The organism is Dyadobacter sp. NIV53 (assembly GCF_019711195.1).
In the GTDB taxonomy this organism is placed as follows: Bacteria; Bacteroidota; Bacteroidia; order Cytophagales; family Spirosomataceae; genus Dyadobacter.
Window position 1 is genome coordinate 230,687 of sequence record NZ_CP081299.1, and the last position, 57,671, is coordinate 288,357.

The 57,671-nt window shown below is 40.0% G+C and carries 48 protein-coding genes and 1 pseudogene (2 of these 49 running past the window's edge); 17 read left to right on the forward strand and 32 right to left on the reverse strand.

Features of this window, described 5'->3' with window-relative positions:
- The 3 genes from dnaK to KZC02_RS01055 all read left to right on the forward strand — a co-directional run.
- A protein-coding gene (gene dnaK, locus KZC02_RS01045; RefSeq protein ID WP_221392393.1) for a molecular chaperone DnaK crosses the window boundary here: on the forward strand, window positions 1-1,211 show its 3' portion. 694 nt of this gene lie to the left of the window's left edge; 1,211 of the gene's 1,905 nt are visible here — the last part of the coding sequence; its start codon lies beyond the left edge, outside the window; it ends in the stop codon at window positions 1,209-1,211.
- 202 nt (window positions 1,212-1,413) lie between these two features.
- Window positions 1,414-1,617: a hypothetical protein gene (locus tag KZC02_RS01050; RefSeq protein ID WP_229253940.1), complete on the forward strand. Its 204-nt coding sequence runs from the start codon at window positions 1,414-1,416 to the stop codon at window positions 1,615-1,617.
- The gene (locus KZC02_RS01055) at window positions 1,614-2,438 is read left to right on the forward strand and encodes an SDR family oxidoreductase (RefSeq protein WP_221392395.1); all 825 of its coding nucleotides are present in this window, start codon (window positions 1,614-1,616) and stop codon (window positions 2,436-2,438) included. Before KZC02_RS01050 ends, KZC02_RS01055 begins: the two co-directional genes overlap by 4 nt.
- Before the next feature lie 169 nt (window positions 2,439-2,607).
- Here KZC02_RS01055 and KZC02_RS01060 read toward each other — a convergent pair whose 3' ends face one another.
- The gene (locus KZC02_RS01060; protein WP_221392396.1) at window positions 2,608-5,097 is read right to left on the reverse strand and encodes an alpha/beta hydrolase-fold protein; all 2,490 of its coding nucleotides are present in this window, start codon (window positions 5,095-5,097) and stop codon (window positions 2,608-2,610) included.
- Window positions 5,098-5,840: 743 nt separating this feature from the next.
- On the opposite strand from KZC02_RS01060, the gene KZC02_RS01065 reads away from it, so the two are divergent.
- Window positions 5,841-8,789, forward strand: a complete 2,949-nt coding sequence (locus tag KZC02_RS01065) for a two-component regulator propeller domain-containing protein (RefSeq protein ID WP_221392397.1) — start codon at window positions 5,841-5,843, stop codon at window positions 8,787-8,789.
- A gap of 70 nt (window positions 8,790-8,859) precedes the next feature.
- Here KZC02_RS01065 and KZC02_RS01070 read toward each other — a convergent pair whose 3' ends face one another.
- Window positions 8,860-9,510, reverse strand: coding sequence for a response regulator transcription factor (locus KZC02_RS01070; protein ID WP_221392398.1), 651 nt, complete (start codon window positions 9,508-9,510; stop codon window positions 8,860-8,862).
- 151 nt (window positions 9,511-9,661) lie between these two features.
- Here KZC02_RS01070 and KZC02_RS01075 point away from each other — a divergent pair, with 151 nt between their 5' ends.
- The gene (locus KZC02_RS01075; RefSeq protein ID WP_221392399.1) at window positions 9,662-10,051 is read left to right on the forward strand and encodes a VanZ family protein; all 390 of its coding nucleotides are present in this window, start codon (window positions 9,662-9,664) and stop codon (window positions 10,049-10,051) included.
- Here the strand turns inward: KZC02_RS01075 and pgi are convergent.
- From pgi to rluF, 9 genes are all read right to left on the reverse strand, one after another.
- Window positions 10,030-11,679: a glucose-6-phosphate isomerase gene (gene pgi / locus KZC02_RS01080; protein WP_221392400.1), complete on the reverse strand. Its 1,650-nt coding sequence runs from the start codon at window positions 11,677-11,679 to the stop codon at window positions 10,030-10,032. The genes KZC02_RS01075 and pgi overlap by 22 nt on opposite strands.
- Before the next feature lie 112 nt (window positions 11,680-11,791).
- Window positions 11,792-12,631 carry a sugar phosphate isomerase/epimerase gene (locus KZC02_RS01085; protein ID WP_221392401.1) on the reverse strand — a complete coding sequence of 280 codons (840 nt, stop codon included), beginning with the start codon at window positions 12,629-12,631 and terminating at the stop codon, window positions 11,792-11,794.
- Window positions 12,632-12,736: 105 nt separating this feature from the next.
- Window positions 12,737-13,939, reverse strand: a complete 1,203-nt coding sequence (locus KZC02_RS01090) for a heparan-alpha-glucosaminide N-acetyltransferase domain-containing protein (RefSeq protein WP_221392402.1) — start codon at window positions 13,937-13,939, stop codon at window positions 12,737-12,739.
- 37 nt (window positions 13,940-13,976) lie between these two features.
- Window positions 13,977-15,074: a family 20 glycosylhydrolase gene (locus KZC02_RS01095; RefSeq protein ID WP_221392403.1), complete on the reverse strand. Its 1,098-nt coding sequence runs from the start codon at window positions 15,072-15,074 to the stop codon at window positions 13,977-13,979.
- 31 nt (window positions 15,075-15,105) lie between these two features.
- Entirely contained in the window at window positions 15,106-15,300 is a 195-nt protein-coding gene (locus KZC02_RS01100; RefSeq protein ID WP_221392404.1) for a VOC family protein, read from the reverse strand.
- A 101-nt stretch (window positions 15,301-15,401) separates the two neighbouring features.
- The gene (locus KZC02_RS01105) at window positions 15,402-17,594 is read right to left on the reverse strand and encodes an alpha-galactosidase (RefSeq protein WP_229253941.1); all 2,193 of its coding nucleotides are present in this window, start codon (window positions 17,592-17,594) and stop codon (window positions 15,402-15,404) included.
- Window positions 17,595-17,687: 93 nt separating this feature from the next.
- A complete protein-coding gene (locus tag KZC02_RS01110) occupies window positions 17,688-18,428 on the reverse strand; it encodes a hypothetical protein (RefSeq protein WP_221392405.1) in 741 nt (246 codons plus the stop codon).
- Between the two features lie 22 nt (window positions 18,429-18,450).
- Entirely contained in the window at window positions 18,451-19,158 is a 708-nt protein-coding gene (locus tag KZC02_RS01115) for a hypothetical protein (protein WP_221392406.1), read from the reverse strand.
- Between the two features lie 106 nt (window positions 19,159-19,264).
- Entirely contained in the window at window positions 19,265-20,020 is a 756-nt protein-coding gene (gene rluF / locus KZC02_RS01120) for a 23S rRNA pseudouridine(2604) synthase RluF (protein ID WP_221392407.1), read from the reverse strand.
- Window positions 20,021-20,187: 167 nt separating this feature from the next.
- Between rluF and KZC02_RS01125 the strand changes: the two genes are divergently transcribed.
- Together KZC02_RS01125 and KZC02_RS01130 are read left to right on the forward strand one after the other, a co-directional pair.
- On the forward strand, window positions 20,188-21,486 hold the full coding sequence (locus KZC02_RS01125) for an acetylxylan esterase (RefSeq protein WP_221392408.1): 1,299 nt from the start codon (window positions 20,188-20,190) through the stop codon (window positions 21,484-21,486).
- Between the two features lie 98 nt (window positions 21,487-21,584).
- Window positions 21,585-22,889: a Gfo/Idh/MocA family protein gene (locus tag KZC02_RS01130; protein WP_221392409.1), complete on the forward strand. Its 1,305-nt coding sequence runs from the start codon at window positions 21,585-21,587 to the stop codon at window positions 22,887-22,889.
- A gap of 112 nt (window positions 22,890-23,001) precedes the next feature.
- Here KZC02_RS01130 and KZC02_RS01135 read toward each other — a convergent pair whose 3' ends face one another.
- Window positions 23,002-23,358 carry a hypothetical protein gene (locus tag KZC02_RS01135; protein WP_221392410.1) on the reverse strand — a complete coding sequence of 119 codons (357 nt, stop codon included), beginning with the start codon at window positions 23,356-23,358 and terminating at the stop codon, window positions 23,002-23,004.
- Between the two features lie 178 nt (window positions 23,359-23,536).
- On the reverse strand, window positions 23,537-23,863 hold the full coding sequence (locus KZC02_RS01140) for a tetratricopeptide repeat protein (protein ID WP_221392411.1): 327 nt from the start codon (window positions 23,861-23,863) through the stop codon (window positions 23,537-23,539).
- 95 nt (window positions 23,864-23,958) lie between these two features.
- On the opposite strand from KZC02_RS01140, the gene KZC02_RS01145 reads away from it, so the two are divergent.
- The 9 genes from KZC02_RS01145 to KZC02_RS01185 all read left to right on the forward strand — a co-directional run bounded on the left by KZC02_RS01145 (window position 23,959) and on the right by KZC02_RS01185 (window position 31,085).
- Complete coding sequence (locus KZC02_RS01145) at window positions 23,959-24,696, forward strand: electron transfer flavoprotein subunit beta/FixA family protein (protein WP_221392412.1); 738 nt, start codon at window positions 23,959-23,961, stop codon at window positions 24,694-24,696.
- Between the two features lie 109 nt (window positions 24,697-24,805).
- Complete coding sequence (locus KZC02_RS01150) at window positions 24,806-25,780, forward strand: electron transfer flavoprotein subunit alpha/FixB family protein (RefSeq protein WP_221392413.1); 975 nt, start codon at window positions 24,806-24,808, stop codon at window positions 25,778-25,780.
- A gap of 368 nt (window positions 25,781-26,148) precedes the next feature.
- The gene (locus KZC02_RS01155; protein ID WP_221392414.1) at window positions 26,149-26,748 is read left to right on the forward strand and encodes a bifunctional nuclease family protein; all 600 of its coding nucleotides are present in this window, start codon (window positions 26,149-26,151) and stop codon (window positions 26,746-26,748) included.
- A 298-nt stretch (window positions 26,749-27,046) separates the two neighbouring features.
- Window positions 27,047-27,877, forward strand: a complete 831-nt coding sequence (locus KZC02_RS01160; RefSeq protein ID WP_229253942.1) for an ABC transporter permease — start codon at window positions 27,047-27,049, stop codon at window positions 27,875-27,877.
- A 70-nt stretch (window positions 27,878-27,947) separates the two neighbouring features.
- Window positions 27,948-28,163, forward strand: a complete 216-nt coding sequence (locus tag KZC02_RS01165; protein ID WP_221392416.1) for a DUF3098 domain-containing protein — start codon at window positions 27,948-27,950, stop codon at window positions 28,161-28,163.
- Window positions 28,160-28,939, forward strand: a complete 780-nt coding sequence (locus KZC02_RS01170) for an undecaprenyl-diphosphate phosphatase (protein ID WP_221392417.1) — start codon at window positions 28,160-28,162, stop codon at window positions 28,937-28,939. Before KZC02_RS01165 ends, KZC02_RS01170 begins: the two co-directional genes overlap by 4 nt.
- 119 nt (window positions 28,940-29,058) lie before the next feature.
- Entirely contained in the window at window positions 29,059-29,760 is a 702-nt protein-coding gene (truB, locus tag KZC02_RS01175) for a tRNA pseudouridine(55) synthase TruB (RefSeq protein ID WP_229253943.1), read from the forward strand.
- Window positions 29,757-30,692: a bifunctional riboflavin kinase/FAD synthetase gene (locus tag KZC02_RS01180; protein WP_221392418.1), complete on the forward strand. Its 936-nt coding sequence runs from the start codon at window positions 29,757-29,759 to the stop codon at window positions 30,690-30,692. Before truB ends, KZC02_RS01180 begins: the two co-directional genes overlap by 4 nt.
- 138 nt (window positions 30,693-30,830) lie before the next feature.
- Window positions 30,831-31,085 carry a hypothetical protein gene (locus KZC02_RS01185; protein ID WP_221392419.1) on the forward strand — a complete coding sequence of 85 codons (255 nt, stop codon included), beginning with the start codon at window positions 30,831-30,833 and terminating at the stop codon, window positions 31,083-31,085.
- Window positions 31,086-31,220: 135 nt separating this feature from the next.
- Here KZC02_RS01185 and KZC02_RS01190 read toward each other — a convergent pair whose 3' ends face one another.
- From KZC02_RS01190 to KZC02_RS01220, 6 genes and pseudogenes are all read right to left on the reverse strand, one after another.
- Window positions 31,221-31,814: a 2OG-Fe(II) oxygenase gene (locus KZC02_RS01190; RefSeq protein WP_221392420.1), complete on the reverse strand. Its 594-nt coding sequence runs from the start codon at window positions 31,812-31,814 to the stop codon at window positions 31,221-31,223.
- Window positions 31,815-31,908: 94 nt separating this feature from the next.
- Window positions 31,909-32,088: a hypothetical protein gene (locus KZC02_RS01195; protein WP_221392421.1), complete on the reverse strand. Its 180-nt coding sequence runs from the start codon at window positions 32,086-32,088 to the stop codon at window positions 31,909-31,911.
- Between the two features lie 105 nt (window positions 32,089-32,193).
- A pseudogene (locus KZC02_RS01205) lies at window positions 32,194-33,590 on the reverse strand (sulfatase).
- A 60-nt stretch (window positions 33,591-33,650) separates the two neighbouring features.
- A complete protein-coding gene (locus KZC02_RS01210) occupies window positions 33,651-35,039 on the reverse strand; it encodes a sulfatase (protein WP_221392424.1) in 1,389 nt (462 codons plus the stop codon).
- 102 nt (window positions 35,040-35,141) lie between these two features.
- Complete coding sequence (locus tag KZC02_RS01215) at window positions 35,142-36,074, reverse strand: substrate-binding domain-containing protein (RefSeq protein WP_221392425.1); 933 nt, start codon at window positions 36,072-36,074, stop codon at window positions 35,142-35,144.
- Between the two features lie 362 nt (window positions 36,075-36,436).
- A complete protein-coding gene (locus KZC02_RS01220) occupies window positions 36,437-36,895 on the reverse strand; it encodes an SRPBCC family protein (RefSeq protein ID WP_221392426.1) in 459 nt (152 codons plus the stop codon).
- A 134-nt stretch (window positions 36,896-37,029) separates the two neighbouring features.
- On the opposite strand from KZC02_RS01220, the gene KZC02_RS01225 reads away from it, so the two are divergent.
- Window positions 37,030-37,614: a DUF1287 domain-containing protein gene (locus tag KZC02_RS01225; protein WP_221392427.1), complete on the forward strand. Its 585-nt coding sequence runs from the start codon at window positions 37,030-37,032 to the stop codon at window positions 37,612-37,614.
- A gap of 53 nt (window positions 37,615-37,667) precedes the next feature.
- Here KZC02_RS01225 and KZC02_RS01230 read toward each other — a convergent pair whose 3' ends face one another.
- The 13 genes from KZC02_RS01230 to KZC02_RS01285 all read right to left on the reverse strand — a co-directional run.
- A complete protein-coding gene (locus KZC02_RS01230; protein WP_221392428.1) occupies window positions 37,668-39,482 on the reverse strand; it encodes a sulfatase-like hydrolase/transferase in 1,815 nt (604 codons plus the stop codon).
- Between the two features lie 106 nt (window positions 39,483-39,588).
- Window positions 39,589-41,208 carry an arylsulfatase gene (locus tag KZC02_RS01235; protein WP_221392429.1) on the reverse strand — a complete coding sequence of 540 codons (1,620 nt, stop codon included), beginning with the start codon at window positions 41,206-41,208 and terminating at the stop codon, window positions 39,589-39,591.
- 133 nt (window positions 41,209-41,341) lie between these two features.
- Window positions 41,342-43,204: an arylsulfatase gene (locus KZC02_RS01240; RefSeq protein WP_229253945.1), complete on the reverse strand. Its 1,863-nt coding sequence runs from the start codon at window positions 43,202-43,204 to the stop codon at window positions 41,342-41,344.
- Between the two features lie 23 nt (window positions 43,205-43,227).
- Window positions 43,228-43,692, reverse strand: coding sequence for a hypothetical protein (locus KZC02_RS01245; protein WP_221392431.1), 465 nt, complete (start codon window positions 43,690-43,692; stop codon window positions 43,228-43,230).
- A gap of 138 nt (window positions 43,693-43,830) precedes the next feature.
- Window positions 43,831-46,161, reverse strand: a complete 2,331-nt coding sequence (locus KZC02_RS01250; protein ID WP_229253946.1) for an arylsulfatase — start codon at window positions 46,159-46,161, stop codon at window positions 43,831-43,833.
- Between the two features lie 43 nt (window positions 46,162-46,204).
- Window positions 46,205-47,809, reverse strand: coding sequence for an arylsulfatase (locus KZC02_RS01255; RefSeq protein ID WP_221392432.1), 1,605 nt, complete (start codon window positions 47,807-47,809; stop codon window positions 46,205-46,207).
- A 68-nt stretch (window positions 47,810-47,877) separates the two neighbouring features.
- Window positions 47,878-49,443, reverse strand: a complete 1,566-nt coding sequence (locus tag KZC02_RS01260; RefSeq protein ID WP_221392433.1) for a RagB/SusD family nutrient uptake outer membrane protein — start codon at window positions 49,441-49,443, stop codon at window positions 47,878-47,880.
- 25 nt (window positions 49,444-49,468) lie between these two features.
- On the reverse strand, window positions 49,469-52,528 hold the full coding sequence (locus tag KZC02_RS01265) for a TonB-dependent receptor (protein ID WP_221392434.1): 3,060 nt from the start codon (window positions 52,526-52,528) through the stop codon (window positions 49,469-49,471).
- Between the two features lie 537 nt (window positions 52,529-53,065).
- Window positions 53,066-54,706: an arylsulfatase gene (locus tag KZC02_RS01270; protein WP_221392435.1), complete on the reverse strand. Its 1,641-nt coding sequence runs from the start codon at window positions 54,704-54,706 to the stop codon at window positions 53,066-53,068.
- A gap of 91 nt (window positions 54,707-54,797) precedes the next feature.
- A complete protein-coding gene (locus tag KZC02_RS01275; RefSeq protein ID WP_221392436.1) occupies window positions 54,798-55,877 on the reverse strand; it encodes a sterol desaturase family protein in 1,080 nt (359 codons plus the stop codon).
- 34 nt (window positions 55,878-55,911) lie between these two features.
- Window positions 55,912-56,034, reverse strand: a complete 123-nt coding sequence (locus tag KZC02_RS32385) for a hypothetical protein (protein WP_255637164.1) — start codon at window positions 56,032-56,034, stop codon at window positions 55,912-55,914.
- A 490-nt stretch (window positions 56,035-56,524) separates the two neighbouring features.
- The gene (locus tag KZC02_RS01280; protein ID WP_221392437.1) at window positions 56,525-57,298 is read right to left on the reverse strand and encodes an oxygenase MpaB family protein; all 774 of its coding nucleotides are present in this window, start codon (window positions 57,296-57,298) and stop codon (window positions 56,525-56,527) included.
- A protein-coding gene (locus tag KZC02_RS01285) for a DUF2809 domain-containing protein (RefSeq protein WP_221392438.1) crosses the window boundary here: on the reverse strand, window positions 57,295-57,671 show its 3' portion. 4 nt of this gene lie beyond the right edge of the window; only the last 377 of its 381 coding nucleotides appear in the window; its start codon lies beyond the right edge, outside the window — the gene reads right to left on this strand; it ends in the stop codon at window positions 57,295-57,297. Before KZC02_RS01285 ends, KZC02_RS01280 begins: the two co-directional genes overlap by 4 nt.

The following is a 57,671-nucleotide window of genomic DNA, read 5'->3' on the forward strand; positions in this document are numbered from 1 at the left end:
ACTGGCTTGCAGACGAATTTAAAACAGACGAAGGCGTTGATCTTAGAAGAGATGCAATGGCTTTGCAACGTTTGAAAGAGGCAGCAGAAAAAGCAAAAGTTGAACTTTCAAGTTCTTCTCAGACTGAGATTAACTTACCATATATATTCCCTGTTGATGGTATTCCAAAGCACCTTGTTCGTACGCTTACCAAAGCCAAATTTGAACAACTAGCTGATACTTTGTTCCAGAGAATGATGGAACCTTGCAAAAGAGCTATGAAAAATGCAGGTTATTCCAATAGTGATATCAGCGAAATTATCCTTGTTGGAGGATCTACGCGTATTCCACGTGTTCAGGAAGAAGTTGAAAAATTCTTTGGCAAAAAACCTTCAAAAGGTGTCAATCCGGACGAAGCGGTTGCGGTTGGAGCAGCTATTCAGGGTGGTGTATTAACAGGCGAAGTAAAAGACGTTCTTTTGCTAGATGTTATTCCTCTTTCATTGGGTATTGAGACGCTTGGTGGTGTATCTACCAAACTGATCGAAGCAAATACAACAATTCCTTCGAAAAAAACTGAAACATTCTCAACAGCTGCTGATAATCAGCCATCGGTTGAAATCCATATTTTGCAGGGAGAACGTCCGTTGGCAAATCAGAACCGTACATTAGGCCGTTTCCATTTGTCAGATATTCCACCGGCACAACGTGGTACTCCTCAGATCGAAGTAACTTTTGATGTAGATGCCAATGGAATCCTGCACGTGTCTGCAAGGGATAAAGGAACTGGTAAGGAGCAAAAAATACGTATCGAGGCATCAAGCGGTTTAACTGATGCTGAAATTAACCGTATGCGTGAAGAAGCTAAGGCCAACGAAGCTTCAGATAAAGCAGAACGTGAAAAAATAGAAAAGATCAACACTGCGGACAGCCTTATTTTCTCAACTGAGAAACAACTGAAAGAATTTGGTGATAAACTGTCAGCTGGTAATAAGTCAACTATTGAAGGTGCATTAGCCGAATTGAAAACTGCTCATCAGAGCCAGGATTTGTCAGGCATTGATACTGCAATGGAAAAATTAAATACCGCGTGGCAGGCAGCTTCCCAGGAGATGTATGCCCAGGGAGGTGATGGCCAGCCGGGTGCAACAGGTGCAAACCCACAAGGTGAAGCAACTGCACAGGAAGGCGCAGAAGATGTAACTGATGTTAACTTCGAAGAGGTTAAGTAGGTAATTCATCCACAAAAAAATCCCTGTCTTTTGATAGATGGGGATTTTTTTTACAGTAAAACGTAATAAAGTGAGTAAATTCCTGTTAATCTCATCATAAATATCTGAACAAAAGGTTGGCATTAAGTTTTTAGTTAGTGGATTAAATTTGCAACATTCCAAACACTGAACAATCAAATACGAACGAATTATGGACGCTAGAATGGCTTTGCCAGAATTAATGTATTTATCTCCTACAACCCGCGAAAAAGCAATTTCTATTGCTCAGGAGTTGTTAAAAACAAACAAAATTTCTCCTCGTGAAGCAATATCAAAAGCAATTCTGATTGCAAAAAACTGGGCCGTTAAAAATGTAAACCGCTCTGTTTGGAAACAATTAAAGTCCATTGATAAAGAAATAATATGATTGATGCCCAGCAAAAGTTACAAGGCCAGGTTGCAATTGTTACAGGATCGAGCTCAGGAATTGGCAAGTCCTGTGCAATTTACTTAGCAAGTTTAGGTGCAAAAGTTGTTGTTAATTATGCATCAAATCTGGAAGAAGGCCAGAAGGTTGTTAAAGAAATAACGGAAAGCGGCGGTACAGCCATTCTGGTAAAAGCCGATGTGAGCCATGAAGAAGAGGTAAAGGCAATGTTCAATCAGACAATCAGTACTTTCGGTAAATTGGATATTCTGGTAAGCAACGCAGGTTTGCAGCAGGATTCTTCCTTTCTTGAAATGACGCTGGAAAAATGGCAAAAAGTGATCGATGTTAATCTTACCGGACAGTTTTTATGTTGCCGTGAAGCTGCCAGACAGTTTGTAGCACAGGAAAAAGCAAAAACTGAACCTGATCATAGCGAGTTGTCAATCGGTAAAATTGTCTTAATGAGTTCTGTACATGATATTATTCCTTGGGCTGGCCATGTTAATTATGCAGCTTCCAAGGGTGGTGTTATGATGTTTATGAAATCCATATCACAGGAATTGGCACCTCATAAAATACGGGTCAATTCTGTAAGTCCGGGAGCTATCAAGACGACTATTAACAAGGAGGTATGGTCTGATCCTGAAAAGTATAAAGGATTACTTCAGCTTATACCTTATAAACGGATCGGTACTCCACTGGATGTTGCGAAAGCTGTTGCATTTCTTGTGTCGGATGACTCGGATTATGTAAATGGCGAGACATTATATATTGATGGAGGAATGACCCTTTATCCGGAATTTGCGGATAATGGCTGATAATATTTGAAACTAAAAACCAAATAATGCAAAAACGCGCCAAGGATATTCCCGGCGCGTTTTTTTTGGTCTGAACTGCTGAAGGCGGGCTGAACGGAAAGGCGTAGTAAAAATTATTTTATAGTTTAAACGAACAGCCTCGCAAAAGCCATTCAGACCGGATCAAGCGCTATTCGTTTATCCCGGTTTTACCTTCCATACCGAAGACAAATTCACCTTTTTCAATGGACCAGTCATTTCCAAAAAAGCCAGCCATCTTTACGCCTTTAAAACCATTTTGTAACATAGCTGCCGAAAAGATCATCAGATCGGGAAAACCACTTCCACCTGCAAAATACTGATTAGCATTTGCAGCCTGCATGCCTATTTTTCCTGTTCCGCTGATCACTGCGATTGAAGCAATTTTGCTGTCTTCTCTTGGCCATACGAAATAAGCAGCAAGATCATCTCCCGTGAATTCTTTCGAACCAGCTATGATTTTTCCAGCCGATACCTGAACCGGACATTTAGACAATAATTTACCCCACGCCAGATTGTTAGTTGCATTTCCGTATAAAATTACACCCCGGTCTTTATACTCAGCTGTGTTGAAATTCTTATCCGATACGAGATCAACTGCACCATTACCTCTGTAATACCAGGTTTCTGAATCGTATCGTGCCTTATTAATAGCCCAACTGTTTTCCAACTCAGATCCGTTAGTTGCATATACAAATACCATCCGGTTACGGAAAGGGTCTTTGAATGTGCCATTTCTGTCAATATTTTTTTCTGTAACTTTTATTTCAGCTGAAATTTCCCATTTATCAGTTTTACGAAGAAATACAATTTCATCCTTCTTTTTTACTTCGTAATTGATAAGTGGCAGGCTATCAAGTTGTATTTTAACAGTACTTCCTTTTTCAAAAGCAGATAACGCAAGTGAAAATGTAGCAATATTATCAGAAGTCCCGGATATTTTCTTTTCAGCTTTATCCATATCCAAAATTACCCTGCTGAATTTAAGCGGTGATATTTGTTGCTGAATAGTCACCCATTTCATTTTTCCGGACACGCCAGGATTAGCTGTTGTAAAATCAATATGGTAGGAAGCAGTATCCTTTTTAATAGAATGCCAGCTAAAAAAATTAAAGATCGGAGGCCAGTCAACACTGATATCTCCGTACCAGTGTCCACCACCAATATGCTCATAATAACTAAAATCGTTGTGAAAGCCGGAAAGCAATTTTTTCATCTGACGGGCATATTCAACACTTACAGTTCTGTCAGCATCGCCATGAGCAATATAAACACCCAGCCCTTTATAGTTTTGTGATAAAGCCAGAACATTACTTGTATTACTTGCACGCAGTAATATTTCCTCAAGGGGAGATCCCGCACTATCAGGAATGACACCATCGTGAGAACCGTAAGAAGACAAAGTAGGATAACCAGCTGACGGAGCGATTGCAGCCCATTTTTCCGGATAAGTTGCGCCCAGAAACCAGGTTCCATGGCCACCCATAGAATGACCTGTAAGATATATACGGGAAGGATCAGGTGAATATTGTTTTTTAGTAATGGCCAGCACTTCCAAAGCATCAAGCCGTCCCCAGTCTTCCCAATTAAATCCTCGGGGACGACGGTTTGTAGGAGCAACTACTACTCCCCAGTCTTTCGGTTTATAAGCTCTAGCCTGACTAATAGCCTGCACCTCAGCGCCATGAACGGAAAAAAACAAAGCAGGAGCAACATCAGATTTTTTACCAATGTTTGGCGAAACCGCATAATATTGCACGCTGCCATCTATTTCGCTCACAAAGGTACGGCTGTATTGTTTTTCAGCTGCTGTGGTTTCCAGTTCGATCGTTTTTGTATCAATACTCTTACCTTTTTGGTTAAGAACTACTGAGACTGGATATTTACCTGGTGATAAAGCATTGTTTCCATTTACCAATATACCAACTTTTCGCGTGCTCAATGCTGGAATATTCGGAATTGCAGTTGTAGCAGATTTATCGGAAACATTAGAAACAACAGTCAATCCGGTCAATGGTTGTGAAGAAGTATTTATTATAACCAACCCTACCCATAGCGAATCGTTTTTAAGCTCAGCCACTGCATTCGGCATCGTCAGATCTTCCGTATTCAGCAAAACTGGCTTTTCCGGAAAAACCAATTTTGCTGTAATACCTCCAAACCTGCCAAAGCGCGCAACACGTACATAAAATTCATTTTTACCCTTTTTCAGTTTAACAGGTAAATTCATCCAGCCATATCGGTAGACATCGCCTCCCCGCGGAACACCATTGACATAAACCATGTCGTTTCCGGTAATATTGAGTAAAACAACCTGCTCTTTTTTCGATTCATAGGTCAGATAAACATAGCCATTAGAAAAGCCATCTCCCCTGAAACGATGCGTAGAATCAGCTTTGATTAAATTCCATTTTACAGTATTACCTTTTTCATCATTTTTAACAACACTTCCTTCTTTAGGAGAAATTAACTGACCTGAATATAACTTAAATGCCAGATCATCCTTATAAAGCGCTTCTCTGCCATATTGGTGCAGAGGACCCGTGCCTAATCCCTTATCGAAGAAATAAGTTGTCTGAGCACGGGAAGATGTAATAAATAAGGTTAGCATTAATAAAAACAGGCACGCAGAATTTTTCATAAATAGCCAGATGTAAAATAAAATTCACTTTTATATCAAATACATCTTCTAAAATAGTCCATACTTACCTTAAATTAAAACTAAGACATCGTCCTTTTCAATTTAAAAATCATAACTTACTCATGTTTAATTACTTATATTTATAAAATATTTTAATATATTGAGCTAATAATTTTCATTTTATTAATAATAAAAAAATGATATTAATTTTGTCTTGCTGTACATGAATGGAAGCTGGGAATTAGGGCGTACCTGGTATAAGATTTTAAGAAAAAAGAATTTAGGAAAATAATTGAAGTATGAGTCCATACCTTTTACAACAGACGGTATTGGTATGAGCTTAAAAAGTAAAATTCAGAAGATTGCTAATAAATAACTGATAGAAGAGGGAATGCGTACTGACTAAGTATAAATCGGAGATAATAATCTTTTTTTCCTGAACACTTTCACTCAACTCTTTTACTCGCAATACGTTTGCAAATAAAAGAGTGAATGAGAGGAGGGTTTAAATATCTACAAGAGTGTTGAGAAATATTGTGTGTATATAACGCTCAACTAGTTCTAACTTTTCGATACTCAAATGTCTGAAATTTAATTTTAACGCAAGTCATGGGAAACCATGATATGCATCTACTGCCAACCATGATTTTATGCCTTTTGTTTGGAAGAAACCGATAAGACAGGCATATTTATATCAGGTAACTCGTTTTTAACGACAGGTCTTTCCAAGGATCCCTCCTACTATGCAAAAAATCTTCCCTATCATCATTCTATTACTATTGGCAGGAACGGCATGTAAGAGCCAGAATTCCTATCAATTCAATCATATTGGTATAGGTGATGGTTTGTCGCAAGGTTCCATTTATCACATTCACAAAGATTCAAGAGGATTTCTCTGGCTGGGAACACAGGACGGAATCAATCGGTTTGACGGAAAGAATATTCAGGTTTATTTATCAGGTGCAAGTGGTGAATCAACCAATGTACAGGGAATTGCAGAGGACAGTAATGCAGATCTGTGGGTCGGTTCGCACAAAGGGCTTTATAAATATGTAAGGAACCAGAACAAATTCATTCGCCCAAGGCTGAAAAACTTATCAGCTGACAGATCAGTACATGTTTTTAGCGACCGGAAAAAGAACATCTGGATATTATCCGAAAATGGGCTTTATTACATTGAGAACGATGAGGTAAAACTGTTTACAAAGGAACTGGCCTATAATAAATCTCAAATCAATAATTTTTTGGCCGAATCACCAGATGGTGATTTCTGGATTCTTGGTGTACATAATGGCTTAAAAAGATTTTCTCTCAGAGATAAAAAAATCTATCATTATTTTTCTGATCATTCAAAAAATGTTTATGGTACACCCAGAGCCTTTAATTGCATAAATTTTGATCAGGCCGGAAACTTATTTCTAAGCAGTAATACAGGTCTGATGAAGTTTGATTACAGCCGTAAGACGTTTGAGATTTATTCCAAAAACCTAAATATTACGCGACATCATATTCTTGATATTGAGGAAGATAAAAACGGAATGTTATGGCTGGCCACCGAAGGCAATGGAATATTGATTTTTGATCCGGAAAAAGAGCAGCTAATACAGCATCTCAGGCACGAAGATGATGTGGTTAATAGTCTTAAATTCAATGAGGTAAGTGAAATTTTCGTTGATGAAAACAATGATGTGTTTGCTAACACTGATCCGCAGGGACTTGATATTATTACAGCTGTTTCCTCAGCTTTTAAATTTTATACTTTTGGAAAAAACCCTCATTACAATTTAAGTGCTTATTCCATTCGTGGGCTGGCCGAAGATAAAGATTCCAGTATATGGATTGGTACTGAGTTGGGCGGAATTAATCGTTTAACGCCGAAAACAGGCAAAATAAAACATTATACAATTGAAAATGGCCTGCCTGACAATATTGTAAGGTACATCTTAAAAGATCCCAAAAACAGGATTTGGGTTGCTACATTGAATAGTCTGGCCGTTTATGAACCTTATTCTGACCGTTTCACAAAAATCAATCTACCAGTATTGTGCGAAATTATAACCATTATTTCAGTGGGTCCTGACTTACTTTTATTGTCAACAAATAAAGGTCTTATAACATTAGATACCAATACCGGCAAAATAATTGATCATTCCTATCCCAATCTGGTTTGCGGATATGCCTCATATATGGATGAGGGTTCAGGTATGATTTATGTTTCAGATAGATACAGGGGTATCAATGGTTTTACCATACAGCATAATAAGCCAGTGTTCAAAAGGAAGTACGTCGAAAACCTGCATATCATGCAAATCTATCATGAGCCTTCCAGTAAGTTCTATTGGGCATGTACCGATCGGGGTTTGGTAAAGCTTAATCTGAACGAAGGAAAAGTGATTAAAAATTATGGTGTGACAAATGGCCTGCATCACGAATTCGTATATTCCGTATTAAAAGATAATTCCGGGCTGTTTTGGCTAAGTACTAATCGTGGACTTACCCGTTTCAATCCTAATTCTGAAAGATTTGAATTTATTAAAGAGATACCTCCGAGAGAATATAATTCGAGAGCTGCAATGGTAACCAAAAATGGTAACCTGTATTTCGGAAGCACCAGTGGTCTTGATCTTATACAGCCAAAACTGCTTACAATTCGCAATGAACATGTTGGTGTACACCTAACTGAAATAATATATGACCGGCCAGATTCCAAACAGGATTCAACTTATGTGGGGGAACGCTCTTCATTACAATTGCCTTACGAAAGCAATACAATTTCGCTGAAATTTACTGCAACTGATTACCGCAGCGGTGGGTTAAATCGTTTCCGTTATTTTCTTAAAGGATATGATAAGGATACCATTTATGCAGGGACATTAAACCAGGTGCGCTACGCACTTTTGCCGGCAGGTACTTACGAATTCAGGCTTCAGGCATCTGATCTTGGCGGAAATTGGGTTTCGCCTGTTAAAATATTACAAATAAGAATTTTACCTCCCTTCTGGCAGGACTGGTGGTTTATTATACTCGCTGTAGCGATTTGTGCAATTATTGTATTTCTGACAGTCAGAAGTTATCTGAATTACAAACTTCACATTCAGATGATAGAGTCTGAAAAAAGGATATTTCTCGAAAAAGAACGTAGCCGTATTGCCCGGGATATCAACGATAGCCTGGGTTCAGAACTGTTCGGGCTGAAACTAATGGGACAGGTTGCATTATCACAAACAAGAAGGGAAGATGCGGATTCATATCTTCAAAAAATTGTGGACGTCTCAAAAGGCATTTCTGAAAAAATAAGTGAAGTAATCTGGCTGACAGATTCCAGCCAGGATAATGCTGAAAGTTTGTGGGGATACATTCAGAAAAACGCTCTGATATACTTAAAACCTTCCGGAATAAATTATCATTTTGAGGCGCTTCCCGTTAATCAGATTTTTCAGGTCTCAGGAGAAAGACGACATGAAATTTTAAATTTTTACAAACATCTGTTCCTGGAACTGACCAGAACCTGTAATCTTTATCAGTGTGAGATTAAATTTCTTACCTATTCAAATAACCTGGTCATATCTATTGCCAATCCGCAACGGCCCGAAATGGATAAGGCTCTGCTTTTAAGTCTGGAAAAACTAAGAGGAAGCCTCACCATCAACTCTGAATCTCCATTAATAATGGAGATACCTCTTGGTGATTGAAAATTTGGGAATCAGGATTCGAGAATTAAGACTTTGGTTTATTGAATTCAAATTAAAAAAAAGTCAGATTTTATTCCAAAAGATCATGTTTGACAGCAAACAGAACTAGTCCGACAACACTTTTTGCCCCAATTTTCTGCATCAGATTGCGCCTGTGCGTTTCGACCGTAGGTACGCTTATAAATAACTTTTCAGCTATTTCGTTGGTCGACATCTCTTTTGCAACAAGTTTCAAAATTTCCACTTCTCTGAGCGTCAGCTTTGCAGAAGTGCCTTGTAATAAGTCATTTGCTTCGTTTTTTCCCAGTGCAAGTTCAATAACAACCTCATCACTAAAGTACTTCTTCCCATCCAAAATAGTGCGGATAGCTATCATCAGTTCATCGCCATCTGCAATTTTCAGCAAATAACCATTTACGCCGACCTTGACGGCTTCCCTGATTTGTTTTGCGTCCTCAATCATGGTGAGAATCAATACTTTGGCATCAGAATTAATCTTACGTGCCTCAATACAAAGTTCAATACCATTCATTGAAGGCATGCGCATATCTGATATTAACAAATCAGCACCTTGCTCCTGATAGTGTTTTAATGCAGCTTTTCCATTAGTATATTTACCTACAACTTCAATTTGATCAAATGAAGCCAATAACCATGAAAGGCTATCGAGTACAATTTGATGATCATCTATTAAAATAATGCGTGCTTTTTTGATTGTCATGTAACTTAAAGTAAATATGTCTCCAATTAAGCTTTTTTTTATATCATGGCAAAAGCAAACCGCATATTAATCAAGTAATTCTACATATTTTTATCTAATACAAAATAAATATTTCTACTTTGTAATCATTCAAATTTTAATTATCATTAAAATGGTTGTTGTTTTTTTTCAGTCAGTATTTAAGTTTATACATAAAAATCCCTGGATTGCCTGGTTATGGTCATTTCTTATCCTTGCAGCCTGCACCTGGCCTGGAAAGGATATACCTGCTGCACCAGTTGCCGGTTTTGATAAGATCGTTCACACAGGACTATTTGCTGTATGGATTATACTTTGGAGGGGGGCTTATCCGGAAAAGTCATCAGTGACCCTGATTTTATCCGGGATGGCTTATGGATTGGGGCTGGAATTTTACCAACAGCTTCTGCCATTTGACCGCACCTTCGACTGGTGGGATGCTGTGGCAGATGCTGCTGGTGTGCTGCTTGGATTTACGTTTAAGTCAATGATTATTGACCATTATCTCCAGCGTTTATATTGATTGATCAGCCCATTGGTAGAACTATCGTGATTAGTTACGGGCCAGTCATTTTGTAATTCGGGATAGATTTTGCTTGCAAGTTGCTTCCCAAGCTCAACTCCCCATTGATCGAAACTGAAAATATTCCAGATAACACCCTGAACAAATATTTTATGTTCATACATAGCAATCATACTGCCCAGTACCTTAGGAGTTATTTTTTTCAGCAGGAATGAGTTCGTAGGCTTGTTTCCCATGAATGCTTTAAAAGGGGTCAAAAAGTCAATCTCTTCCTTGCTTTTGCCTGCTGCTTCCAGCTCTGCTTTTGCTTCATCATACGTTTTACCATTCATAAGCGCTTCCGTTTGTGCGAAGAAATTAGATAAAAGCATCTTATGATGGTCTCCAAGCGGATTATGGCTTATAGCCGGAGCTATGAAGTCGCAGGGAACGACTTTTGTTCCCTGGTGAATGAGCTGATAAAAAGCATGTTGCCCATTTGTGCCAGGTTCACCCCAAATAACCGGACCTGTCTGGTAATTTACAGGGTTGCCATCGCGCCCTACATATTTACCATTACTTTCCATGTCACCCTGCTGGAAATAGGCAGCAAAACGGTGCATATACTGATCATACGGTAAAATGGCATGCGACTGTGCATCAAAGAAATTGTTGTACCAAACGCCCAGTAAACCCAGAATTACAGGAATGTTCTTATCAAGTTTGGCAGTACGGAAATGTTTATCCATATCGTGTGCACCAGAAAGCAGCTGTTCAAAATTCTGGTAGCCTATAAAGCAGGAAATAGACAATCCGATAGCCGACCAAAGTGAATAACGCCCTCCTACCCAATCCCAGAAACCAAACATATTGTCGGGATCAATACCAAATTTTTCTATTTCGGACTGGTTTGTTGAAATAGCAACAAAATGCTTTTTAACATGTTCGTTATCTACGGCTTTGTCCAAAAACCATGAACGTGCACTGAGTGCATTTGTCATCGTCTCCTGGGTTGTAAACGTTTTGGAAGCTATCATGAACAGCGTCGTCTCAGGATCAAGCGATTTTATAGTTTCCGCAATATGTGTTCCGTCTACATTGGAAACAAAATGAACGTTCAAACCTTTCTTGCTGTATGCTTTTAATGCCTCAGTCACCATGACAGGTCCAAGATCACTTCCACCAATACCAATGTTTACTATGTCTGTGATTTCTTTTCCGGAATATCCTTTCCATGAACCGGAACGTACTCGGCCAGAGAAATCTTTCATTTTTGCCAGTACTTCGTTTACATCCGGCATGACATCTTTTCCATCCACCAAAACAGGTTCATTCGAACGGTTTCTTAATGCCGTATGCAATACTGCACGGCCTTCTGTAGCATTGATTTTTTCGCCGGTAAACATTTGCTCAATCGCATCAGCCAACCCTGATTCTTCTGCCAGCTGTATAAGGTATGCCCGGGTACGTGTAGTAATCCTGTTTTTTGAATAATCCAGAACTATATCACCAAACCGGATCGAGAATTTTTTATGACGGTCAGGATCTTCTTCAAACAACGATTTCATATGTTTTTGCGAAATCGTTTTATAGTGGGATTTAAGCTTTTTATAAGCCGCCGACTGATCAAACGGTGTGGTTTTTAACATTATTTTGAGGCTTTAATATGTGAAATAAAATTCAGAAGGTAAAAGTTGATTTTTTATAACTATACTATTTGCAAAAATAGGACATTACAACACGCTATACCACTTTTTCGTGTTAAACAGCATCACAAACACCCCGGAAATAACCCACCGACTCAGCGATTCCTGCTAATGGATCCTTCATATCTTTCTCATATTCAAGGCTGCACGAGCCTTCATATTTCACTTTTCTTAACATCTTTACAAACGCAGGAATATCAATAATTCCACGACTTAGTTCACAAGTTGTACCTTCTTTGGTTGCAGCAGTTACGTTTTTCAAATGAATATCAAAAATTCTCTTGCCATACTTTCCCAGATCAGCCACCGAATCCTGATTATCGCGCTTATTATGACCCATATCAAAACAAAGCCCAATGCGTGGGTCAAGATCTTTTACGTAACTGTAAACAGAGGCAGCACTTGGATATAGTTTATCTTCCGGTCCATGGTTATGGATCGCAAACCGGATATCATATTCTTTCACTTTTTTATCCAGGTAAGCCAGATCTTCATGCATCGGAATTCCGATGATCAGCTTCACTCCTGCTCTTTTTGCATAGTCAAAAGCATTATCAATTTCCTGTGTCGTTTTGGTATAAATTGGCCCGACTGCATAACCTGTCACATCCGACTCTTTTAGTTTTGCATGAAATGCCGCAATTTCTTCTGTTGTACTCTTATAGGGAAGATGAAAATCCTTGATACATAAATAATGCACATCAAGTTTTTTCATCATAGCCAGGGATTCATCGAGCTTAAAATGCAGAAAACTGTAACCAGCTACTCCAAGCTTAAATAAGTCCTCTTTTTTATTATTAAGTGCTGAGGCAAAGCTTAATCCGGAAATCGCAGCAAAGCTACCTGCTACAATTCCGCCAATTCCCATTTTTACAAAATCTCGTCTTGAATTCATATTCATACGTGTATTGAAGTTACTTCTTTTCTTAGAAGTAAAAATTGGTTCAGATTTACCATTGAAGGAAATTTTCACACTGATACCGGACGACAGTTGCCTATCTTAAATTTTCAGTTTTACTCCCAGTTTATTAATTAATCCTGTCAGTAGAATAACCAGTAAAGAAAAGGTAAGCGATTTTAATAATCCGATAACTCCTGTGCGTAAAAATAATGGCAAACTGATTCCTGCCAGTGTGATCACGGCGTACCAGATGTAAGGGATCAGGTAGCATGTCAGTGTTGCAGTTCCGGCTGGTTTTAACGGTAACGCCCAGTTTTTAATTTTTTTCAGGTCTGTCAGCCAGAAGAAAAATGAAAAGGCAAGAAAACTTATTCCACTGCAAATACCAACCCAGGCAGGTGTAGCCCTGATTTTGGAAATTCCCCAGTAAGGCCTGGTTCCAAAACCATACAGCAAACTTAAAACCGCTAAAATTACAAGTATGACCGGAAATATATTAGATTTTTCAGATTTTGAATAATGTATATAAATCACAGATGCTACCACACCTGCCATCGTAAAAGCCGGCATAGATCCAGATCCAACTATCCAGATATAATCTTTTATCCCATCAAGAATCTGAAGCATTCCTGCAAAATCGGATAGGTTAAAAAGTAGAAGAAAAACCCATACGGCAACGACCCTTATTAAATTATCCTGACAAAAAACATATGCTGCTGCACATATCAGATATGACCAGCCAATTAGCCCAAGAATGCCATACCAATGCGTTTCCATCCAGGATGGATTAGCTGCGTTACCACCTTTATAAATAGCGGCAAGACCGGCAAGGAGCAAATATCCCAATACTTTCAAAGCTTGAAATAATAATTTTTTATCAGGATTATCGGGATACACATTCCAGATAAGGAAAAATGCAAGAACCATAAGTATTTCCCATACATACTTATTGATAATCATTCCTTCCGGGACTATATTCTCATAATTAACAATAAAAATACCCATTATCAAAAGAGCAAAACTGCGCTCAACAATGTGAATCAGGAGTGTTTTTGTATCATCGCCTTTTGATTTCCTATTGGCGACAGCAAACGGAATGGATAGACCGACAATAAACAAAAAAGCCGGGAAAACAACATCTGACAAACCCATGTCATCAGCAGCTGCTTCACTGTGTTCCAGCCACTTTGGAACGTCCTTCAAGGACCAGAGGTCATTCACAAAGATCATGAGGAACATGGTAAATGCACGAAAAATATCAATTGAATCTAAACGGATGGACGAAGTTTTCAAAGTATGCATGGAGGCGAGTAAAGTAAAAATGATGGACAGTTTATGACTATTTGTTAATGGCTTCAAAAAGCTGCGTAAAACATTCTACTTGTCCGTCTTTTTTTGAAGTATCCGTTTTTGCATTGTCCATTGCGTTTAAAAAACTGCCAGCTCCGGACCAAATTGTTTGCATCATACCCTGGTAACGGCCAGCCAGTTTCGGATTTACTTTTGCTTTGTAAGTTTTGTAATCTTCATACTGGGACAATGCAATTTGTGGTTTATTCCATACACAGGTTATCACATTAAAGCCTTTCATGGAAAGGTAAGCAGCTGTTGGCTCCGACCTTACGTAGTGCCAGTCACAAATCATTACATCCTTGGGTATCATGTCAACTGCCGGATACGTATTGTTTTCACTTGCCTCCCACATGCCCAATCCTGTTTCTTTTCCATCAAGCAAGCGATCGCCCCATATCCAGAGCTTACGGTCTTTTCCGGCCAGATGATCCCGGATTTCAGCCACTTCATTTGCGAACAGGATCGCCTTGTTTTTACCTTTGCAACGTGGGCAACTATCTTCGCCTATATAAAAAACTTCATCCAGACCAGCATGAAAGTCTTTGGCCTCAAAAACATCCATAATTTCGTCCACAAGGCTAAAAACAACCTTATGAACATCCGGATGGAGCGGACAATAACTTTTGCAATATAACCCGTCTGCATTGGGCCATACGTATTTTTCAGGCATTTTCACATTTGGTGTTTCGTCAAACTGGGGATAAACGCGAAGCAGATTGGTAGTTTTTGAAGCCCATGACTGATGGCCCAGAAGGTTAATCTGGGGAATGAGATTGATGTTATTGGTTTTACAAATTGAAACAATTTTCCTGATCTGTTCTTTCGATAAAGCACTTGAATCACGAAGTTCCGGATGTGATTCAAACTGATAATTAAAATCCACGCGCAGTATAAGCATATTTACGTTTCTTGGAACAAGTTCCTTTTCGATGAATGTCAGAAATCTTTCGTGTTCGGAAGGTTCAGGAGCAGCAATACAAAATCCCCTAATTTCAGTTGTGGAGTCGGTTGTAATTGGCAACACAGGGAGTACCATTCCCTGTGTAATGCCGATTGTCAATAAAACGAAGAGTGATCTTATCATGGTTACAAGGTTTAGAAAATCGAATATAATGTTATTCCCTGTAATATGATACGGATGAAACACCTGTTTCTAACCTTCGTAAGCATTCTTCAAAGCCCCTATGTCCATTTTTACCATTTGCAGCATGGCATCCATTACCCTTTGAATTTTTAAAAACGGAAACGTAGAAATTCATAGCTTCTTCTACTTTTCCGTCGAACCATAAAAATGGTATTATCTTTTGCATCGTGTCCGGGAGATTGAAATGATTGAATAATCCAAGATTAACACATAGTGTGTTAAATGTAAAATTATCAGGTCAATTAATAATTTACACTCTGCAATTAATCATTTCTCTCCTTCAACCACCAGCCAGGTGTAACTATTTGCAGGGATTTTTACGGCTACTACCACTTCATAATTCCGGCTCACCTTGTAGGTTTTAGCTATATTTTCTTTTTCCCTGACACTTACTGAATTGTGCAGGTTCGTATAATAAACCGGCAACCGCACGGAACGCATAATTTCCTGCTTCAAAGGATTATAAAGCATTATTAAGCCTTTATGTTTTAATGCCGGGTTTACGTGCATAATTCCATCCCAATCCCGGCCGTCCGCCCGGCCTAAATGTATAATGTCCGAATTCAGGATCAAACGGTATTTTTTGTACCAGGTAATCACTTTTGTAACTGTATTACGGGTTTCCTCCGTATCATATAGCCTTGGGCCACGGTAACAAGCCTGAATTCCTGCTCCATAATATTGCATCATCAGTTGTTCATAAGCATCCAAATGCTCTGACAATGGTTCCAGTACCGCATCAGCATTTCCACCCTGGTATTTAACCAGCGGTACAAACCCCCAAACCATAGAAGGAGTTTCATTCCAGGTGGCATCAAATATGTTTTGCCGGTTCAGTATTTTTTGCTGATCTCTTGACAATGAAAAATTGACTTCCCTGTATCCGAGCCCGATTTTATTGGTACCATCGAGAAAATACCAGTCAGGTGCGTTGACATATACACCGTTTTCATTGCACCAATGGTACAACCCCTTTTGTAATTCCATTTGGCGCCATTGCGAATCATGCAATCCTTCATGTCCGGGATGTGTTGTGGAAGCGCATACATCACCGGGATAAGGGCCGTCGTTTTCAAAAATATTGAAACCAGTATAGGTCATAAATATTTTCAACTTTTCAATATAATTTAATCCCCATTTGCTTCCCATACAAGGGGCATTTCCAAAAAAAGCGCCGCCAGGCTTACCAGTATTAGGATCAATTACATCATCTTCATCACTAATTTTTCTGGAACTGAATAGTGAATAACTTCCAATAAAAACTTGCTTGCCATGCGCATAATCGGCCAATTTTTTCCATTTTTTCAAATTTGCTGCCGTCGTATCTTCCATGTTGCAATGGCTTCCAAAACTTAGGATTAAAGCTTCATATCCCATAGCAGCACACTGGTCAATCGCTGTCATAACTTCTTCATCATTTTTGCTGACCAAATGCATAAAAATGGGATTGGTAGTGATCCAGGGTGCAATTTTCCGGTACATTTTCCGTATTGCCAACCCTTTTCGTTCCCTGTCATAATTGTCCTGAAGGAGTTCATAGGTACGAACAGACTCTAACTTTTCTCCTTTTTTTAAAGATACACCCATGTTAATATTAGGATGCACTTCCAATAGACAAGGTGTTTGGAAATCATAATTCACTTGCGAAGTATATGCGGGATCCACTTTCCAATGCGTTGCCTGGTCGCTCAACGGATAACGCATGGCATTATTAAATGCAAAATTATTTTCAATATAAATTCCATTCGGTTTTGCCATCTTCTCAGGACTTCCCACCACAGCACTTTCTTCTTCTACAACTGCCAGAATTTCATTGACAATCTGGTCAACAATTACAGAACCGCCGGTGGTATTTTGAATAGTGACTGATTTACTTAAAAGCGGAATACCGTCGTAAATGGTGTAGTGAACGGATACCTGTAAACCTTGTACTTCCGGCAAAGAAGATTTGTACTTGAATGTAATTGTTTTTCCAGTTGCCAGATTTTTATCCGGGGTCCACATGGACGTTTTCCAATGCAATTCAGGTTTTATTTCACCAAGAATGTAGTTGGTAAAATGGAAAGCACTGTCTGATAATATCAATTGATCAACCCATTCAGGTAATAAATAGCCGTTTTCTTTTTGCCCGCTTAATCCACCGATATTATAATTTTTACCGTTAATCATTAAGCGTGCTTCTGGTTTTACAGCTCTTAACAACTGCTGTCCGGTTGTCAGGTTTTTAAAATCTATACAGGCAACATCAGGTGAAATCCTGAACGTACGTTTAACCAGTCCATTATAAAGAATAATGTCCTTTCCATCTTGTGATCTATAAATTCCCGCTTTTTCTTGTACAGGGCTAACCAGCCAGTCTGTTTCGTTTTTTTGATCGAATTTAGTGTTCCAGACTGATAAATTCTGGGCTTGGATACGTGTAAAGCAAACAATTATCAGGAGAAAAGCAGTGATTTTCATTCAATTCGGGTCAGGTAAAATTTCAGGTATTTACATATTTACTACTTATAACATGAAAATCCCGGCCATTCTACTCATGAAAATCTAATTGAATCAGGATTTTGCAAGTTCAAGCTCACTGCAATAACGGATTGCTTTTTTCAAATCTTCTTCGTCATTAAAATCTATCTTCGTTGCATTCAGATATTTAACGATGGCACTTTTATTTCTTGAAAATATTTTAAGGAGATTGTGTTTGTCGGCATGAAAAGAACGTCCATTCATATCAACAATAAAATACGAAAGGTCTGGTCTTAAAAGTACTATATTATTAATAGGCAACGATGTTGTAACACCACTGATCGGATCAGTGTAATTGGCAGTATTTGATACCGAACCCTGTTCGTTTTTGTTATTATAAGCGCCCTTTTTCTCAATACCACCCATTTTGTACCGGTGTTTCTTGGTAAGCATAATATTTCCAAACTCCTCTACTACCTGCATGTAACCGTTAACCGGATCAGCATGAAATATAAATTTCCCGATTTCCGCATAACTAACCCTGTTGTTTTTGTCTATAAGAAGCGTATCGCCTTTATGATCGATATACATGACTTCTCCATTCAGATAACAATAATTCAGTTTGGCTGGCGTGAATTTTCCATTTGCAAAGTATAGCTTTCCACTCTGAAAATCCATAAACTGAAAACGATCCTGTGTCGAAATATGCTTAGTTGCATCCTGTCCATTCTTAAAACGAAGAACTTTGGTCGGCTGAGCATAAGATGTGTAAACCAGCATAAAGAATGCAATTATAGAAACCGGCCATTTTATCAACAACTGAAAAGTGATCATATTAATGAATTTTGTTAGAGGATTATTTTACTGAAGAACTGAATTGCAGAAGATTAATCAAATCCTGCTCATTATTAAAATCGATGTCATTCTCTTTTAAATATCCGTTCAAAATTCTCTTTTTTTCAGGATAAATTTTAAACAGGCTTGCCTTATTGGCTAAATAGAACCTTTGATTCTTATCAATTAAATAATAGATCGATTTTTTTCTTAAAACTGCTTTGTCGTTTCCCTTCAATCCGAGAGCCACACCATTGCCATTGTTAAAAGAAGAGTAACTTGAAATAGAAGATGTTGCGGAATACTGATCATAGGCAGAATACTTTTCTTTCCCCATTATCATCAGCCTTTGTTTTTCGGCAAGCTTTATTTCACCAAAATTATTTTTTAGCCAAATGTGCCCATTCTTACGAACGTAATAAAACAGGTCATTACCAATTTCTATTCTGTCGATAAAATCATTATCGGCAAGCATCAGTGTGTCATTTTGAAGATTAATAAACTGGATTTCCCCATGAAATAAGCTGTAATTCAGTTTTGCAGTAGAAATTTTACCATTTCGAAAGTACACTTTGCCATTCCTGAATAATTCATACTTGTACCGTTCCCCAAAAGGTATGGCTTGTGAAATATCTGTTCCGTTTTTTACCTTATAGGTATTACCAGTGCTTTGAGCAAAAGAACTGATACTTATCAGGAAATAAATTGGAGTTAGAATGCAGATTTTCATAGACTAAAATCCTAAATCATTGTTATTACATTTATATTATCTAAAAATACAATTAAATAATTATAAAACTGCAATCCAATTATGCTCTGTTTAAACCCTGATTATTCTAATCTTCTTCCTCACTCCAATCAGAAATAACAGAACCTTCTTCTGTTTTTACAGAACTTTCAACGGCGGCATTAATAAATTTCATTTCATCAACCGTAAGATCCCGCCATTTTCCACTGGGTAAATTTTCCAATGTTACATTCATAATCCTGACTCGTTTCAGCCTGGTTACATTATAACCTAAATATTCACACATACGCCTGATCTGGCGATTTAAACCCTGAGTAAGAATAATAGTAAATGTTAAATTTCCTTCTTTCCGTACAATACATTTTTTTGTAACCGTGTCCAGGATTGGAATTCCATCTGACATTTTTTTCACAAAATCAGTTGTTACAAGCCGGTCCACAGTTACGAAATATTCTTTTTCATGATTATTTCCTGCACGTAAAATTTTGTTCACGATATCGCCATCACTGGTCAGGAATATCAAACCTTCGGATGGTTTGTCAAGCCGGCCAATTGGGAAAATGCGTTCAGGATGTTTGATGTAATCAATAATGTTTCCTTTGATTTGTCTTTCAGTGGTACAGGTAATTCCAACCGGTTTATTGAAAGCAATATATGCAAATGCTTTTCTTGATTTTATTGGCTTCCCATCCACACGAACGTCGTCGGCTTCCGTGGCTTTGTCACCTAAAACCGCTATTCTGGAATTCAGGGTAACACGCCCCTGCTCCACCAGCCGGTCCGCTTCTCTCCTTGAACAAAAACCTGTTTCACTGATAAATTTATTAATTCGGATCAAATTCAATGTATTTACGTAAATCGAATAATTGTTAAACGCCGTTGCACAAGGCTGGGTATTGATTTTAATGCAAATTACTTTAAATCAGAAAAAATATCGTTTACAGATCAAAGATTCCGGCAATTTCTTCCTTTACTTCAATACTAATCTTAAAATTAATGTACAGTCCGTTTATGAAAAAATCCATTTTCCTGCTCAGTTTTCACCTTTGGTTATTGGTTTTATCTGTTAATGCACAGCCAGTCAAACGTTATGTAGAGGTGATTGTAGCAGCCAATCATGAAGACTGGACATATAAAACGGGCGAAAAAGTACAGTTTACTATTTCGGTTATGCAAAATGGCAATATGCTGAAAAACGTACCGGTCAGATATGAGATCGGATTGGAAAAATTAGATCCGGCCATTAAAGAAAATAAAACCACTGCCGAAGGAAAAATCACAGTTGATGGAGGGACATTAAAAACACCCGGTTTCCTAAGATGTATTGCTTATGCCATTGTAGACGGCTCCGAGTATCGCGGCTTGGCAACGGCTGGTTTTGATCCACTTCAAATACAACCGACTGTTGCAAATCCGGAAGACTTTGACAGCTTCTGGGAAACAGCAAAAAAAGAACTTTCAGCCGTTCCGATAGACGCCAAAATGACCCTTCTTCCGGAAAGATGCACATCCAAGGTAAATGTATATCACATAAATCTTCAAAATAATAAACCCGGCGTCAGAGTTTACGGGATATTAAGTATACCCAAAAAAGAAGGAAAATATCCTGCCTTACTTAGGGTTCCGGGAGCTGGCGTACGGCCATATTACGGAGATGTAACTACGGCAGAAAATGATATCATTACGCTGGAAATAGGCATTCATGGTATTCCTGTAATTATGGACCCGTCTGTTTATACAGATTTGGGAATGGGTGTACTGAATGGTTATCCAGCTTACAATATGGACGATCGGGATAAATTTTATTATAAAAGGGTATATCTGGGTTGCATCCGTGCCAATGATTTTCTGACGAGCTTACCTCAATACGACGGTCAGAATCTGGCAGTTACAGGCGGAAGCCAGGGAGGTGCATTATCCATTATTACTGCTGGTTTGGATCCTCGCGTGAAGTGGCTAGGTGCTTTTTATCCTGCTTTAAGCGATGTCACCGGCTATCTACATGGAAGAGCTGGCGGTTGGCCGCACTACTTTGATAAAACAAGTGTAAAAATTAATAATACAAAAGAAAAAATAGCAACAGTCAGTTACTACGACGTAGTCAACTTTGCACGACGCGTGAAAGTGCCGGGTTATTACATGTGGGGATTCAACGATGAAACCTGCCCTCCTACATCCATGTATGCAGCGTATAACGTTACTTCTGCGCCAAAAGAACTCAAATTGTATTTGGATACCGGCCACTGGACATATGCTGACGAGAAGGATGCCATGAACAACTGGCTGATCGGTAAACTGAAAGGAAAATGAGACCGAATGATTTAATAACAATTTACCATTAAGTGATTAAGGCTATTCCGTTAAATCTTTCACTATATCTAACTATTAATAATCAACAATTATAAAAAATGGATCGTCGGACATTTATAGAAAAATCTGCCTTGGCAGGCGCTGCATTTTCTTCACTCCCACTGTTATCGGCATTGAATCGAACGGCTCCTTACCGGGTAGCACTGGTTGGTGCCGGATGGTGGGGAACTAATATACTTCGTTGTGCCATTAAATCCGGCGAATGCAAGGTCATTGCAATTTGTGATGTTGATGAAAACCAGCTTAAATTATGCTCGGCAGAAATATCCGGTCTCACACCGGACAAACCCAAACTTTACCGGGATTACAGGGAGTTATTGAGTAAAGAAAAACCAGAAATTGTTATCGTGGCAACTCCCGACCACTGGCATCCGTTGTGCTGTATTGCGGCCATCGAATCAGGTGCGCATGTTTATGTCGAAAAACCGATTTCACATACAATCAGGGAAGGCCGGGCTATGGTAAACGCAACCCGAAAACATGGGCGGATTATACAGGTTGGTACCCATCGTCGTGTGTCTCCGCATAATATTTCAGGCATGGAATTCTTAAAATCTGGAAAAGCCGGAAAAATCGGAATGGCCAGAGCCTTTGTGCATTACGGCGGTGGACCGGGAGAAAAAGTTGCAGATTCTGAACCACCAAAAGGTTTAGACTGGGATTTTTATTGCGGTCCTGCACCATTGGTACCTTATAACAAAACCATACATCCAAAAGGGTTCAGGAATTATCTGAACTTCGCCAACGGAACTTTGGGAGACTGGGGCATACACTGGCTTGACCAGGTTATGTGGTGGTCCGAACAAAAATATCCCAGGAAGATATATTCAACCGGCGGCAGGGCAATCAGGCAGGATAACACTGATGCGCCAGACCATCAGGTGGCGGTTTACGATTTTGATGGTTTCACGCTCGAATGGGAACATCGGAATTTTGCAGCAAACAATGCAGAAAAAACTGATCCTAAACAGGCGGTAGGAGTTTATTTTTATGGTACGGAAGGTACTTTTCATATGGGCTGGCTTGACGGGTGGACATTTTACCCGACCAACCCCAACAAACCTGTTATTCATCAGGATGCACAGCTGAACAAACCTGATGATCAGAATATCCAGGAATTGTGGGGCAATTTCCTAACTTCCATCAAAACCAATACGCCGCCAATTTGCGAAATTGAAGTAGGGCAGCGTTCGACTAATGTAGCTTTACTTGGCATGCTTTCATACAAACTTGGGCGCAGTATAATCTGGGATGGAGAAAAAGAAGAAATTCCGGGCGATGCAGATGCAAATAAATTACTAAGCCGGGAATACAGGGGTAAGTGGGAATATCCGAAAGTGTAGGTCAGTATTAAGTTAAGAGTTTAAAGTTCAGAGTATACTGCGGGAGATAAAAAAAGAACGGGCTGAAAATCTTGAAGATTTTCAGCCCGTTTACAATTTCAATCAAAAGAAATTAATCAATTTTAATAACCTCAGCAGGAATATTATATTGATCAATCATTTCCCGTGTAAAACGTACATGACCTCTTGGTGCCATTAAATATAATTTTGCACCCTTCATTCCTGCAAGTTCACTCAAAAGCTTCCACTTGGAAATGCTTCCGCGTAACTGGTCGGTTTTCATTGCTACCTCCAGATAATGTCTGTTAAACATATTAACTCCGGTTACATCCGGTGTGAATTTGGCATTATCCGCCGCCCTTTCGTAGGACTTTGGTGTTTCAAACCCTTCCATATTAGCTTGGATTTCCTTAAACCCATGAGCCTGTGCCCACTTTACAACAAGCGGAATGAACGATTCCTTTTCCATAAATATCAACGAATAATTTTTTAAGCAACAAGCGAGGAATTCTAAAAACAACTATCAAACTTAACCGGGCAGAGAGAAAATTTTTATTAACCGAAAGCAGTCTGCTATGTAGTACTTCCTAATAATTTGGAAAGTTACAGGTTTTTATAGTAAAGAGCAAATCTTAGGCCCAAACACTTTAATCTTCCAACTCATCCAAAAAGCCTCTATATGCTCTCAAAAGCTCCTGGTGCGTTTTTGTATTCTTCTGAGACAGTGCCAGATCAATACCTTTTTGATAAATTAATTCTGCTTTTTTATAATTTTCCTCCAAAGCAAAAAACTCACCGGCATGATAATAGGTCGGCAGGTAATCGGGATGATTAAATAATAAAATATCGAAAAATTGTCCTGCTTTCTCTGAATCATGCTTTAAATATTCCAACGCTAATGCATACACATTGAAGGGATCGTCCGGATCTTCTTCATAAAATGTCAATAAATTACTCAGCAGGGTGTTTTCCATTACAAATTATTATGCTTGCATACTATTTAAGATTTTCCTTATTTTGTGATGACAAAGTTATTCTCAGAAAAGTTAAAATACATAATTAAATTATCATGAAAATACTCGTTTGTATTACAAATGTACCAGATACGACCGCTAAAATAACCTTCACAGATAATGACTCTAAATTAAACAAAAACGGTATCCAGCATATTATTGGCCCATATGATGATTACGCCCTGGCAAGAGGGGTAGAATTAAAAGAACAATTTGGCGGAACCGTAACCGTACTTCATGTTGGCGAAGCAGACGCTGACCCGCAGATACGTAAAGCACTGGCTATCGGAGCAGACGATGCCATACGTGTTAATTACAATCCGTTGGATTCATACGATACAGCCATACAGATAGCCCGTATTGCAGAGCAAAATACTTATGACCTGATTCTGATGGGGCGGGAATCTATAGACTATAATAGTGGTGTGGTACACGGGCTTGTTGGTGAGATGCTGGGCATTCCATCCTATTCACCTGTGATGAAACTGGATATTGACGGAGATACAGTAAAAATCGCAAGGGAAATAGATGGTGGCAAAGAACATCTGACTGCTTCACTGCCGCTTGTACTTGGTTGTCAGGAACCAATTTCTGAATGGAAAATACCGAATATGCGTGGTATAATGACAGCAAAGTCCAAACCTTTGGTCGTGGTTGAACCAGTAACTATAGATGAAATGACCATCCCTGAAAAATATTCGTTGCCTGCACCAAAAGGCGCCTGCAAAATGATTCCGGCAAGTGAGGCAGAAACGCTGATCAAACTGTTGCAAACGGAAGCGAAAGTATTATGACGGCTGTTAACGTTTGGCAATCAGTTGTTCCTGTTTATTGAATATTATGTCAGTCACTCAATTCTTCATTGTATCAGCTTACCGGCGACCCGGTCAAAATTAATCTAATATGTCAGTCCTTGTATTTGTAGAAATAGATAATGGTTCAATCAAAAAAACATCTTTTGAAGCTATTGCTTATGGCGCAGAAGTAGCCAAACTTACAGGAGAAACAGCAACAGTATTGGTTCTTGGAAAAGCTGATCTGACTGAACTGGCCAAAGCAGGCCATTATGGTGCCACTAAAGTGCTGCACGCTTCCGACGAAAAGCTGACACAAGAAAATGGCATGGCTTATGCCGATTCTCTGGTACAGGCAGCTCAGCAGGAAGGGAGTAAAGTAATCATTATTTCCAAGTCAGGACTTGGGGATGCGATGGCAGCGAGGGCAGCAGCAAAATTAAAGGCCGGAATAGTTTCCGGCGTAACTTCACTACCTGATTTAAGTGAATCATTTAAAGTTACCCGGAGTATATTCAGTGGTAAAGCCTTTGCGACAACTGAAATTAAATCAGACTTAAAAATACTGGTGATCCGGAAAAACATCATTGAAGTCGACGAATCTTCTATAACTAGTACCGAAGCTCAGATTGAGCCATTTACTCCGGTTCTGAGAGATTCAGATTTTAAATCAGCAATAGATAAAATAGAAAAGGCCAGTTCGGAAATTTCACTGACAGAAGCAGATATCATTGTGTCTGGCGGACGTGGGATGAAGGGCCCAGAAAACTGGCAGCCACTATTGGATCTGGCCAGTGCTTTGGGTGCTGCAACAGGATGTTCCAAACCTGTATCTGATCTCGACTGGCGCCCGCATCATGAACATATAGGACAAACCGGCATTAAAGTTGCACCTAACTTATATATTGCTTGCGGAATTTCCGGAGCCATACAACACCTTGCAGGTGTAAACGGCTCTAAATGTATTGTTGTAATTAATAAAGATCCGGAAGCGCCATTTTTTAAGGCTGCCGACTATGGAATTGTAGGTGATGTTTTTGAAATTCTTCCTAAACTAACCCAGGCCGTTAAAAATCTGAGATAATCCGCTTTTTGTCTTGCAGCAAATTAATTCAATATTTTTTATGATTATCATAATCAATTAATTGGGTTCGCTATCAGATATTTAAGACGATTAAAATGATTTAAAATTACAATGTAAAATAACTTAACCCGTTCGGCATTTTTTTATGCCCCACGGGTTATTTATTTTTGCAACTTAAATGCTTGCACTTTTATTGAACCAATAAGAAAAATATAATGTATTTCCCGTTAAATAACTGAAAATCAAACCAATATTATTTTAAAGATGTATCTTGCCAGTAATATTAAATGTTATTTGAATACAAAACCGGAGATATTTTAATCACCATAGCTGTTAACAAAACTTGCGCCGGCGCAGAAAGTTTAAACGTGAAAAAAATTAAGTTAGAAATATTAGGTCTTTCCCCCAGCCAGTCACAGGCGGGGTCATTTGCATTGGTACTTGGCGAAGAACTGGGTAACAGGCGTTTACCAATAATTATTGGTGTTTTCGAAGCTCAGGCAATAGCGGTTCAAATTGAAAACATTATTCCTAACAGGCCCATGACGCATGATCTGTTCAAGTCGTTTGCTGATGGCATGAATTACAGCCTTAAAGAAATCATCATTTCCGATTTGAAAGAAGGAATATTTTATGCCAAAATCGTTTGCACGGATAATCTGCGTGAAGTAGAAGTGGACGCAAGGCCATCTGACGCAATTGCAATTGGCCTTCGTTTCGATATACCGATATATACTTACGAAGCAATTTTATCAGAAGCTGGAATTGTTTCATCATCATCAACTGATGAGGACGAAGACGAAGAACAGGATACCGTTCGTGAAACATTACAAACAAAAGGTTCTTTCAAAGACCAGATCAGAGACCTTAGCTTCGATGAACTTCAAAAAATGCTGGATGATGCGCTTTCCAAAGAAGATTATGAAAAAGCGGCAAAAATCAGGGATGAGATGGGCAGGAGGAATTAATGCCGGGTAAAAAGTTCAGAGTTTAGGAATGAGGGCTTAACCAGCGAAGAGGCTACTACATAATCTTGTATCTCAGGTCAGCTCAACTCCGGACATTCTGAATTCTAAGCATTCCGATTCCTTTAAAAAAGTTAAAAATCGTTAAGCATTGTCCAAATCAGGCTTCATTGTAATTTAAATCATTATTTTTGCCATTATCAGACAGAATTTAAGAGATGCTGTTGAAATGATAAGCGAAATTTTACGCACTTATGCATAAGAAAAAAAGATCGGGAGTTATCCAAATGCAATGATTGTAATGAGCCTCACAGCGGCATTATTTTTAATTGGTTTTTGCGGTCTACTTGTAATACAATCAAAAAAACTTGTTTCCGTCATACGTCAGAATATTGAGGTAAGAACATTTCTTGATAAGGAAGAAACGAAAGCGGGACAGGATTCTATCCTGAATTTGATCAAAACAAAACCTTATGTTCTGGTATCCACCGAAGTAGCTCCAATTACATTTGTTTCCAAAGAAGAAGCTGCAAAAGAATTTATAGAAGGTACCAAGGAGGACTTTATCTCGTTTTTAGGCGAAAATCCTTTGCGGGACAGTTACCGGATAAAAATTAGTGAGGATTATTTTGAAGAAGCAAAATTACAGCTTATCAAAAAAGACCTCGAAAAAATAAAAGGAATTTACGAAGTGGTTTATCAGGAAGATCTGGCTGATAATATCAACAGGAATGTTACAAAAATCTACGCCATACTTGCAAGTTTTGCACTTCTGATGCTAATCATTATCGTGCTTCTTGTTAATAATACGATCAAACTGGCAATATATTCGCAAAGGTTTCTAATCCGCAGCATGCAGCTCGTTGGTGCAACCAATGGTTTCATACAACGTCCTTATATACTTAGGGGTGCGATGCAGGGCCTGATTGGCGGTATTCTGGCTGGCGGATTATTGATTGTCTTACAGCAGGTTGCTGTTCGCAATGTCGAAGGCCTTGCTATGCTGCAGGAGTACAATAAGATAGGAATTCTGGTAGGTGTTGTTCTTTTTCTCGGAATTGCCATTGGAATTGCGAGTACATATCAGTCTCTTGCGCGGTATCTGAGAATGGCTTTGGACGATTTGTACTGAGAAACCAGGATTAAGGTTTCACGCAAAAAATTTATTATTTACTGATAGAAATAACTTACAATTAATCAATATGAACAATTCTAAAAATGAGCTTCCTTTTGCTTCATCCAATTATGTGATGATGCTGATTGGTTTGGCAGTAATACTCGGCGGATTTCTTGTCATGAGTTTTGACAGCGAAGAATTCGGTTTTGGTATTTTAGGTTTAACTGTCGGACCAATTATTACGGTAACTGGCTTTGTAATTGAGTTTTGGGCCATTTTACGTAAACCTGCAAATTCATGAGTATTTGGCAGGCAATCATTTTAGCAATTGTTGAAGGTATTACCGAATTTTTACCCGTTTCTTCAACCGGTCATATGATCATTGCATCTTCCTTTATGGGGATCAGCCACCTGGAATTCACCAAAATGTTTACAGTAAATATTCAGTTCGGTGCAATACTTTCTGTTGTGGTCTTATACTGGAAGCGTTTTTTTCAATCTGTTGATTTTTATATTAAACTGATCATAGCAGTAATTCCGGCTTTGGTGTTGGGTTTTTTATTAAACGACTTCATTGATTCTCTTTTAGAAAATGTAATCGTAGTTGCAATTACATTGCTTATTGGCGGAATTATTTTGATTTTCATTGACCGCCTTGTAAAAGATACGGTTAGCGAAAGAGAATTATCTTATTTTGACGCATTAAAAATCGGGTTATTCCAGTGTATTGCGATGATTCCGGGTGTTTCCAGATCGGCTTCTTCGATCATTGGTGGAATGCTTCAGGGACTTTCCCGTAAGCAGGCAGCTGAATTTTCTTTCTTTCTTGCAGTTCCGACAATGGCAGCAGCTGGTGGATATAAATTGCTTAAAACTTACGATACGATCCAGGCTGCGGACATTAAAATGCTGTTGTTCGGAAATCTGATCGCTTTTATTGTTGCGATGTTAGCAATCAAATTCTTTATCAGTTTTTTAACAAAATACGGGTTTAAAGTTTTTGGTTATTACCGCATTATCCTTGGTCTGGTACTTTTAGGATTGCTTGCTTCCGGTTACAAACTTGATATTGTGTAAATAAATTGGCTTGGAAACCATGCCATACATTTTGTAAAAAATTACTTAGAAAACCACAGAACCAGATTTCTGTGGTTTTCTAAGTTTTTATCAGTTACTTTTTAATTCAATAAATAAAATTGACTAACGAAATAAATGCAGTTGACGAAGGTGAGGTAATACTAATTAACAAACCTTTAAAATGGACATCATTCGATGTTGCCAATAAGTTAAAATACGCCTGCAAGTTCAAAAAAATCGGCCATGCAGGTACGCTTGATCCGCTTGCGACGGGATTGCTGATTTTATGCACCGGAAAAAAAACGAAGCAAATTGATTCTTACCAGGCGCAGGAAAAAGAATATACAGGTACTTTGGTTTTGGGGAAAACAACACCTTCTATTGATCTGGAAACAGAATTCGATGCAGAATTTCCTATTAAACATATCACTGCTGAAATTCTTGAAAATGCACGTACACAATTCCTGGGAAATATAGAACAGGTACCTCCTATTTATTCAGCTGTCAAAGTTGATGGGGAACGGCTCTATAAAAAAGCAAGGCGTGGAGAAACGGCAGAAATAAAAAAGAGAAGTGTGGAGATTTCATTGTTTGAGATTGATGCTGCCAGTTTCCCCGCTATAAATTTTAGGATAGTTTGTTCCAAAGGCACATATATTCGTAGTATTGTACGCGATTTTGGTCAGATGGTAAACAGCGGTGCATATATGAGCGCTCTATGCAGAACAAGGATTGGTTCATTTGAATTAAGTAATGCATGGAATCTGACCGATTTTATTTATCAAAAAAGGATTGAGCTGAAGTTACCTGTTGACGAATGAAAATTTACCATAGTCTGGATTCCCTTCATAAAATTGAACGTGCAGTAGTAACCAGCGGCACTTTTGACGGAGTACACATCGGACACAAAAAAATACTTTCCCGCCTTAACGAAATAAGTCAGCAGTCAGGAGGAGAATCAGTGGTTTTAACATTTTGGCCGCATCCCCGCATGGTCGTTTCAGAAGACAGCCAGGGATTACAGTTATTATCTACCATTGATGAAAAAATTGAGCTGTTCTCACAATTAGGCATACAACATCTTGCCATTATCCCCTTTACGCGCTCTTTCTCAGAATTATCGTCTGAGGAATTTATCCAGCAGGTTCTGGTTGAAAAGATCGGTACAAAAAAACTGATCATAGGTTATGATCACCGCTTTGGGCGAAATAGAGAAGGCAGCTTTGAGTTCCTGAAAAAAAATTGTTCGCAATATGGTTTTGAAGTTGAAGAAATTTCCAGACAGGATATTGAAGACCTGGCGATCAGTTCTTCCCGGATTCGTAAGGCATTATTAACAGGACACATTACAGAAGCTAACGAACTTTTGGGCCGGCCGTATACGATTTCCGGTACTGTTGTGAAAGGAAAGCAGCTAGGAAGAACAATTGGATTTCCTACGGCCAATGTACATCCCGATGAATCATATAAACTGATCCCTCAAAATGGAGTCTACGTGATTGAGGCCAAATACAACGGTGAAACCTTCAACGGAATGCTGAATATCGGAGTAAGGCCAACTGTAGATGGAACTTCAAGGACTATTGAAGCAAATTTGTTTGATTTTGACAAAGAAATTTATGGGGAAGAGCTGCGGCTGGATTTGTTACATTACATTCGTCCGGAACAAAAATTTGATGGTTTACCTGCTCTTATTCAGCAAATTAAACTGGACAGGGAATGTGCTGTAAGCTTTTTGTCCTTGTATAAATAAAGTGCTTTTTGTTTTAGAAGTGTATAATGAACGTTTATTCCTGTGCATAACAGGCCGTAAGCAATTTGTTAATATTACATATCTGAAATGTAGTTGTAGCTTTGCGGATTCAAAACATCTACCAACACGTAACAAGTTATGAAGGGACAAAAAAAAGCGTTGGCAGCTAGTATTGCGAGCGTAGTTCAGGGCAAACTGAATGAATCCGGAGAACAATCAAAAAAAGCAATAAAAGCAATTGAAAAAGCTGCGAAAAAGCTGGTTGAAAAATTAGGCAAGATTACTTCAAAAGAGAAGAAAAAATTGAATCGGGCTAAAAAAATGAAGCAATCGCTGCAAAAGCAGAAAAAAAGGAAGTCAAAAGGCTGGAAGAAACGAACCCAAGGCCAGTAACTTCAACCGAAACCGAATTAATCACAGTCGATTAATTTCAGTTTAAAAAAATAAAAAGACAAGCCGAATTGCCCGCATTGGGAAATTCCGGCTTGTCTTTTTATTTAACACTGCCATAAAAATATTGCATGGAACTCAATTCACTTTGAGCCAGCCTGTAATGCTCATTCTGGATTTATTGGTAAGCAATACTTCGTGTTCCAGTTCACTGCTTTTGAAGAAAACACTTTTACCATTTACCGGTGGGATATTCTGTTCGTTATCGCTGTGATAAACCCGCAATTCGCCACCATCCCCTTCCTCCCAGTCAGAATTTAAATACATGATCATGGAGTACTGCCGGCTTTCATTATTCCTGAACTGATCGAAATGCTTTTTGTAAAAACTGCCCTTTTCGTATAATGTATAGTGGAATTCATATCCCGTAATCCCTGTATAACAAGTCATATTGAGATAGCTCACAAAACTGTCCATCAGATCGAAAAAATCGTTCTCATAAGTATTGTTATGTGTACGATCCAGCCAGTAAATTTTATCTCCTCTTACGAGTTTATTTTGTCTAATCGCTGAGTCGTTTCCAGTTTTGGCAGATGACATCTGCTGATTTGAATAAAGCGTAATCAGGTTTTCCTTTAAATGAGAGGCAAGGGATTCACTCAAAAAATCTGCTGCGATTCCAACCTTATTATCAATATAACTATCGATGAGTTTATTAAAGATTTTTTGCAATGAGCGTAGGGCGTGGCCCGGAGTTGGGCCCAAATACCATTATTCTCTTGAAGGTAGGGTTAATTAATTGTAACTATCCGAATTTCTCGATTTACTATTCTTCCCAATTTTCCCATTTTAAAATATCTGAACTATTGTGCATTACCAGTTCAGACGAATAAATTTCTATAAACATCCCGTTCTGCTCATCATATTCACCTTGTATCCATTCCTGATCGTCTTTCCGCATAAACCGAACTACAGCACCATTTTCCGGCATTGAATTATTTTCCATTTTTCAAATCATTTTTTAGTTCAATGATGAGGTTAATAAATCTGTTCCAGTATTATAATAGAAAGCGATTATTTTTTGAAAAAGAAGAAAAGTTTCCATTCCCAGCTATTTAACAGCTTCTTTCAACTCCGCATATCGTGCTTTTAATTTGTCCAGCTCTGACGCGTAAGCAGCATCATTTGCCAGATTTTTCGTTTCATGGGGATCCAGTTTAGTATTGAACAGCTCTTCATATTGATGCTCAATGAAATTCATATACTTGTAATCCAGCGAAACAACACCTTCCACTTTTGGCAATTGAGGGCTGCCCAAATAGGTATGTTCATAAAAAAATCTTTTCTGCCAGGTAGTTTATTTTGCAAAACACGGATCAGATCTTTCCCTTGCATAGTTTCAGGAGCATTTACTTTGGCGAATGCCAGGATGGTTTGTGCAACATCAATATTTAAAGCCATTTGATCCGTGGATTTTCCCGTTAGCTCTTTTGGTAAACCTGCTCCGGAAATGATCAATGGAACACGGATTGATTCTTCGTAGCCAAACCATTTTCCTTCCAGTCCGTGTTCGCCTAATGAAAATCCATTATCACCCATAAAAATGATAATGGTGTTTTCATCAATCTTCAACTGCTTTAACTGACTGATCAAATCTCCAACAACTTCATCCACACCGGTTATCAAACGATAATAATTTCGGGTAGTTTCCTGACGGAGCTGATCCGTTGAAAGCAATGGTTTCCACCTGTCGCGGCCAATATTCTTATCCGTTCTGAAGAAATCCGGAAAACTATTCCAGTATTTTGGATCTGCTGTTACTGGTTCAGGAATATTTACGTTTTTGTACAAATTTTTGAATCGTTCCTGTACCGGATAAGTTGGCGGATTACCGTCCAGTTCATGCGGCGCTTTAAAACTTACAGACAAACAAAATGGCTCCTTTCCGGCAAAATTATTTAAAAACTGGCTGATGTCCTTTCCTACACTATCGGTGTGATGGATAACCTTTCCACTTTTGTTTACGAGTTCGTAAATTGGCTGGCTTTCCTTTGCGCTTGCCCAGTAATCAAAAAGGGAATCGGGCTGGTTAGCAACGTCAATACCGAATTTGCCAATGAAGCCGAGTTTGTAGCCCGCTTTTTTTAGTAATGCAGGATAGGTATTGGCAAGAGCTTCGGTAGTAAAATCAGTACTAAAATTATTGATCTTATGACGAGATTCATATTGTCCGCTCAGAATACTTGCACGGCTGACAGCACAAATGGAAGTAGTGACGTAAGCTTTCCTGAATAGAATACCTTTTTTGGCCAGGTCATCAAGATTGGGCGTTTTTATAATTTTATTTCCCATTGCACCCAATGCATCCCAGCGATGATCGTCGGTAAGGATAAAAATGATATTAGGACGTTTGGCAGGTATTTCACTTTGTACCAGGCCAGAGAATGCAAATATAAAAAACACGGTCATCGTAAACCGTGTTTTGCAGAATGTTAAAATTTTGACCATTAGAATTTCATGTCAGTCTTTCGAAGAAAGAAATATAAAATAACGTTGAGTAAAATCAGGCTATTTGCCGGTATTTAATTTCGTTGCTGCCCTTTCAGCTCTTTTCCTGATATGACTGTCGTCAGAAGGCATACGCTGTACCAATGCAGCAGGCGTTTTTCCCAAATTACTTTCAAATGTTTTGCATGCAGAGAGCAGCTCCTTTGCTTTTGACTGGTTGGTTTTCAGCAAATTGTCTTTTTCTCCAATATCATTTCTTAAATTGAATAATAATGTGTCAGTTGCAGCAACAACGGTGATGCCGTTGGCCTTGATATCGGATTGCGGCAGACGGATCTTCCAGTCACCTTTCCTGAAAGCCTCTATTTTACCATTTGAGTAATAGGCAAATTCATCAGCTTTTCGCTTGCCTGTTCCAAACAAAACACTGCTGATATCTTCACCGTCCAAAGGCTTGGTGGTTTGTGTCTTTTGACTTCCGGTAAGGCTGATTATGGTCGGATAAAGATCAAGCTGTGTGGTAAGATCCTCATAAACAGATCCGGGTTTTATTTTACCGGGCCAGTAAGCAACCGTAGGTACACGCTGGCCGCCTTCAAAAGTAGTTCCTTTTCCCTGGCGCAGCGGCCCGGCAGATCCACCCTCAATATCGAAAAGCAGCCATGGGCCATTGTCACTGGTAAAGACCACAAGCGTATTTTCTTCCAAACCGTTTTTCCTCAGCGTTTTCACTATTTCACCAACACTCCAGTCAATTTCTTCAACAACATCTCCGTATAAACCTCTTTTGGATTTACCCTCAAATTCAGGGGAAGCATAAAGCGGGACATGTGGCATATTGTTGGTAACATACAGGAAAAAAGGTTTATCTCTGTTTTTGTCAATAAATTTTACTGCTTCGCTGGTATAGGTTTTTGTAATATAATGTTGGTTGACACGGATACTGTCTACATCATTTCCACGCAGATACACAACACCCTGCATATCATTACTGTATGGAATTCCGTAGTATTCATTAAAACCGTTTTGCAAGGGTAAAAATGATTTATGATGGCCAAGATGCCACTTTCCAAATATAGCAGTTGTATATCCGTTTCCTTTTAAAGCCTCACCAATGGTAATTTCATCCGTAGGTATTCCGGTAAAACTTTCCGGAAAGAACACATGATCGATACCCATTCTTTTAGGATAACGACCGGTAATCAGTGCCGCCCGCGATGGACTGCAAACGGGAGAACTTGAATAAAAAGATGTGAGTTTAATACCCTGGGAGGCCAGATTGTCAATGTTAGGCGTACGAATATCCGTCGCCCCAAAAGTACCTAAATCGCCGTATCCAAGGTCATCGGCCATGATGACAACAATATTGGGTTTTGTACTTTTTTTCTGTGCGAAAGAAAAGTTTAGACCGCCAAGCAATAACAGGCTGACTGTAAATTTAAATTTCATTAAAATCTATTTCAGGGGTTTATATACGGTATATGGTTACAAAAAAATATGTGGTATTGAGCTTAAATAATTTTGCTCAATACCACAATAAATATTTTGCAATTACTTTACTGCCAGGAATTTTTCAAGTTTCTCTTTTTCAAGCTGCAAACGTTTTGCATCAGGTTTCAGGTAACCAAACTGGTGAAGATCATTTTCTCCGTGCGAAGCAACCCATAACAGAAATTTCTTGGCTTCCAGATTGGTGCTGTTTTTAGCTATTGAAAAGTTAATATACTCAACCGGTACATTTTTCACTTTTTCAGTTTCAAGTTTTTCAATCACCTGATCCAGATTTCCAACCAGTTTTTCTTCTTTTGAAACCTTACCGTTTCCATCCAGGTCTACCGGAATAATGGCAATTCCTTCGGTAGGTTTACGGGTGTTCAAATCGTAAGCCAGGCCAGGTACGGTATAAGTAATACCTGTTTCGTCCTTCAAAAGAGCCTTAATCAAATGCTCATCAGCACCAGCAATGGTCTTTCCCTTAATTTGCTGTTGTTCGTAGCCAAAATATTTTGCAAAAGTTAACGGCGCACCCGCTTTTTGCAAACGTGTATAAACGGTAAATGGAGCTGTGATCGACTCATCTTTTTCCGCAAAAATATCATGGAAAAATATTTGCTTATACGTTTTTTCAATTAACCCCTTATCCTCATACTGCTTCGCAAATTCGGATTTTGCATTGGCAACAGGTAAAAGTGCATACCGGCCAATTGAAATAAATTCCCGTCCTTCTTTAACCGCTTTTTCCTGATCGTAAGCTTCAATGAGCAGATCATACTTTTCCGGATCAGTAACAGTTCTCGTCTCGATCACAATTTGTGAACCTGGGTTTTCGGCAGAATATTGTTTAATCCATTTGTCGATCAACGGATACGCAAAACGAACTCCGGTAATAATAACTTTATTCTGGGAAACCTCCTGCGAAAAAGAAAACGGAGCTGTGACCATAGCAAGGCCAGCAGCGAAAAGTAATGATTTAAAATTTTTCATGATTATAAAATGAGTTTTTAAAATAGTTTGAGTGCTCAGGAAAGTACAGACTGGCCATATCGGGCTATACTATTGCAAGGCGATCCAGGCTTTTGCCTAATTATCCTGACAACAGCTGGAATGAAGAAAAAAGTTGGAGAAGCCACCAGGAATGCAACCAAAAGCTGCGAAGAAAATGAATTCATCGTTGTCAGTTTGATAAAAATTTTGAACATTTTTCTTATTGGTGGCTAATAAGAAAAATACAACTCTACTATATTGATAGACAAAGTAAGATTATAATTTATACAGAAGCAACATATATTTGATTTTTTTAAAACAAATCGTTGCATTGTGAGAAATGCTTATATAATTTCTTAAAATTATTCAGCCGAAGCCGAATTTTTGCTGTGAGCTTTTTCCACAACCTCTTTTAATTTTTTAAGAACAGATGCCCAATTATCAGTGGCTTGCTCCTTCTCTTGCTCAGACCTGACATTTGTTTGTGAAAGTTTTACGGCAGTAATGTCGTCGTGTCCTGATAGTTGGTAGGTTACAATATTATAGTTTTCCGGTTTATCTTCCTTCCCTCCTGCTGAACTCCAGTAAGTACTTTCCAGTATTTTCTCAGGTTCAATTTTTCGGATGATACCTTTATCCTTATATTTCTTACCATTGTATTCCCCTTCATAAGTAATCGGGCTTCCTTCCTTCCAATCGGTAGTTACATTTGTACCCATCAGGTATTTCTTTATTATGGAAGGAGTGGTAATCGCTTTCCAAACCTCTGAAACAGGTGCATCAATACTGACAGATGTTTCGGCAATAAGCTTATCGTTCATATTTTTGATATTTAAGTTATTGATTTGGAAGTTTCAGCAAATTTTATTCCAGAAAGCGAAAGGCTTTATTTGAAGCAAGATTAATCCAGGATGATATCTTAATTTTAATTTTATAATGCTTTACCTTTCATCAAATGCTAAAAACTCATTTTTTAAGGCTGTTATTGCTATTTATAACAAATAGCCTATTCGCTCAGGCAACATTCGAAAACCGCCTTTCCAACGCTACCATTTCTTTAACCGGCCAAAAAGTAAAATACGATCCGAAATATTTTAGCATCAGCTATCCTAATGGCGATGTGCCTGCTGACAGAGGCGTTTGTACTGATGTGATAGTGAGAGCTTATCGTAAACTCGGCATAGACTTACAAAAGGAAGTACATGAGGATATGCAGAACAGCTTTGCACGCTATCCCAAAAACTGGGGCATGAAAACTACTGACAAAAATATTGATCACCGCCGTGTTCCTAATCTAATGAAATTCTTTTCACGGAAAGGAACAGAACTGGCTATTAGCCAAAACGCAGATGATTACAAATCCGGCGATATTGTTTGCTGGAACCTGCACGGTGGAATCACACACATCGGTTTGGTGGTCAATAGGAAATCAAGCGACGGCAAAAGAAATTTAATTGTCCATAATATAGGTGGCGGGCAGGTTTTAGCAGATTGCTTGTTTACTTACAGAATTATCGGCCATTATCGCTATGGCGGGTGAGAAAACAAAAGGACCAATCAATACGGTAATTTCAATGCCGATAAGTCACTTTCCTATTTCCCAAACCTTCCAACAAAATCTTTGGCCGCCCTTGAATCGTAGTCAAACATTCCCGGTGTTTCCTTTATCAATAGCTTGGCGTTTTCAAGAGCTGGTGCGGAGTCGGTGCCTATATTACTTAGTGCGTTAAGTGCCTGAACTCTCGCAGCGAGGTTATTTCCTTTCAGTTCATTGGTTAAAGTCGTTATCGCAAGGTCTTTTTCTCCAATCTGGTACAACGCTTCCGACACTGCGATCCGAACAGCCGCTTCTGAATCTGCAATTGCTTTAATCAACGCATCCTTACCTGATTTAGCCTTTAAAATCAATAATCCAGTAGCCGCCCAGTAACGCACCGTTGGATTAGAATCAGACAATTTTGATATCAATTCATTTGAATATGCGGGATTCCGGGAAGATGCGTGGTCTGCCGTTTCAAGAATCAATTTTAAATTATATTTTCCACTTTTGGAATAATCGCGCAAGGGTGTGGTCGTCGCTATTTCCGATAAAATTGCTTCGGGAATAAACCCTACATCCACTGATTTCAGTATCCAGTCCTCATTCGCTTTTCTTAATCTTTTCAGGTCAGACGCGTATTTGGGATCATCGACAAGGCTCTTTACATTATGTGGATCAGCCTGGATATCAAACAGTTCTTCGGCCGGTTTTTCCTGCCAAAATTTCGATTGAATTGCGTTCAGTTTTCCTGATTTGTACTGATCAAGCCAGGATTGTACCGAAGGCGCTTTCCAGAGATATTCCAGATATTGTCCATAAATCTTATGCGGAAGATAATTGCGGATATATCTGAATCGCTTGTCACGGACCGATCTCGACATATCAATACGCTCGTCCATTCTTCCCCGAAAACCATAAGCATATTGATGTTCCGGCTTCTGTTGTTTGCCCAGAAATGCTTCGCCTTGCATGTAATCAGGAATTTTTATTCCAACAAGACTTAAAATAGTTGGTGCAAAATCAAGAAATGTTACGAGCCGGTCCGTTTGCGTTCCTTGCTTTACGGACGCAAGATTTTCATATTTTTTTGGTAAATGAATAATCAAAGGTACATGTAGCCCCGACTCATACATGTAACGCTTGCTTCTTGCCAAAACTCCTCCATTATCGCCATAATAGAAAACGATCGTATTTTCTGCCAAGCCGGCTTCGTTCAGTTCTTTCAAAAGCTGACCAAACTGGCCGTCCATATCTTCGATTTTATCGTAGTACTGTGCCCAGTCATGTTTCATTTCAGGCGTTGCAGGGTGATACGGAGGCAACGGCACTTTTTCAGGATCATGTCTGAGCTTTTCGACCGGAACAAATAGCGAACTTTCGTGACTTACATTCAGGTTAAAAACAGCAAAAAACGGCTGCCCGGGTTTCCTGTTTTTATAAGTTGCCTTGGTGGAAGATTCGTCCCAGGGGTCTTCCTGATCTGTGGTGTTGTAGTCTTTCTTGGCATTATTGGTCGTATAATAACCTGCTTCACGAAGGTATTTTGGCAGGAATTTTACGTAATCGGGCACAGGATAAACACTTCGCATGTGCTCGGTTCCGTTTGATGGCGGATACATTCCTGTAATTAATGTATTGCGGGATGGCGCACAAACGGGTGCGGTTGAAAATGCATTTTTATATAAAATACTCTCCTTCGCAAATGCGTCCAGATTTGGCGTTGTCGCAAATGTATCACCATAAGCGCCTAACATTGGAATGTTGTCTTCACTGACAATCCATAGAATGTTTGGTTTTTCAGACTGAGACTGAGATTTCGCGGGAATTAAACAAAATGCGAAAAAGATTGAAATAAGGATTCTTTTCATTGGTTAATGCTTTGGCTAAAGCCGAATTTAGGCGAGTCATGGAAAAACCCAAGGCTGGAAGCCTTGGGTTAATCTCAAGCCTAGGGTTAAAATTAAACTTGGATTTCTACTTCTCAGATGCTGCTTCTTTTTTGGCTTTTTCGTAATCATAAAACCATTTGAAATCTTTGTCAAAAGGCTCTGCTCCTACCCGTTTGTACCAGGCTGCATATTTTGCTTCCAGATCTTTGGCAACTTCGGGATTCTTTGCTGATAAATCAACCAGTTCAGTACGGTCTTTTTCAATGTCATAAAGCTGCCACTTTTCTGAACGTTCCGCCACCAGTTTCCACTTTCCATCGCGAATAGCACGATTGCCCTCATGCTCCCAGAAGATCGGATTTTTACGGTTTATCGTCTTACCGGTAAATGCTGGTTTCAAACTCGTCCCTTCCAATGGCTGTATCGTTTGACCATCAAAAGTAGTTGGATATTTCGCACCACCAAGATCAACAAGTGTGGCCATAATGTCAATAATATGAGCAGGTTGCTTTTCAAACTTGCCATTTCTGGATGCCGGGATTCCATTCGGCCAGGAAATAATTCCGGGAGAAGAAATGCCGCCTTCGTGGGTGTGATGCTTGTACGCCCAGAAAGGTGCACAAGCCGCTTCTGCCCAGCCTTGTCCGAGAAAAACTGCTGACAACGGTGAACCCGGGACATCTCCTTCAAATTTTCCTTCAAAACCTGGCTCTGCATTTCCACCATTATCTGAAACGAAAAGGATTACCGTATCATCAAAAACGCCTCTTCTCTTCAAACCCGCAACCAGGTCGCCGATACTTTTGTCAAGCCGGTAAATCACTGCGGCATAAATGGCCATCATGTGATCGTATTTCTCCTTATCTGCCTGGCTCAGCGTTTCCCATTTTGGAATGTTTGGATTAGCGGGCGGCAATTTCCAGGAAGGATCGATCAGCCCAAGTCTGATCTGTTTTTCGTAGCGTTCCTGACGAAGTTTTTCATATCCTTTCAGGTATTTTCCTTTGAATTTATCAATATCTTCCTGCGGTGCCTGCAAAGGAAAATGCGGTGCGTTATGAGCCAGATACAACATGTAAGGTTTTTTGGCAGCAATACCTTCATCAATAAAACGGAGACCAAAATCTGTCCACAAATCGGTTGTATACCAGTCTTTCGGCAGCTTTTCTGAATCGTTTGCCAGTTCTTCACCATTCAGGAAAAGCTTCGCGTTGGCTGCTTTACCATAATAGAAACCACCAGCCGGCGCGTTTAACGAACGATCAAAACCGCGTTTCCAGGGAACCGTTCCGTGTGGCTGGCCGACATGCCATTTGCCACTCATCGCGGTGAAATATCCAGCGCTTTTCATCACTTCTGCAATCGTCACGCTATTGTGGTTTAGCTGAGCGCGATAAGCCGGATGGTCAACACCTTTGTCTTCCATCATGTGCCCGATTCCTGCCTGGTGACTGTAAACACCTGTAAGTAAGGCGGCACGCGTCGGACAGCAACGGGCCGTGTTGTAAAAACTGGTCAGCCGAACACCGTTTTGAGCAAGTTTGTCCAGATTAGGCGTTGGTATCTCACTCCCGTAACAACCCAGATCGGAATAGCCCAGATCATCAGCTAGGATGACAATGACGTTGGGTTTCTTTTGGGCAAAAGAAGTGTTGAAAACAAATAAAAGTGCTAGTACAAATACTGAGGTTATTTTACTTTTCATATCCAAAATTTTCGGATCAGGATGAAATACTAACGTTAAGTTAAACGTGGCGAAACGCTCCAATTAATACTTAAATCACTAAAAATCAATTAGTAAGCACTGTTTACTTCATACTAAAAACTGTTAACTAAAACTACTCCGTCTTCCCTTCCGGTTTCGGCTGAGCCGGTACCAGCGCAGAACGTTTTTTGATGATATCGTCCCAGGTTATATAGGGATAAATATTGTACTTCTTCGCTTGCTCTTCAAACAATGCTTTCAGCTCTTCCAGCTTCTTTGGATTTTTCTTCGCCAGATCAGTTCTTTCATTGAAGTCCTCGTTTAAGTTATACAACTGCCATTGGTTATCCTCCGGATTGGCCACACTTATTGCAGTGCCAAAAGTACCTCCGGTAGTTGATGCCTTGTATGCAAAACCAGCTTTCCAACCATCTTTATAGATTGATCTTGACCCAAAAATGTAATAGTACTGAACGGTATGGCGCGAAATTGCTTTGGCATTATCAAACGAGTATAGCAGTGAAGTTCCTTGAATCGAATCCTGTTTAATTCCCCGGATAACCTCGGGCGCTTTAATCCCTACAAACTCCAAAGTCGTAGGCAGCAAATCTATTACATGTCCGTATTGATTACGAATTCCACCTTTTTCTTTGATGCCTTTTGGGTAAAAAACAATAAGCGGATTCCTAGTTCCGCCTTCGGAATGTGCATCCTGTTTCCAATATTTGAATGGAGTATTGGCCGCCTGAGCCCAGCCCAGCGGATAGTTTGCATTCGTACCTTCCGGCGTTCCAATCTGATCGATCTGCGAAAGATTGAGTTTTAACTGCTCGGTTTCTGAAATCGGATTTACAAGCGCAGCTGCGGAAGATCTGGCTATTACACCAGTCATCGCACCTTCCTTGCTGGCGCCATTATCACCGATTACCACCATGATAATTGTATTATCAAGCTGTTTGATTTCTTTCAGATAATTCACAACACGGCCGATTTCATGGTCTGTATAGGTAAGGTAACCCGCATACACTTCCATGAAACGTGCGTAAAGTTTTTTCTCATCGGCGGACAAGCTGCTCCATGCCTTAATATTTGGATTGCGCTCGGGTAAAATAGCATTTGCAGGAATAATGCCTTGTTTCTTTTGCTGGTTAAAAACCTGTTCACGGAACACATCCCAGCCACCGTCGAATTGTCCTTTGTACTGATCGCTCCATACTTTTGCAACCTGATGCGGAGCGTGTGTTGCACCGGGAGAATAGTATAAAAAGAACGGTTTGTCGGGAGCCGCTTTTTTCTGTCTGGCTATAAAGCTGATTGCTTTGTCTGTAATCTGATCATTCAAATGGCGGCCATCCGGCGTAATATGCGCGTTGTCTTCCACCAGATCCGGTTTGTACTGATCGGTTTGGGAACCTAAAAATCCAAAGAAGTGATCGAAACCTTTGCCCAATGGCCAGCGATCAAAAGGTCCGGCATCGGTTGCATCCTGATCGGGCGTCAAACCATATTTACCGACAACAAAAGTATTGTAACCCGATTCGCGCAAAATTTCGGCGATGGTTCCTTTGTCAGAAGGAATCCTGCCATCCCATCCCGGAAAACCGTATGAAGCCCAAACGTGGGAAAATCCGCCTTCATGAACGGAATGGTGGTTGCGTCCGGTCAGCAATGCGGCACGAGTTGGAGCACAAATTGCTGCTGTATGAAAATTCGTGTACCGCAATCCATTGTTGGCCAAACTGTCAAAAGTTGGTGTGCGGATTACGCCGCCAAAAGTACTGCTTGCACCAAAACCAACGTCGTCCAGCAATACCCAAACAACATTCGGAGCACCAGCAGGAGCTTTCACAGGATTTGTCCAGACTTCTTTAGAGTCGGTATAACTTTTACCAACCACACCGGTAAACGGCTGTTGCTGTTGGGTGATGTTCTGGGCATAAGCGTTCGAGAAACCCAGGCCTGTGATAACGATGGCCGATTTGAGTAAATTATTCATTCTCATACAATGTTTTAAGTTGATTATTCCGCAAAACTGGAACGTAGTTTGACGCCCCATCTGCCCCCTTCTTTTGTTAATACGTAAAGCGATTCGTATGATGCCACCACGCTACTATCCTTGCGGTAGCGCGTAAACTTTGTGTCCACATGAACCTTGTTAACAGAAGCCTGCACGATATTTTTGTGATCCCATTTGCTGTAATCCCATCCCGCTTTGATTAATGGCCCAAATACCACGGCAGAATCCCGAAGCCCTGCTTTTTCCAAAACTGACATCTTACCGCTAGCCAACCGGTAATGCGGAAACTGATAAGTGGCCTCCCAACCTTTCAAATCTTTTGCATTGAAAGTTGACAAGTATGCATCCAGAACTTTATTGATTTCAACTTTTTCCGAAGCAGCAAGCTCGTGAGTGCCGTCGCTTTGGGCAAAAGCGCTTAAAATCGAGGTAAAGACAATTGCCAGACTTAAAATTATTCTTTTCATATCATTACGTTTTTCTCAATATGAGTATTTGACTGGCTAAGAGTTACCACCGGTGAATTAGCAACAGTAATCTCCGTCCGTGCCTTTTTTCCTTTTTCTTTGCGTCCTCTGCATGAAACCACGTGAAGGTCACCTGCTTCATTTCAAATTCGCCTCAGCTTTTACACCATAATCAATAACCACTTTATTGATCTTTCCCGTAAAGGCAAATGGCACTTTGTAAGAATCGGCCACCGGACTCAGATCGTCCAGCCCGACATTGACTCCTTCGTGTGAGTAAATCCCCGCGATGCTTCGCTCAAACGTCGTTTCGCCATCTTTGGATCCATTGATATACAATACAATCTGTCCTTTTTTCTTTTGGTCATCAAAGCTTACATCCACACGTAACTGTGTTTTCCCATTCGGAATATTGCCTTTGGAAATAGCTGTAAACTGAGTACCATTCCCGAGATTGTATACAAACTGTAACTTCTTATCCTGAACGAAAAGACTCAATCCGCCTGCCCTGCCTCCTCTGGACAACAAAACGCCCTCAGCTCCGTCAGCCGCAATGTTTACATCCGCCGTCAGACTGAAATTCGGCATTCCGGCAAGCGGACTAGCAATGTCAATCAATGTCTGTATTCCCGGATATAATACTACCTGATTCAAATTTTGGTATGCTGTCGGAACAGCCGCAGTCGGGCCAGATGTACCGGTATGAATAACGCCATCTTTCAAGGGGTAAATGTTGTATTTCACTGCTTCACTTTCAAAAAGCGCGTGTAGTTCTTTCAATTTTTCAGGTTTGGCGGCGGCAAGATCTTTAAGTTCATTAAAATCTTCGTTAAGGTTATACAACTCCCATTTGTCCTGCTCAAACGGTTGTCCTTTTACATGGAGAGTTCCTGCTTTCCAGCCATCTTTATAGATAGATCTGGAACCAAGAACCTCAAAATACTGCTGTGTATGGCGGTCTTTCGCTTTGGCTTCGTTGATACTGTAAGCCAGACTTGTACCCTCTATTTTTTCCTGCGGATAACCATTGATACTTTGGGGGATCTGTGCCTTTACAAGCTCAACAGTCGTAGGCAGTATATCAATCACGTGACCGTACTGCGTTCTGATCCCACCCTTTTCCTTAATTTCTTTGGGGTAAAAAACGATGAGTGGATTGCGTGTACCACCTTCTGTATTCGCATCCTGTTTCCATTGGCGAAAGGGAACGTTGGTAGCAGCCGCCCAGCCCAATGGATAATTTGCTTTGGAAAATTCGGTACCTATCAAATCAATTTCTTCCAGGTTTTTCTGTAAGTGCTGTTCATCTGATATGGCAGGATCAAAATTATTGACTGTTCCCACAAACGTGCCTTCTTTACTGGCTCCGTTATCACCCACCGAAACGAAGATGAGCGTATTTTCGAGCTGACCTGTTTCTTTTAAGTGATTCACGATCCTGCCGATTTCGTGATCGGTGTAACTAAGGAAACCAGCGTAGGTTTCCATGAAACGGGCATATAATTTTTTTTCAGGAGCTGAAAGTGCATTCCATTCCTTAATTCCGGGGTTACGTGGTGGCAGAACCGTATTTTTCGGTACAACACCAAGTTTGATCTGATTGGCTAAAACCTGCTCACGGTACTGATCCCATCCACTGTCAAATTTCCCTTTGTATTTTTCAATCCATTCCTTTGAAACCTGATGCGGTGCATGACCCGCTCCGGTTGCTACATATAAAAAGAAAGGTTTTTCCGGATCGACCGATTTCTGTTCAGAAATATAATCAATGGCCTTATCGACCAATACCTCATTGAAATGTTTGCCGTTTTGCTGGTCTTTTACGCGACGCGTGTCTTCCCAGAATTCCGTATGCCATTGATCGGTACTGCCTCGTGACGGAAAACCGTAAAAGTGATCGAATCCTCTTCCGGTTGGCCAGCGGTTGAACGGCCCCGCCGGTGTCAGATCCGCCAGCGGCGTAATGTGCCACTTTCCTAATGCAAATGTGTTGTAGCCATTTTCTTTCAGGATTTCCGCAATGGTTGCTTTTTCAAAAGGGATCTGCGCATCATAACCCGGCGTTCCAATTGCATTTTCCGGAAAAAGCCCCATGTGTGCCGAATGGTGATTTCTTCCTGTGAGCAAAGCCGCGCGCGTTGGGGCACAAATGGCCGTCGTGTGGAAATTCGTATAACGCAACCCATTGTTAGCCAGGCTATCCAAAGTGGGAGTCTGTATCAAACCACCAAATGTACTTACTGCGCCAAAACCGACGTCATCAAGCAAAATCCATACAACATTGGGTGAACCCTTGGCTGCCTTTTTCCTTTCAGGCCACGCTTGTTCAGTGTCTTTAACCGTTTTCCCGATCTTCCCCTGGTAGGTTTGAACGGGTGTGTATTGTGCATACGAAAGTTGATTTGCCCCGAGCCAGGCTATTGCAGCAAGTGCAAGTTCTTTTATTGGAAAAGATCGATTTTTCATCATGATTCCGGTTTTATACTATTGATAAACACTAAGTTCTTACCTGTTATTTAATTGTATTCCAATCCACCACGCCCACTTTTTTCGCCCAAACCAAATATTCCTTTTCCAGCTCAGCCGCCTTTTCAGCATGTTTGTCTTTAAGGTTAAGGGTTTCAGTTCGGTCTGTTTTAAGGTTGTATAATTCCCATGGCTGGTTCAGTTCTGCAACCAGTTTCCAGTCGCCTTTCCGGATAGCCCGGCTTCCCTCATGTTCCCAGAAAAGCGGGTTTTGCCGGATTTTCGCCTGATCCTGAAAGACAGTTACAAGGCTTTTTCCTTCAAAAGGTATAAGTGTTTTTGAATTAAATTCTTTGGGATAATTCACCTTCGCCAAATCAAGGCAGGTTGGTAACACATCGATCAGATGACCAACATAATTGCTGGTTGATCCAGCTTTGATCATTTTAGGAAACCATGCGATAAAAGGTGCAGCGATTGCGCCTTCATGCGTATTCTTCTTAAATAAACTGAATGGTGTATTGCTCACATTTCCCCAATTCGGATAATAGCTGTCAATCGAATTAACAGATCCTGGCGTTCCGTTTTTCTGCGAAACATAGTTCCAGTCTTTCACGGTATCACCGCTTCCTCCATTGTCCGACATGAACAGGATCAACGTGTTTTTGTCTTTGCCCTGCTCTTTCAATTTTGCCAGAATCTCACCGATTCCGTGATCCATCCGGTCCACCATCGCGGCATAAATCGCCATTCGGGTATCCCAAAAATCCTTTTCTAAATCCGTTAAATTGTCCCAGTCCGGAACTTGATCATTTCGTTTTGAAAGAGCCCAATCGCTCTGGACTATACCTGATTGTTTTTGTTTTTTCAAACGTTCGTTCCGAAGAACATCCCAGCCTTTCAGGTACTTGCCCTTGTATCTTGCAATATCTTTGGGCAAAGCTTGAATTGGCCAATGCGGTGCGTTATAGGCAACATATAAAAAGAATGGATTCTTGTTGTTACTGATTTCATTCAGCGATTTTATTGCAAAATCAGTAATCGCCTGTGTCAGATATTTCGATGTGTCTGTTCTCTGGATTTCCTTTCCATTCAATAGAAAAGTAACTTTTCGCCCATCATTATAAATTGGTTCTGAATTGAAATAACTACTCCCGTTATTCTGCATGGTAAACGATTTGTCAAAACCACGGTTATTCGCAAATGCAGATGGAACAAGTCCGACATGCCATTTGCCAGAAACAATGGTATTGTAATTCGCGGTTTTTAAAAGCTGGGCAATTGTTACACTATTCTCACTCAAATATCCCTGATACGCAGGCGAACCTTTGTCCTGAACCATATCCCCAATTCCTGCCTGATGCGGATACAAACCCGTAAGAAGGGAGGCGCGTGAAGGACAGCATCTGCCGCTGTTATAAAACTGGGTCAGGATTAATCCTTCCTTTGCAAGCCTGTCCAGATTTGGAGTTTTAATTTCTGAGCCAAAACTACCCAAATCAGAAAAACCCATATCATCGGCGAGGATGACGATGATGTTAGGGTTTTCGGGTGGTTGCTGGGCTGTGACTGTGGTTGTAGCAACAAGTAACAGCAGACCAAACTGGGAGGCTTGGCTTAAAAACAATCTGACAGTAGGCAGCTTCAACATTTCAATAGCAGTATTATAAAAATACCCTGATCCTGTCAGGAAAAGGGTATTTTTTCATTGTGATCATTTTACTCCCAAAGCGTATTTTGCTTTAACAGCGGATTGTTATCAATTTCTGTTTGAGGTATTGGATATAAATAATGCTTTTCAGCTACATTATTTTTACCCACTTTTTGCAAACTTTTGATCAGGATCCCGTTACCGCTGGCATCTTTTTCACGGATCAGATCAAACCATCTCTGGTACTCATAAGTCAGTTCCAGACGGCGTTCAAAGTAAACAGAATCACGGAATTGGTCTTTGGAAAGTCCCGTTGTCAGATCTGCCAAACCGGCTCTTGTCCTGACCTTGTTAATTGATCTATAGGCTTTTGCACTCGGGCCATTTACTTCATTTTCAGCTTCTGCATGAATTAAAAGCAATTCGGCATACCGGATTATAGGTACATTTGCTTCTGAGTTGGTCGTAACGGCCAGGTTGTTCGGGTCCCACCATTTGTTCCAGAATGGCGTTGAATCATTGGGCACAGCCGCATTCACAATCGCCAATCCATATTTTCTGCCGTTAGCAGGGCTAGTGAAATTTCTGACAAAAGTTACGTCCCTGCGTTTATCAGTAGCTTTAAATAATTTATAGATATTGAAAAATTTGTCATTGCCTTCGGTATAAAAACGAACCATGTGCGCATAATTTCCAGGTAGGCCGGGAATAGCAGAAAATATAGCACGGGAGGTTTCAGCGTTGCCCTGGCTGTATGAATTACCCTTCATCTGAGCAGAAAAAATATGCTCTGCCCCATTTTTATAAGCTGGTAAAAACACACGTGAATAATCGGTGATCAGGCTATATCCGTAAGTACCCGTTCCACCATCAGCAGCTGACAAAACTTCTTCTGTTTTTGCAATTGCTTTCTGGTAGTTTTCTGTCAGTTTCAGTGGCAGCGATGCTTTGATCAGGTATACTTTTGCCAAAAGTGCTTTGGCTGCCCCGGCTGTAGCTCTTCCGGCATCCGGCGAGCTGTAAGTAGCAGGAAGAGATGCTGCGGCTTCTGTCAGATCCTTTTCAATCTGTGCATATACATCTGCCGACGGGCTTTTTGCAATGGCGTAATCTGCTGTTGAAACAAAATTCTGATATTCCGTCACAATTGGCACATCGCCATACAAACGAACCAGGTTGAAATAAAATAACGCTCTTAAAAACTTCGCTTCACCCAGAATCCTGTCTTTTGTGGCAGGTACCGCAAATGTAATATCAGGGATTTTACTTAAAACCACATTCGCTTTTCTAATAGCCGCATAATGCTGCTGCCAAAGCTCATATACCCGCAAATTGCTGGATGAATGTGATTGTACCGCCAGGGAACGAACGTCAGGATTGGTTGCACCCGGGCCCGGATCTTCATCGTCGCTGCCCATGTTCATACCCGTGTTCAGCAACGTATTATATGGAGACTGCACCCTTGCGGTGTTCAGGAAAAAGTAAACGGCATTAATAGCGGTTAAGGCATCGGTCTCAGTTTTGTAATACTGCTCTTCCGTGATAATGGAAGCTGGTTCTTCCGTAAGGAAATCGCTGCAGGAAGTAGCAAGGAAAGTACTTAATGCAAGAATATAATATGAATATTTTTTCATTTTGAAAGTCATTTATAATTTGATATCAGAAAGTCAGAGTTAAGCCGACCTGATAAGATTTATTGTTCGGGTATACACTGTCATCCACACCTTTGTTGATAAGGCTTTGTCCGTTCGAGCTTACCTCAGGATCAAAACCTGTGTATTTGGTCCATGTAATTGCATTTTGAGCAGAAACATACACCCTCAGCCCCTGAATATGTGCCTTGGAAAGCAATGACTTAGGAAGTGCATATCCGAATGAGATATTTTTCAGCCTTGTGTAAGTGGCATCTTCAATAAAACGGTCAGAAATTGTAATGGCCGGATCCTGATATGCTTCTTTAACGTCTGTATTCGTATTGGTTGGCGTATATCTTTTCAAAAGTTCACGAGATGAATTGGTATAACCAGTACCTAGTTCCAGATTGGCCCTGTTCACATTATATAATTTCCCGCCAACGGATGTCTGAAAGAAAACCGCCAGGTCGAAACCTTTGTAACTGAACGTGTTGGTAAGGCCAGCTGTAAATTTGATCTGGTTATCAATCACTTCCCTGTCGCCAGCCTGCGTGATCAGACCATCTCCGTTCAAATCTTTAAACTGCTGTCCACCTGCTCCTTTATTGGCCTGAGGCGTAAGAGCCGTTTCACCATCCTGGATCACGCCATCCGTTTTGTAAACAATAAAAGAACCAAGTGAATGACCCACCTTAGCAATAGAAGGTGCTGAACTGGAAGGTATGTACTGATTTACACCGTCGCCCAGATCCAGGATTTTATTAGTGTTCCTGGCAAAAATTAAAATCGTATTCCATTTAAGTTTACCCGTCAGGTTTTGCGAATTAACAGCCAGTTCAAAACCCTGGTTAGATACAGCACCCACATTCTGATAAATCGTCGATCCCTGTCCATTGTAGATATCCGACAACCCGGAAGTTCCCGGAACTGTTCTTGTTAATAATAAATCTGTTGTCTTCTTGTAATAGTAATCAGCAGTAATGTTGATACGGTCCTTATACAAACCAACATCTACACCTGCATCCACCTGAAAAGTTTTTTCCCAGCCCAGATTTTTGTTGGAAACAGTGCTTGGCGCGTAACCCGAAACGGTGCTTCCTGAAAAGTTATAAGGATAGTAAGTCAGCTGTGCAAGTGACTGGTAAGGTGGAATACTCTGATTTCCAGTCGAACCTGCACTTAAACGTAATTTAAGCAGACTGACATTTCTTACGCTCTTAAAGAATTTTTCATTGGCAATATTCCAGCCAAAAGCAGCAGAGGGAAAATAACCCCATTTATTACCCGCACCAAACTTGGAAGAACCATCAGCTCGCAAAGTAAAAGTAACGAGATACCGGTCATCAAAAACGTAATTGAAACGACCAAGATACGAAGCCAGAGAAAAATCGGAAGAAGATGACCCTGGCGCCCTGTTGATAATACCTGTACCGAGATTATTATAAGAAATTGCGTCGGAAGAAAAACCCGCTGCTTCAGCGATAGATCCCTTAGATTGTGACTGCTGGGCTGTAAATCCCACAACCGCATTGATCCTATTCTTTTCATCCAGTTCCTTATCATAGCTTAAAGTATTCTCGTTCAGCCAGTTTGTTGTAAAAACCGAACCCACCAGCGCATTACCGCTTAAAGCGGTCCCTTCAAAAGTCGATATAGGCAAATACCTGTTTTGTTTATTGTCTACAATATCAGCACCTACGAGTACTTTCGCTTTCAGGCCCTCTGCAAGTGTATATTCTGCGGAAAGATTACCTAAAAACCTGTTCGTGATGGTTTGGTTCAGCTGGTTGTAGAGTGAGTTAATAGGATTGGCATAAGTCGATTCAAACGGGCTGTTTTTCACAAAAGTGCCGTTATCCTGATAAATTGGCAGCGACTGAGGCGTGAGCACGAGTGCGGAAACAATTGAAGCGGGAGCAACATTGGCCTTCGTATGGCTACCTGTAATACTGGATGTAATTCTTAATTTATCGCTGTAATCATGGTCAATATTAAACCTGGCAGACAATCTCCGGAAATCTGTATTCTGTAAAACACCGTCCTGTTTCAGATAATTGGCAGAAATACCCAGCCTGGTTCTGTCGCCGCCTGACAGTATGGAAATACTGTGGCTTTGCTGTGTAGCTTTCCTAAAAGCTGCTGATTGCCAGTCGGTCCCTACACCCGTAGTATCCAGGCTGTAACCTGTTACGCTTGGCAATGTTGGCGTTTTACCGGAATTGATCGCGGCCTCTTTGCGTAGTTGCCACCATTCACCTGCATTTAGCAAAGGCAATTTTCTGATCACCTGCTGAACACCAAAATAAGATTCATAGGTTATGGAAGATTTCTTTTTAGAACCGCCTTTTGTGGTAATTATAACAACACCATTAGCGCCTCTAGAACCGTATATAGCAGTTGCCGAAGCGTCTTTTAATACGTCAATTGATTCAATATCAGCCGTATTCAAAAAGGAAAGCGGATTAATTTTTGAACCGTTTGTTACACCGGCATCACTCAGGCCATAATCATTGTTGATCGGAAAACCGTCAATTACATACAATGGATCACTACCGGCTGTAATGGAGTTACTACCCCGAATCTGGACACTAACACCACCACCCGGCTGTCCGGAAGTTTGTGTCACCGTTGCTCCGGCAATAGCTCCCTGTAACAGCCGCTCTACGGAAACAACAGGCTGCGATTTTATTTCGAGCGGAACCGAAGAAATGGAGCCCGTAATATCTTTACGTTTTTGCTCCCCGTAACCGATTACAACGACTTCGTTAAGCAAATTGGCCGTTTTCAATACCACCTCAACAACTTCGGTAGTAAGTTCATAAATTTCAATTTCCTGCTGCTGAAAGCCGGTAACGTTAATCTGCAAAGTGAATGGATATTCCTTGGCAGCCGCAATACTGAATTTGCCGTCTATATCCGAAACCGTACTTCTTGAAGTACCTTTCTCAACAATAGTAGCGCCTGGAAGTCCCTGCCCGGTATCATCCTTTACAATACCGGTGATGACATCCTGAGCCTGTAAGGCAGATGTGCTGAAAATGAATGCACCCAATAACCAAATCAGGTAAAAGTTTTTCTTGATCATTTTTGTGGTTGAATAATGTTAAATTATTATGTAGAGACTATTCCGGTTCATGTACAAATTTCCCTGAGAAGACAAATCCATGTTTGACTTACAGGTATATACGCAGCTTTCCATTTTCAGTTTTGAAAATAAGCTTATTGAAAAAAAAATAGTTTTAAGGTGTGTTATTTTCAGCTATCCGATCCTTTGGTCATACTGCTATCTGATGAATGCAGGACCAGAGGTTAGTTGTCAGTAACAGTGCATGTAACAACAACACATGGCGTTCATAGAAGAAATGGCAGAATCCACCCGGGTTGCAGAGTTAGTCTGCAGAAGTAGTAAATGATTTGTTTTCATACGTAAACATTTTTAAGCTTTGGTCTGATTGGTGGCTAATCGGAAAAAGCTATAAGTCTATTAATTATATAGACAAAGTAAAGTTATATTTTTCAGACTACCAAGTAATACTGTAATATTCTTTCATAGAAGCCAATTTTCAGAGAAGTCAAGGTTCAAAAAGGGGCAAACATAGTGTTGACTTCTCTGAATAACAAATCACGGAGTAAAGCTAGGCTCAAAACCTTTTCCTTTTCCAATCACCTTCCAGTCCTCAACCCCAACACTTTTGGCCCAGCCGTCATAAAGAGCTAATAACTCACTGGCAATGTCTGGATTTTGTTCGATCAGGTTTGTGGTCTCTCCCCTATCTGCTTCAATATCATACAATTCCCACTGTTCGCTTCTGACAGATACCAATTTCCACTTTCCCTTTCTTACCGCTTTATTTCCCGCTCTTTCCCAGAAAATCGGCTTGGATCTGCTCCATTCTTTTCCGTACAATGCAGGTAATAAACTTTCTCCCGCAAGTGGATGGATCGTATTTCCTTTGTAAGTCAACGGATATTTGGCACCCGCAATTTCGTATAAGGTCGGTGCAATATCGATCAGATGCGCGGTACCGTCAATTAATCCGCCGGCCGCTATTTTCGATGGAAAATGTGCAATAAAAGGACTGCTAATCCCGCCTTCATATTGAAAACCCTTGAAAGACTTTAATGGCGTATTGGAAGCGTAAGCCCAGGTTTTAGTGTAAGAATCGTAGGAACCAGAAGTGCCGACGGGCCCCCAGTTTCTCGGTGAGCGGCCTCCGAAGCCATGCGCCACATCTTCGCCCGCCGCACCGTTGTCGGAAATGAAGAAAATAATGGTATTATCCAGTTTTCCGGATTGTTTCAGATGTTCAATTACCCGGCCAATATTCTGGTCCAGGTTATCAACCTGAGCTGCATAAATTTCCATTTTTCTTGCCCACAACTTTTGCTCGTCATAGGTCAGGCTTTTCCATGCAGGCAAATCACTGTTTTTGATGCTGATCTTCTGATCTTTACTAGCAATGTTTAATTCCTGCTGCCTTTTGAAACGAAGGATACGAAGTGAATCCCAGCCAATATCATATTTGCCTTCATACTTTTTAATATCCTGTGGTAAAGCCTGTAACGGCCAGTGCGGAGAGGTGAAAGCAAGATATAGAAAGAATGGTTTTTGTTCAGTGCTTTGGTCTTTCAGAAACCCGATTGCATTTTTTGCAATTTCATCTGTATAATAAAAGTTGTCCTCGTCGCCCGGATGAACCGCTTTATCATCTTTTACGAAAAAACTACGCTTGTCTTTCGGAAGTTGTTTTACTACAAAATAATCACTTGCCCCACCTGTATTTCCATAAAAATGGTCAAAACCACGTTTTCTGGGCCACTGACTGGTACTATCGTCACCAGCGTGCCACTTCCCGGAAAGTAGTGTGCTGTAACCGGCATCTTTTAATACTTCTGCCAATGTAACAGTTTGCTTACTGATAAACCCCTGATAGGCCGGAACACCAAGGTTAATATTAAAATATCCCATACCGGCGGTGTGCTGATACTGTCCGCTCAGCAAAGAAGCCCTGGTTGGAGCGCAAATGGAATTATTATAAAACTGCCGGAAACGTATACCTTCCTGTGCAAGTTTATCCAGGTTTGGTGTCTGGATTTCAGAACCATAACTTCCGATATCAGAAAACCCAAGATCGTCTGCCATGATCAGAAGAATATTGGGTTTTGAATCGGCGGCTACTGCTTTTGATTTTTTCTTTTGCGAAAATCCTGGTGCTGCAATAACAAAAACAAGAATGAAAACTTTAATAAAATGGGTGGTCATCTTCTGTGGAGTGAATATTTAAATTTGTATTAATATGATTTTTCCAATTGTAAAACCTTAATGAATAAAGTTTTACAATTGGAAAAATATTTTAGCCTGCAATTCGGGTTTCAAATTCCAGTGGCAATGGCTCTGGTTCCTTTGTTTTCTCAGGAACAATATCCCCGACCATTGGTCCGCCTGCTGATAATTCGCTGCCTTCTTTCTTGGATTTTAAAATCGGCCATAATAACTGAGCATACCATTCTTCTTCCTGATAATGTTTGATACCAAAAGTGCTCGGATATTTACGGGTAATAATGCCGGTTCCGAAGATGATATCCCATAGAAAAAACATGTTGCCAAAATTGCCTTTGTAATGCCCGACCCCATCATCAGTTGTATCGGCATGATGTGCGTAATGGGTTGCAGGTGTTGAAATAAACCGCTCCAAAACCCAGGCAACCGGATTTAACCATTTGATCTGGTAAAAAGGTTTATCCCATGGAATACTTGAATGTGCACCCGTTACGATCAATGATTTTACCACTTTTACAAACAACGCAGCATAACCCATTCCTACATAAGTGAGTGCGACAGTAAGATAGGTCTGGGAAAAGAAAATAGTATAAATGATATTTTGCCTCCCCGCCATTGCCATCCCCATATAAGGAGCACTGTGGTGGGTACGGTGAAAGCGCCATAACCAGGGTAACTGATGATGCAAACGATGGTACCAGTACTGGGTCAGATCATCCGCGACTGCAATGATAGCAAATGCCCACCAGAATGGTACCCACGAAAATACACCCTTAGCACCAGGCAATATTTTCGGAAGCAGTTCAAGGCTGTAATATGCCACAACCGGAGCTATTACGATTTTTGGCAGAATGTAACAGGCAATATCCAGAAAGCGCTCGTTTTTAGTCCACTTGTTTTCATACAAACCCGCAATAAGCTCGATAACACCAATAACCAGCACGATTACCGATAAGCCCCATGAACTCAGATGTGTAAAAACCCCTTCAATAAACTGGGGTACTTTAAATGGCAATGCATTACTGCCAGCCCAGGGTTTGTAACCTGTAAAGTAAAAAGCAGCAAACATCAAAACAATCGGTGCCAGGTACAAAGAGATACTGATTGCGGCATCACGCCATATTCTTTGCGAAACATCTGCTTCAAGTTTCATAATTGAGAATGATGATAAAAGTTAAAATTTCGGATTATCGGATGAGGCTATACGCAAGCCATATTCCCCCGGCTATCAGCCCGAACGGGATTATTGTCAGTAAAATACCCAATGCTATCTTTTTGGCAAGGAGTATAACATCAGCGAAAGTGATCATGATACCGGATGTTTATATAAAGTCTTTTCCAGAAATATCCCATGGACAGCATGCCGCAAAAGAGCAAATCGCCAACCACCGAAGATTTACCTGATACGGTAATACTGCCAGATGGGATATTCCCGGATTGCTTAATGGAGAATACTATGAATTACCTGCAACAACTACCAGGTTGCATGAAAAGAAAATATCGCTTGGGGAATACCACCTTATTTGTCCATTGGGACAAATCTGAGTTTTGGAAAATCGCTTTCATAAACGAATAATTTCTGGTTTTACTGATGGTTAAGGGTGGCTCAAAACCATAAGTCTATTAAATACATAGACAAAGTAAATTTAATAGTTTTTAATAAGCAAGCATTTGAAAAAATTTTTAGAAAATTTCTGCTATGAATTTTTCTAAAACAAAAGTATAAAGTAGCAAAGTTTGATATTTTTTGACCAGCTTGGCTGATTAACTCTTTCACGGCAAATTAATTTCTGTAAAATGCTACGGCTTATTAGGCGTTAAAATATCAAGATCGACTATCTGGGCTTTATAATCATTTGGCAGAAATGCGTTTCTCAATATTTTTTCAAGTCCCAAAAAACGCATCAATTTGTAAGCGTATAAAACCGGAGTCAATAAAGATACTTTTCCCAGAGACAGAAGGTTATTGACTGTATGAGGAACAACCATAACTTGTACCTGTCTGAGCATATAATATCTGACCTTTCCAAGGTGCTTTTTATATTGTTTGAACAGATCTTTTGTAAAATCGCTTTTAATCAGGTTTTCCCGTAAATGTTCTTCGCGCATTTTTTTCCATTCTGTATATTTTAACGGCAGTCCGTTTATTCCCATTCGTAAACCTACCTGTAAAAATGTATCAAAGGCTTCTGCTTTTTCGGCATCGGTCATTTTTCTTTCCAGCACTTCGTAAGAACGGATTGAATAATCGATCAGCATAAAAAGCACGTCCCGATATGCCCAATCGGGAATCTGTGCACCGCGGCTTTGTTCAACTCCTTTATGAATAGCAGTAATTTTATCTATCGAATTCAATGCTGCGTTATGTTCTGAAAAAACGATTAATCGTGCATAGGTAACTGTGGAAAATAACCTTCCAAGCGGATCATTCGGAAGTTTTCCTGTAAAATACAACCAATCGACAGCCTTGTTCAAAGCAAATTCTGCTGATGCTCCCGCAAAAATAAAGAGGATTGTATCTGCTTTTCCCCAGATCTTCCGCACTATCGAATCTTCATTTACAAAATATTTCATATTGCAGGCTGGGCTTTCCATTTAGTTTCAATAAAAACAACGAAAATAATTCCCAAAGTGTAAGCCAGCATATCGGCCCATTCAAAACTGTTACCCATTATAACCCGGGCAGCTTTTGAATTTCCAAGACCTAATACTTCAACTATATGAAAATATTGAAGGATTTCTATCAGATATGAAAAGAGTAAAACAGCAATTGCGGCAATGATCACTTCCAGATTTACTATACTTTTTACAAAACAGTAAAGCAAAATCACGACCAGAAAATCGCCACCGTATGGACGAATGATCTGATCATGTGCATATAGTGCTATAATTATTTCTGTAAAAAGAAGCAGCAGCGTGAAAACGAGGTATTTTTTATTTAACTGAA

Coding starts and splice junctions, on each gene's coding strand:
- KZC02_RS32385 (WP_255637164.1), bottom strand. CDS start 56,034: ATGATCACTTTCGCTGATGTTATACTCCTTGCCAAAAAGATAGCATTG.
- KZC02_RS01225 (WP_221392427.1), top strand. CDS start 37,030: ATGCTAAAAACTCATTTTTTAAGGCTGTTATTGCTATTTATAACAAAT.
- KZC02_RS01220 (WP_221392426.1), bottom strand. CDS start 36,895: ATGAACGATAAGCTTATTGCCGAAACATCTGTCAGTATTGATGCACCT.
- KZC02_RS01245 (WP_221392431.1), bottom strand. CDS start 43,692: ATGAAAAGAATAATTTTAAGTCTGGCAATTGTCTTTACCTCGATTTTA.
- KZC02_RS01170 (WP_221392417.1), top strand. CDS start 28,160: ATGAGTATTTGGCAGGCAATCATTTTAGCAATTGTTGAAGGTATTACC.
- KZC02_RS01230 (WP_221392428.1), bottom strand. CDS start 39,482: ATGAAAAGAATCCTTATTTCAATCTTTTTCGCATTTTGTTTAATTCCC.
- KZC02_RS01130 (WP_221392409.1), top strand. CDS start 21,585: ATGGATCGTCGGACATTTATAGAAAAATCTGCCTTGGCAGGCGCTGCA.
- KZC02_RS01125 (WP_221392408.1), top strand. CDS start 20,188: ATGAAAAAATCCATTTTCCTGCTCAGTTTTCACCTTTGGTTATTGGTT.
- KZC02_RS01090 (WP_221392402.1), bottom strand. CDS start 13,939: ATGCATACTTTGAAAACTTCGTCCATCCGTTTAGATTCAATTGATATT.
- KZC02_RS01160 (WP_229253942.1), top strand. CDS start 27,047: ATGAGCCTCACAGCGGCATTATTTTTAATTGGTTTTTGCGGTCTACTT.
- KZC02_RS01050 (WP_229253940.1), top strand. CDS start 1,414: ATGGCTTTGCCAGAATTAATGTATTTATCTCCTACAACCCGCGAAAAA.
- KZC02_RS01270 (WP_221392435.1), bottom strand. CDS start 54,706: ATGACCACCCATTTTATTAAAGTTTTCATTCTTGTTTTTGTTATTGCA.
- KZC02_RS01105 (WP_229253941.1), bottom strand. CDS start 17,594: ATGAAAATCACTGCTTTTCTCCTGATAATTGTTTGCTTTACACGTATC.
- KZC02_RS01180 (WP_221392418.1), top strand. CDS start 29,757: ATGAAAATTTACCATAGTCTGGATTCCCTTCATAAAATTGAACGTGCA.
- KZC02_RS01085 (WP_221392401.1), bottom strand. CDS start 12,631: ATGAATTCAAGACGAGATTTTGTAAAAATGGGAATTGGCGGAATTGTA.
- KZC02_RS01110 (WP_221392405.1), bottom strand. CDS start 18,428: ATGATCACTTTTCAGTTGTTGATAAAATGGCCGGTTTCTATAATTGCA.
- KZC02_RS01070 (WP_221392398.1), bottom strand. CDS start 9,510: ATGACAATCAAAAAAGCACGCATTATTTTAATAGATGATCATCAAATT.
- KZC02_RS01075 (WP_221392399.1), top strand. CDS start 9,662: ATGGTTGTTGTTTTTTTTCAGTCAGTATTTAAGTTTATACATAAAAAT.
- KZC02_RS01100 (WP_221392404.1), bottom strand. CDS start 15,300: ATGCAAAAGATAATACCATTTTTATGGTTCGACGGAAAAGTAGAAGAA.
- KZC02_RS01140 (WP_221392411.1), bottom strand. CDS start 23,863: ATGGAAAACACCCTGCTGAGTAATTTATTGACATTTTATGAAGAAGAT.
- KZC02_RS01235 (WP_221392429.1), bottom strand. CDS start 41,208: ATGAAAAGTAAAATAACCTCAGTATTTGTACTAGCACTTTTATTTGTT.
- KZC02_RS01055 (WP_221392395.1), top strand. CDS start 1,614: ATGATTGATGCCCAGCAAAAGTTACAAGGCCAGGTTGCAATTGTTACA.
- KZC02_RS01260 (WP_221392433.1), bottom strand. CDS start 49,443: ATGAAAAAATATTCATATTATATTCTTGCATTAAGTACTTTCCTTGCT.
- KZC02_RS01095 (WP_221392403.1), bottom strand. CDS start 15,074: ATGATAAGATCACTCTTCGTTTTATTGACAATCGGCATTACACAGGGA.
- KZC02_RS01210 (WP_221392424.1), bottom strand. CDS start 35,039: ATGAAATTTAAATTTACAGTCAGCCTGTTATTGCTTGGCGGTCTAAAC.
- KZC02_RS01135 (WP_221392410.1), bottom strand. CDS start 23,358: ATGGAAAAGGAATCGTTCATTCCGCTTGTTGTAAAGTGGGCACAGGCT.
- KZC02_RS01195 (WP_221392421.1), bottom strand. CDS start 32,088: ATGGAAAATAATTCAATGCCGGAAAATGGTGCTGTAGTTCGGTTTATG.
- pgi (WP_221392400.1), bottom strand. CDS start 11,679: ATGTTAAAAACCACACCGTTTGATCAGTCGGCGGCTTATAAAAAGCTT.
- KZC02_RS01240 (WP_229253945.1), bottom strand. CDS start 43,204: ATGAATAATTTACTCAAATCGGCCATCGTTATCACAGGCCTGGGTTTC.
- KZC02_RS01280 (WP_221392437.1), bottom strand. CDS start 57,298: ATGAAATATTTTGTAAATGAAGATTCGATAGTGCGGAAGATCTGGGGA.
- KZC02_RS01150 (WP_221392413.1), top strand. CDS start 24,806: ATGTCAGTCCTTGTATTTGTAGAAATAGATAATGGTTCAATCAAAAAA.
- KZC02_RS01165 (WP_221392416.1), top strand. CDS start 27,948: ATGAACAATTCTAAAAATGAGCTTCCTTTTGCTTCATCCAATTATGTG.
- KZC02_RS01215 (WP_221392425.1), bottom strand. CDS start 36,074: ATGAAAAATTTTAAATCATTACTTTTCGCTGCTGGCCTTGCTATGGTC.
- KZC02_RS01255 (WP_221392432.1), bottom strand. CDS start 47,809: ATGTTGAAGCTGCCTACTGTCAGATTGTTTTTAAGCCAAGCCTCCCAG.
- KZC02_RS01265 (WP_221392434.1), bottom strand. CDS start 52,528: ATGATCAAGAAAAACTTTTACCTGATTTGGTTATTGGGTGCATTCATT.
- KZC02_RS01185 (WP_221392419.1), top strand. CDS start 30,831: ATGAAGGGACAAAAAAAAGCGTTGGCAGCTAGTATTGCGAGCGTAGTT.
- KZC02_RS01250 (WP_229253946.1), bottom strand. CDS start 46,161: ATGATGAAAAATCGATCTTTTCCAATAAAAGAACTTGCACTTGCTGCA.
- KZC02_RS01060 (WP_221392396.1), bottom strand. CDS start 5,097: ATGAAAAATTCTGCGTGCCTGTTTTTATTAATGCTAACCTTATTTATT.
- KZC02_RS01115 (WP_221392406.1), bottom strand. CDS start 19,158: ATGAAAATCTGCATTCTAACTCCAATTTATTTCCTGATAAGTATCAGT.
- KZC02_RS01145 (WP_221392412.1), top strand. CDS start 23,959: ATGAAAATACTCGTTTGTATTACAAATGTACCAGATACGACCGCTAAA.
- KZC02_RS01275 (WP_221392436.1), bottom strand. CDS start 55,877: ATGAAACTTGAAGCAGATGTTTCGCAAAGAATATGGCGTGATGCCGCA.
- KZC02_RS01065 (WP_221392397.1), top strand. CDS start 5,841: ATGCAAAAAATCTTCCCTATCATCATTCTATTACTATTGGCAGGAACG.